This window comes from Amycolatopsis sp. CA-128772 (assembly GCF_002904295.1).
Classification (GTDB): domain Bacteria; phylum Actinomycetota; class Actinomycetes; order Mycobacteriales; family Pseudonocardiaceae; genus Amycolatopsis.
Genome location: NZ_PPHG01000018.1, coordinates 1 through 57,671 on the forward strand (window position 1 = coordinate 1; position 57,671 = coordinate 57,671).

At 72.0% G+C, this 57,671-nt stretch carries 36 protein-coding genes, 2 tRNA genes and 1 pseudogene (1 of these 39 running past the window's edge); 33 read left to right on the forward strand and 6 right to left on the reverse strand.

Features of this window, described 5'->3' with window-relative positions:
* The 3 genes and pseudogenes from C2L59_RS48645 to C2L59_RS06955 form a co-directional block, all read left to right on the forward strand.
* On the forward strand, window positions 1-11,565 hold an 11,565-nt coding region (locus C2L59_RS48645; RefSeq protein WP_146060277.1), incomplete at its 5' end, for a type I polyketide synthase.
* Window positions 11,566-11,638: 73 nt separating this feature from the next.
* Window positions 11,639-20,095: pseudogene (locus tag C2L59_RS06950) on the forward strand (SDR family NAD(P)-dependent oxidoreductase); the annotation flags it as partial.
* Between the two features lie 109 nt (window positions 20,096-20,204).
* A complete protein-coding gene (locus C2L59_RS06955; RefSeq protein WP_103348678.1) occupies window positions 20,205-21,773 on the forward strand; it encodes a carbohydrate-binding protein in 1,569 nt (522 codons plus the stop codon).
* Here C2L59_RS06955 and C2L59_RS06960 read toward each other — a convergent pair.
* A complete protein-coding gene (locus C2L59_RS06960; RefSeq protein ID WP_146060278.1) occupies window positions 21,752-23,215 on the reverse strand; it encodes a helix-turn-helix domain-containing protein in 1,464 nt (487 codons plus the stop codon). The genes C2L59_RS06955 and C2L59_RS06960 overlap by 22 nt on opposite strands.
* A 148-nt stretch (window positions 23,216-23,363) precedes the next feature.
* Here C2L59_RS06960 and C2L59_RS06965 point away from each other — a divergent pair, with 148 nt between their 5' ends.
* Window positions 23,364-23,633 (forward strand): hypothetical protein, encoded by a 270-nt coding sequence (locus C2L59_RS06965; RefSeq protein WP_103348680.1) that lies wholly within the window; start codon window positions 23,364-23,366, stop codon window positions 23,631-23,633.
* Between the two features lie 22 nt (window positions 23,634-23,655).
* Here C2L59_RS06965 and C2L59_RS06970 read toward each other — a convergent pair whose 3' ends face one another.
* Entirely contained in the window at window positions 23,656-24,039 is a 384-nt protein-coding gene (locus C2L59_RS06970; RefSeq protein ID WP_199198947.1) for a helix-turn-helix domain-containing protein, read from the reverse strand.
* 48 nt (window positions 24,040-24,087) lie between these two features.
* Between C2L59_RS06970 and C2L59_RS06975 the strand changes: the two genes are divergently transcribed.
* From C2L59_RS06975 to C2L59_RS06990, 4 genes are all read left to right on the forward strand, one after another.
* Complete coding sequence (locus tag C2L59_RS06975; RefSeq protein WP_103348682.1) at window positions 24,088-24,885, forward strand: NAD(P)H-binding protein; 798 nt, start codon at window positions 24,088-24,090, stop codon at window positions 24,883-24,885.
* The gene (locus C2L59_RS06980; protein WP_103348683.1) at window positions 24,882-25,679 is read left to right on the forward strand and encodes an alpha/beta fold hydrolase; all 798 of its coding nucleotides are present in this window, start codon (window positions 24,882-24,884) and stop codon (window positions 25,677-25,679) included. The genes C2L59_RS06975 and C2L59_RS06980 overlap by 4 nt, the downstream gene beginning before the upstream one ends.
* Before the next feature lie 31 nt (window positions 25,680-25,710).
* Entirely contained in the window at window positions 25,711-26,739 is a 1,029-nt protein-coding gene (locus tag C2L59_RS06985; RefSeq protein ID WP_103348684.1) for a pentapeptide repeat-containing protein, read from the forward strand.
* Window positions 26,740-27,088: 349 nt separating this feature from the next.
* Window positions 27,089-27,928: a hypothetical protein gene (locus C2L59_RS06990; protein ID WP_103348685.1), complete on the forward strand. Its 840-nt coding sequence runs from the start codon at window positions 27,089-27,091 to the stop codon at window positions 27,926-27,928.
* 69 nt (window positions 27,929-27,997) lie between these two features.
* Here the strand turns inward: C2L59_RS06990 and C2L59_RS06995 are convergent, their stop codons facing one another.
* A complete protein-coding gene (locus C2L59_RS06995) occupies window positions 27,998-28,666 on the reverse strand; it encodes a GntR family transcriptional regulator (protein ID WP_103348686.1) in 669 nt (222 codons plus the stop codon).
* 343 nt (window positions 28,667-29,009) lie between these two features.
* Here C2L59_RS06995 and C2L59_RS07000 point away from each other — a divergent pair, with 343 nt between their 5' ends.
* The 11 genes from C2L59_RS07000 to mobF all read left to right on the forward strand — a co-directional run bounded on the left by C2L59_RS07000 (window position 29,010) and on the right by mobF (window position 41,775).
* The gene (locus C2L59_RS07000; RefSeq protein WP_255410245.1) at window positions 29,010-29,264 is read left to right on the forward strand and encodes an AlpA family transcriptional regulator; all 255 of its coding nucleotides are present in this window, start codon (window positions 29,010-29,012) and stop codon (window positions 29,262-29,264) included.
* Window positions 29,264-31,375 (forward strand): type IV secretory system conjugative DNA transfer family protein, encoded by a 2,112-nt coding sequence (locus C2L59_RS07005; protein WP_103348687.1) that lies wholly within the window; start codon window positions 29,264-29,266, stop codon window positions 31,373-31,375. Before C2L59_RS07000 ends, C2L59_RS07005 begins: the two co-directional genes overlap by 1 nt.
* A 5-nt stretch (window positions 31,376-31,380) precedes the next feature.
* The gene (locus tag C2L59_RS07010) at window positions 31,381-31,860 is read left to right on the forward strand and encodes a hypothetical protein (protein WP_199198948.1); all 480 of its coding nucleotides are present in this window, start codon (window positions 31,381-31,383) and stop codon (window positions 31,858-31,860) included.
* Window positions 31,857-32,147 carry a hypothetical protein gene (locus tag C2L59_RS07015; protein WP_146060279.1) on the forward strand — a complete coding sequence of 97 codons (291 nt, stop codon included), beginning with the start codon at window positions 31,857-31,859 and terminating at the stop codon, window positions 32,145-32,147. Before C2L59_RS07010 ends, C2L59_RS07015 begins: the two co-directional genes overlap by 4 nt.
* Window positions 32,144-32,518: an SsgA family sporulation/cell division regulator gene (locus C2L59_RS07020; RefSeq protein WP_103348689.1), complete on the forward strand. Its 375-nt coding sequence runs from the start codon at window positions 32,144-32,146 to the stop codon at window positions 32,516-32,518. Before C2L59_RS07015 ends, C2L59_RS07020 begins: the two co-directional genes overlap by 4 nt.
* Window positions 32,515-32,730 (forward strand): hypothetical protein, encoded by a 216-nt coding sequence (locus C2L59_RS07025; RefSeq protein ID WP_199198949.1) that lies wholly within the window; start codon window positions 32,515-32,517, stop codon window positions 32,728-32,730. Before C2L59_RS07020 ends, C2L59_RS07025 begins: the two co-directional genes overlap by 4 nt.
* Before the next feature lie 2 nt (window positions 32,731-32,732).
* Window positions 32,733-33,497, forward strand: a complete 765-nt coding sequence (locus tag C2L59_RS07030) for a hypothetical protein (protein WP_103348690.1) — start codon at window positions 32,733-32,735, stop codon at window positions 33,495-33,497.
* Entirely contained in the window at window positions 33,494-35,023 is a 1,530-nt protein-coding gene (locus C2L59_RS07040) for a hypothetical protein (protein WP_146060280.1), read from the forward strand. The genes C2L59_RS07030 and C2L59_RS07040 overlap by 4 nt, the downstream gene beginning before the upstream one ends.
* Window positions 35,020-36,189: a hypothetical protein gene (locus C2L59_RS07045; RefSeq protein ID WP_103348693.1), complete on the forward strand. Its 1,170-nt coding sequence runs from the start codon at window positions 35,020-35,022 to the stop codon at window positions 36,187-36,189. The genes C2L59_RS07040 and C2L59_RS07045 overlap by 4 nt, the downstream gene beginning before the upstream one ends.
* Window positions 36,186-37,067, forward strand: a complete 882-nt coding sequence (locus tag C2L59_RS07050) for a hypothetical protein (protein ID WP_103348694.1) — start codon at window positions 36,186-36,188, stop codon at window positions 37,065-37,067. Before C2L59_RS07045 ends, C2L59_RS07050 begins: the two co-directional genes overlap by 4 nt.
* A 220-nt stretch (window positions 37,068-37,287) precedes the next feature.
* Window positions 37,288-41,775 carry a MobF family relaxase gene (mobF, locus tag C2L59_RS50035; RefSeq protein ID WP_103348695.1) on the forward strand — a complete coding sequence of 1,496 codons (4,488 nt, stop codon included), beginning with the start codon at window positions 37,288-37,290 and terminating at the stop codon, window positions 41,773-41,775.
* A gap of 5 nt (window positions 41,776-41,780) precedes the next feature.
* On the opposite strand, the gene C2L59_RS07060 is transcribed toward mobF, so the two are convergent.
* Window positions 41,781-42,194 carry a hypothetical protein gene (locus tag C2L59_RS07060; protein ID WP_146060281.1) on the reverse strand — a complete coding sequence of 138 codons (414 nt, stop codon included), beginning with the start codon at window positions 42,192-42,194 and terminating at the stop codon, window positions 41,781-41,783.
* 383 nt (window positions 42,195-42,577) lie between these two features.
* On the opposite strand from C2L59_RS07060, the gene C2L59_RS47795 reads away from it, so the two are divergent.
* The 12 genes from C2L59_RS47795 to C2L59_RS07110 all read left to right on the forward strand — a co-directional run bounded on the left by C2L59_RS47795 (window position 42,578) and on the right by C2L59_RS07110 (window position 51,417).
* The gene (locus tag C2L59_RS47795) at window positions 42,578-42,847 is read left to right on the forward strand and encodes a hypothetical protein (RefSeq protein ID WP_199198950.1); all 270 of its coding nucleotides are present in this window, start codon (window positions 42,578-42,580) and stop codon (window positions 42,845-42,847) included.
* Between the two features lie 72 nt (window positions 42,848-42,919).
* The gene (locus tag C2L59_RS47800; protein WP_199198951.1) at window positions 42,920-43,138 is read left to right on the forward strand and encodes a hypothetical protein; all 219 of its coding nucleotides are present in this window, start codon (window positions 42,920-42,922) and stop codon (window positions 43,136-43,138) included.
* Complete coding sequence (locus C2L59_RS49785) at window positions 43,135-43,578, forward strand: SLOG family protein (RefSeq protein ID WP_199198952.1); 444 nt, start codon at window positions 43,135-43,137, stop codon at window positions 43,576-43,578. The genes C2L59_RS47800 and C2L59_RS49785 overlap by 4 nt, the downstream gene beginning before the upstream one ends.
* A 21-nt stretch (window positions 43,579-43,599) precedes the next feature.
* Window positions 43,600-43,938: a hypothetical protein gene (locus C2L59_RS07070; RefSeq protein WP_103348697.1), complete on the forward strand. Its 339-nt coding sequence runs from the start codon at window positions 43,600-43,602 to the stop codon at window positions 43,936-43,938.
* Window positions 43,935-45,821, forward strand: coding sequence for a DNA cytosine methyltransferase (locus C2L59_RS07075; protein WP_103348698.1), 1,887 nt, complete (start codon window positions 43,935-43,937; stop codon window positions 45,819-45,821). Before C2L59_RS07070 ends, C2L59_RS07075 begins: the two co-directional genes overlap by 4 nt.
* Window positions 45,822-45,899: 78 nt before the next feature.
* The gene (locus C2L59_RS07080) at window positions 45,900-46,970 is read left to right on the forward strand and encodes a hypothetical protein (RefSeq protein WP_103348699.1); all 1,071 of its coding nucleotides are present in this window, start codon (window positions 45,900-45,902) and stop codon (window positions 46,968-46,970) included.
* On the forward strand, window positions 46,967-47,311 hold the full coding sequence (locus C2L59_RS07085) for a hypothetical protein (protein WP_146060282.1): 345 nt from the start codon (window positions 46,967-46,969) through the stop codon (window positions 47,309-47,311). Before C2L59_RS07080 ends, C2L59_RS07085 begins: the two co-directional genes overlap by 4 nt.
* Window positions 47,308-47,580 carry a hypothetical protein gene (locus tag C2L59_RS07090; protein WP_103348701.1) on the forward strand — a complete coding sequence of 91 codons (273 nt, stop codon included), beginning with the start codon at window positions 47,308-47,310 and terminating at the stop codon, window positions 47,578-47,580. The genes C2L59_RS07085 and C2L59_RS07090 overlap by 4 nt, the downstream gene beginning before the upstream one ends.
* Entirely contained in the window at window positions 47,580-48,269 is a 690-nt protein-coding gene (locus C2L59_RS07095) for a DUF1643 domain-containing protein (RefSeq protein WP_199198953.1), read from the forward strand. Before C2L59_RS07090 ends, C2L59_RS07095 begins: the two co-directional genes overlap by 1 nt.
* Window positions 48,270-48,709: 440 nt before the next feature.
* Window positions 48,710-49,264: a hypothetical protein gene (locus C2L59_RS46945; protein WP_146060283.1), complete on the forward strand. Its 555-nt coding sequence runs from the start codon at window positions 48,710-48,712 to the stop codon at window positions 49,262-49,264.
* A 438-nt stretch (window positions 49,265-49,702) separates the two neighbouring features.
* Window positions 49,703-49,954, forward strand: coding sequence for an excisionase family DNA-binding protein (locus tag C2L59_RS07105; protein ID WP_233223316.1), 252 nt, complete (start codon window positions 49,703-49,705; stop codon window positions 49,952-49,954).
* Window positions 49,955-49,956: 2 nt separating this feature from the next.
* Window positions 49,957-51,417 (forward strand): site-specific integrase, encoded by a 1,461-nt coding sequence (locus C2L59_RS07110; RefSeq protein WP_103348704.1) that lies wholly within the window; start codon window positions 49,957-49,959, stop codon window positions 51,415-51,417.
* 94 nt (window positions 51,418-51,511) lie between these two features.
* On the opposite strand, the gene C2L59_RS07115 is transcribed toward C2L59_RS07110, so the two are convergent.
* Window positions 51,512-51,588 (reverse strand) — tRNA-Pro (locus tag C2L59_RS07115).
* Between the two features lie 81 nt (window positions 51,589-51,669).
* Between C2L59_RS07115 and C2L59_RS07120 the strand changes: the two genes are divergently transcribed.
* Window positions 51,670-51,743 (forward strand) — tRNA-Gly (locus tag C2L59_RS07120).
* On the opposite strand, the gene C2L59_RS07125 is transcribed toward C2L59_RS07120, so the two are convergent.
* Window positions 51,695-56,377 (reverse strand): HAMP domain-containing protein, encoded by a 4,683-nt coding sequence (locus C2L59_RS07125; RefSeq protein ID WP_103348850.1) that lies wholly within the window; start codon window positions 56,375-56,377, stop codon window positions 51,695-51,697. The two genes, C2L59_RS07120 and C2L59_RS07125, sit on opposite strands and share 49 nt — an antisense overlap.
* Window positions 56,378-56,516: 139 nt before the next feature.
* On the opposite strand from C2L59_RS07125, the gene C2L59_RS07130 reads away from it, so the two are divergent.
* Window positions 56,517-57,671 carry the 5' portion of a SpoIIE family protein phosphatase gene (locus tag C2L59_RS07130; RefSeq protein ID WP_103348705.1) on the forward strand. Its footprint extends 399 nt past the window's final position, so only the first 1,155 of its 1,554 coding nucleotides appear in the window; its start codon is at window positions 56,517-56,519; its stop codon lies beyond the right edge, outside the window.

Genomic DNA, 57,671 nt, shown 5'->3' on the forward strand with positions numbered 1-57,671 from the left:
GCCACCCCCGCCGGCGCAAACCCGGCTCCGGCCGGCGGCATGCCGTTCTCCTGGAGCGGCGTCTCCCTCCACGCCACCGGCGCCACCGCCCTCCGCGTCCACCTCGCCCCTGCCGGTGACAACTCGATCACCGTCGCCGTGCACGACCAAGACGGCGGCCCCGTGGCCTCCGTCGATTCCCTCGTCCTGCGCCCGATCTCCGGCACCACCACCGTCACCCGGAACGGCTCCCTCTTCCGCCTCGACCACAAGACCATCCCCGCCGGCCCCCGGACCGACGCCGTCGTTCTGACCCCCAGCCCCTTCCCCCTCGCCCTCCCCGAAGTGGCCGATCCGGACACCGACGCCTCCCTCGTCTACGCACCCATCGCCGGCCAGGACGTCCGGACCGCCACCCACCGCACCCTCGCCCTGCTCCAGTCCTGGCTCGCCGCCGACCGGCCCGGGCGGCTCGTCGTCGTCACCCGTGACGCCGGCACCGATCCCGCCGCAGGCGCCGTGCACGGGCTCGTTCGCTCCGCCCAGACCGAACACCCCGGCCGGTTCCAGCTCCTCGATCTCGACCACAGCCCGTGCCCCGACCTCGCCACCCTCCCCGCCGAACCCGAGATCGCCGTCCGCGAAGGCGTCTTCACCGCCCCGCGGCTCGTCCGCGCCCACACCGGTGCCCTCGCCCTCCCGGAGGAGCACTGGCGGCTGACCACCACCGGCGGCACCCTCGACGGCCTCACCCTCCGGCCGCACGCCCCGCAACCACTCGGGGAAGGCCAGGTCCGGGTCGCCGTGCGCGCGGCCGGCGTCAACTTCCGGGACGTCCTCATCGCCCTCGGCATGTACCCCGACCCGGCTGCCGTGCTCGGGTCCGAAGCCGCCGGGGTCGTCACCGAAGTGGCCCCCGACGTGCGGGGCCTCGCCGTCGGTGACCACGTCTTCGGCCTGTTCACCGGCGCCTTCGCCCCGACCGCCGTGACCGACGCCCGCCTGCTCGCCAAGGTGCCGGCCGGCTGGACCTTCGCCCGGGCCGCCGCCGTGCCCGTCGCCTTCGTCACCGCCTACTACGCCCTGTTCGACCTCGGCGGCCTCGAAGCCGGCCAGTCCGTGCTCGTCCACGCGGCCGCCGGCGGCGTCGGCATGGCCGCCGTGCAGCTCGCCCGCTGGAAGAACGCCGAGGTCTTCGCCACGGCGAGCCCGGCAAAGCAGGACGCCGTCCGCGCCCTCGGCGTCGCCCACATCGCCTCCTCGCGGGACCTCGAGTTCGCGAAGCGGTTCGGCCACGTCGACGTCGTCCTGAACTCCCTGACCGGCCCCTTCGTCGACGCCTCCCTCGGCCTCCTCAACCCCGGCGGCCGGTTCCTCGAAATGGGCAAGACCGACCTGCGCGCCCCCGAAGGCGTCACCTACCTCCCGTTCGACCTCGGCGACCCCGGCCCCGACCGGATCCAGGAGATCCTCCGCGCCCTCCTGGCCCTGTTCGCCGAAGAGCAGCTGCAGACCCTGCCGACCCGGGTCTGGGACGTCGTCCGCGCGCCCGACGCCTTCCGGTTCATCAGCCAGGCCAAGCACGTCGGCAAGAACGTCATGACCCTGCCGCGGAAGCCCGATCCGGACGGCACCGTCCTCGTCACCGGCGGTACCGGCACGCTCGGCGGCCTGCTGGCCCGCCACCTGGTGACCACCCACGGCGTCCGGAACCTCCTGCTGGTCAGCCGACGCGGCCTCGCCGCCCCGGGCGCGGCCGAACTGGTCGCCGACCTGACGGCGAGCGGCGCCGACGTCCGCGTCGAGAGCTGCGATGTCACCGACCGCGCGGCCCTCGAGACGCTGCTCGCCCCGGTCGACCTCACCGGAGTCGTGCACACCGCGGGCGTGCTCGACGACGGCGTCCTCGGCTCGCTCACCCCCGACCGGCTCGACGCGGTCGTCGGGCCGAAGGTCGACGCCGCGCTGAACCTGCACGAGCTGACCCGCGACCGCGACCTCGCCTGGTTCGCGCTGTACTCCTCGCTCGCCGGCGTGGCCGGTGCCGCCGGCCAGGCCAACTACGCCGCCGCCAACGCCGCCCTCGACGCGCTCGCCACCCGCCGCCGGGCCGAGGGCCTGCCCGGCGTCTCCCTGGCCTGGGGCCAGTGGGCCGAGGCCAGCGGGATGACCGGCACGCTCGACGACGAGGACCTGTCCCGGATCGCGCGGTCCGGCATCGGCGCCCTCGGCACCGCCGAAGCCCTCGCGCTCTTCGACGCCGCCCTGGTCGCCGGCGCCGGGTGCGTGGTCCCGGTCCGCGTCGACCTCGGCGCGCTGCGGGCCCAGGCCGAGCACCTGCCCGCGCTGTGGCACGGCCTGGTCCGCGTGCGCACCCGCCGCGCCGTCGGGCCGGCGGCGGGCACCGACGGGCTCGCCGCCCGGCTGGCCGGCCTCAGCGGCGACGACGTCCGCCGGTTCCTGCTCGACCTCGTCCGCACGCACGTCGCCGCGGTCCTCGGCCACGACGGCGCCGACGCCGTCGAGCCGCAGAAAGCGTTCAAGGACCTGGGTTTCGACTCCCTGACCGCCGTTGAGCTGCGCAACCGGCTCACCGCGGTGACCGGCCTGCGGCTGCCCGCGACGGTCATCTTCGACCACCCGAACCCGCACGCACTGGCCGCGCTCCTGCAGGCCGGACTGGCCGGCGACACCGGACCCGCGACGACGGCGGCGGTCACCACCACCGTCGACGACGACCCGGTCGCCATCGTCGCGATGAGCTGCCGCTACCCGGGTGACGTGACGTCGCCGGAGGAGCTGTGGCGCCTGGTCGAGACCGGCCGCGACGCCCTCACGCCGCTGCCCTCCGGCCGCGGCTGGGACCTCGCCGCCCTGGGCGCCGCCGAGGGCGGGTTCGTGCACGACGCCGGCGGCTTCGACGCCGAGTTCTTCGGCATCTCCCCGCACGAAGCCCTGGCCATGGACCCGCAGCAGCGGCTGCTGCTGGAAATCTCCTGGGAGGCGCTGGAGCGCGCCGGGATCGACCCGCGTTCGCTGCGCGGCAGCAGCACCGGCGTCTTCGTCGGCGCCGCGCACCAGGCGTACGGCAGCGGCGTCGCCGAGGTCGCCCCCGGCGTCGAAGGGCACCTGCTGACCGGCAACGCGACCAGCGTCGTCTCCGGCCGCGTCTCCTACACCTTCGGCTTCGAAGGCCCGGCCGTCAGCGTCGACACGGCGTGCTCGTCGTCGCTGGTCGCGCTGCACTGGGCGGTCCAGGCGCTGCGCCGCGGCGAGTGCGACCTGGCCCTCGCGGGCGGCGTCGCGGTGATGGCGCAGCCCGGCATGTTCGTCGAGTTCGACCGGCAGGGCGGCCTCGCCTCGGACGGCCGCTGCAAGGCGTTCGCGGAGGCCGCCGACGGCACCGGCTGGGGCGAAGGCGCCGGTCTGGTCCTGTTGGAACGGTTGTCCGACGCCCGCCGCCACGGCCACGAAGTCCTCGCCGTGGTGCGGGGTTCCGCGGTCAACTCCGACGGCGCGTCCAATGGCCTGACCGCCCCGAACGGCCCCGCGCAGCAACGGGTCATCCGGGCCGCGCTGGCCGGTGCGGGCCTGGCACCGTCCGATGTGGACGCCGTCGAGGCGCACGGCACCGGCACCACCCTCGGCGACCCGATCGAGGCGCAGGCCCTCCTCGACACCTACGGGCAGGACCGCGAGGAGCCGCTCTGGCTCGGCTCGCTCAAGTCGAACATCGGCCACACGCAGGCGGCGGCGGGCGTAGCCGGCGTCATCAAGGTCGTGATGGCGCTGCGGCACGGCGTCCTGCCCAAGACGCTGCACGTCGACGCGCCTTCATCGCGCGTCGACTGGGAGTCCGGCGCGATCGAGCTGCTCACCGAGGCCCGGCGCTGGCCCGGGACCGGACGGCCGCGGCGCGCCGGGATCTCCTCGTTCGGCATCTCCGGCACGAACGCCCACACGATCATCGAGCAGGCCCCGCCCGCGCCTGCCGAGCCGGAGCGCGCGGCACAGCCCGGCAGCGTTCCGTGGCTGCTGTCCGCGCGGGACGCCGAGGCGCTCACCGCGCAGGCCGAACGCCTCCGCGCGCACGTCGACGCCCGGCCGGACCTGACGCCGGTCGACGTCGGCCACTCCCTGGCCGGGCGGGCCGCGCTCGAACACCGGCTCGTCGTGGTCGGCCGTGACCGCGAGGAACTCCTGGCCGCGCTGGAGAACCCGCCGGTCACCGGGGTCGCGCGGCCGGATCGCCGGCTGGCGGTGTTGTTCACCGGCCAGGGCGCGCAGCGGCCGGGCATGGGACGCGAGCTCTACGAACGGTTCCCGGTGTACGCCTCGGCGTTCGACGCGGTGTGCGCGCAATTCCCGGGGCTCGGCGAGACGATCCTCGGCGGAACCGGGTCCCTGGACGACACCGGCGTCACGCAACCGGCGTTGTTCGCGGTCGAGGTCGCCCTGTTCCGACTGGTCGAGTCGTTCGGTGTCCGTCCGGACTTCGTGGCCGGGCATTCGATCGGGGAGATCTCGGCGGCGCACGTGGCCGGGGTGCTGTCCCTTGAGGACGCTTGCCGCCTGGTGGCCGCCCGTGCCTCGCTGATGCAGGCCCTCCCGCCGGGTGGCGCGATGGTGTCGATCGCCGCTCCGGAGTCGGCCGTCGAGCTGACTGAGGGCGTCTCGATCGCGGCGGTGAACGGCCCGGAGTCGGTCGTGCTTTCCGGCGAGGAGGCCGCGGTCCTGGCGATCGCGGCGAAGTTCCCGAAAACCAAGCGCCTCGCGGTAAGTCACGCGTTCCATTCGCCGCTGATGGATCCGATGCTCGACGAGTTCCGCGCGGTCGCCGAGACACTGACATATCACCCGGCTCAGATACCGGTGCTGTCGAATGTGAGCGGTGCTCTGGCCGAGCCGTTCACCGCCGGCTACTGGGTGCGGCACGTGCGGGAGACCGTCCGGTTCGCCGACGGCGTGGCGACGCTGCAGGCCGCCGGCGCCGACGTGTTCCTGGAGCTCGGGCCGGACGGCGTCCTCAGCCCGATGGTGCCCGGCATCGCCATCCCGGCCCTGCGCCGCGACCGCTCCGAAGAGAGCGCATTGCTCACGGCGTTGAGCACCGCTCACGTCCACGGCGTTCCGGTCGACTGGACCTCGTTCCTCGACGGCGGCCGCCGCGTCGACCTGCCCACCTACGCCTTCCGGCACCGGAACTACTGGCTCGCCCCGGAACCCGGCGCGGCGCCCGGGGGCGACTCGGGGTTCTGGGACGTGGTGCGCAGCGGCCGGCTGGCCGCCGAACTCGAACTGGACGAGGCCGTCGCCGAGGCGGTCGCCCCGGCGCTGTCGGCCTGGTACCGGCGCCGCACCCAGGAATCCACAGTGGACTCCTGGCGTTACGGCCCCACCTGGCGGCCGGTGCCGGCGGAGGCGGCCGCCCTCACCGGGCACTGGCTGCTGATCGTGCCGGAAGCGGGCGAACCCGGTGTCGTGGCGGGGGTCGCGCAGACGGTCCTCGAACGCGGCGCGCGGATCACCCCGGTGCGGATCGATCCGCTGCTGCCGCGCGCGGAGTTCGCCGAGCGCCTCCGCACCGCCCTGAACGGGTCCGGAGTGGACGGTGTGCTTTCGCTGCTGGCCCTGGCCGACGGCGGACGCGAGGTCGCGGCGGGCACGGCCACCCTGCTGCAGGCCCTCGGCGACCTGGGGGCCGGCGGACGGCTGTGGTGCTTCACCCGCGGCGCGGTCGCGGCCGGCCGCGCGGACCGCGTCGAAGCGCCGGTCCAGGCCCAGGTCTGGGGCCTCGGCCGCACCGCGGCCATGGAGTACCCCCAGCGCTGGGGCGGCCTGATCGACCTGCCCGCCGAGCTGGACGACCGCGGCCGCGCCCGCCTCGCCGCCGTGCTCGCCGGCACCGAAGACGAGGTCGCGCTCCGGCCCTCCGGCGTCTTCGCGCGCCGGCTGGAACGCCGCCCGGGAACCCCCGGCCCGGCCTGGCGGCCGCGGGGGACCGTGCTGATCACCGGCGGCACCGGCGCGCTCGGCGCTCAGGTCGCTCGCCGGCTGGCCGCGGGCGGTGCGGACCGGCTGGTGCTGCTCAGCCGGCGCGGACCGGCGGCGCCCGGCGCGGCGGACCTCGAACGCGAACTCACCGAACTCGGCTGCGCGGTCTCGATCGTGGCCTGCGACGCCGCCGACCGCGACGCCCTGGCCGCGGCCATCCCCGGCGACGTCCGCGCGGTGGTGCACACGGCGGGCGTCCTGGACGACGGCGTCATCGAATCCCTGACGCCGGAACGCTTCGACGCCGTGCTGAGCGCGAAGGCGACCGCGGCCGAGAACCTGTCCGCGCTCACCTCGGACCTCGACGCGTTCGTCCTGTTCTCGTCCGTGGCCGGCGCGTTCGGCGCGGCCGGCCAGGGCAGTTACGCCGCCGCCAACGCCCACCTGGACGCCCTCGCCCAGCAGCGGCACGCCGCCGGGCTGCCCGCCGTCTCGATCGCCTGGGGCCCGTGGGCCGGCGACGGGATGGCCGCGGGCGACGCCGAAACGCGGCGACGGCTGCGGGCCGCGGGCGTCGGCGCCCTCGAACCCGGCCTCGCGCTCGACGCCCTCGCCCTCGAAGCCGCGGCCGGCGCGCCGGTGGCCGTGGTCGCCGACCTCGACTGGGACGTCTACCTCCCCGCGCTGCGGGCCGTCCGGCCCCGGCCGCTGTTCACGGAATTCGCGGAGCCGCTCGAAAGCCCGGAAGCCACCGAACCCGCGGGATTCCTGACCGGACTGTCCGAAGAGGACGCCGCCCGGAAGGTGCTCGACCTGACCCGGACGCACGTCGCCGCCGTGCTCGGCTACTCCGACGCGAACGCGGTCGATGCCGGGCGCGCGTTCAGCGACAGCGGGTTCACCTCGCTGACCGCGGTCGAGCTGCGCAACCGCCTCGACGCGGCGACCGGGCTGAGCCTGCCCGCGACTCTGGTGTTCGACCACCCGACCCCGGCCGCGCTGGCCCGGCACCTGCACCGCGAACTGCTCGGCCGGCAGCCGGAACCGGCCGCCGCCGGCCCGGCGCGTACCCGGGAGGACGAGCCGATCGCGCTCGTCGCCATGGGCTGCCGGTTCCCCGGCTCGGTCGCCACGCCGGAGGACCTCTGGCGGCTCGTCGCGGACGGCGTCGACGCGATGACCGGCCTGCCCGAGGACCGTGGCTGGGACCTCGGCGCACTCTACGACCCGGATCCGGGCAAGAGCGGCCACAGCTACGTCCGCGACGGCGGTTTCCTCGACGCCGCAACGGAGTTCGACGCGGCCTTCTTCGGCATTTCGCCGCGCGAAGCCCTGGCCATGGACCCGCAGCAGCGGCTGCTGCTGGAGATCACGTGGGAGGTGTTCGAGCGGGCCGGGATCGACCCGCAGTCGGTACGCGGCAGCCGCACCGGCGTGTTCGCCGGCACCAACGGCCAGGACTACGCGGGCCTGCTCGGCGCGGCCGGCGAGGAGGTCGGCGGCTTCATCGGCACCGGCAACGCCGCCGCGGTCGTGTCCGGCCGCCTGGCGTACGCGTTCGGCCTCGAAGGGCCCGCGCTCACCGTCGACACCGCGTGCTCGTCGTCGCTGGTCGCCCTCCACCTGGCCGCGCAGGCGCTGCGCCGCGGCGAATGCGATCTCGCGCTGGCCGGCGGCGCGACCGTGATGGCCACACCGGCGACGTTCGTGGAGTTCAGCCGCCAGCGCGGCCTGGCCTCCGACGGCCGGTGCAAGGCGTTCGCCGAGGCGGCGGACGGCACGGGCTGGGGCGAAGGCGCCGGTCTGGTCCTCTTGGAACGACTGTCCGACGCCCGCCGCCACGGCCACCGGGTCCTCGCCGTCCTGCGCGGTTCGGCGGTGAACTCCGACGGTGCTTCCAACGGCCTGACCGCGCCCAACGGTCCCTCCCAGCAACGGGTGATCCGGGCGGCCCTGGCCGACGCCGGGCTGTCCACTTCGGACGTCGACGCGGTCGAGGCGCACGGCACCGGGACGAAACTGGGCGACCCCATCGAAGCCCAGGCGCTGCTGGCGACTTATGGCCAGGAACGCGGAACGCCGTTGTGGCTCGGTTCGGTGAAGTCCAACATCGGCCACACCCAGGCCGCCGCGGGCATCGCCGGGGTCATCAAGATGGTCATGGCCATGCACCACGGTGTCCTCCCGCGGACCCTGCACGTCGACGCCCCTTCGTCCCAGGTGGACTGGTCGGCGGGATCCGTGGAGCTGCTCACCGAAGCGACGCCGTGGCCGGAAACCGGACGCGCCCGCCGCGCCGGGGTGTCGGCGTTCGGTGTCAGCGGCACCAACGCCCACCTGGTCCTCGAGGCCGGCGAGCCGGCACCGGCGTCCCCGGCGCAGCCGGGACTCACCCTCTGGCCGCTGTCGGCGAAGGACGAGCAGGCCCTGCACGAGCAGGCCCGGCGTCTCCGCGCCGCGATCGGCGAGGACGCTCCGGTGGCCGAGGTCGGCCGCACCCTGGCGACCGGCCGGGCGGCCCTGGAACACCGGGCCGTCGTCCTCGGGGACCGCGACCAGCTCCTGGCCGGGCTCGCGAAGCTGGACCACGCCGTGCGCGGCACCGCCGTCCCCGGCGGCCGGCTGGCCGTGCTGTTCACCGGCCAGGGCGCCCAGCGCGCCGGGATGGGCCGCGAGCTGTACGACCGGTTCCCGGTGTACGCCGACGCCTTCGACGCCGTGTGCGCCGAGTTCGACGGCCTGCTCGACGCGTCCCTGCGCGAGATCGTCTTCGACGGCGGCGACCGCCTCGACCGCACCGGCTACACCCAGCCCGCGCTGTTCGCGCTCGAGGTCGCCCTCCACCGGCTGGTGACGGCCTGGGGTGTCCGCCCGGACTTCGTCGCCGGGCACTCGATCGGCGAGCTCGTCGCCGCGCACGTCGCCGGGGTGCTGACCCTGCCCGACGCCTGCACGCTGGTCGCCGCCCGGGCGTCGCTCATGCAGGCGCTGCCCGCCGGAGGCGCGATGGTCTCCATCGCGGCCCCCGAGTCCGCCGTCACCCTGACCGAGGGAGTCTCGATCGCGGCGGTGAACGGCCCGGAGTCGGTGGTGATCTCCGGCGACGAGGCCGCCGTCCTGGCCATCGCCGCGGAGTTCGCCGAGCGCGGCGTGAAGACCAAGCGGCTCACGGTCAGTCACGCGTTCCACTCGCCGCTGATGGACCCGATGCTCGACGAGTTCCGTAAGATCGCTGAGACGCTGACATTTCACCCGGCTCAGATACCGGTGTTCTCGAATGTGAGCGGTGCTCTCGCTGAGCCGTTCACCGCGGACTACTGGGTGCGGCACGTGCGGGAGGCCGTCCGGTTCGCCGATGGCGTGCGGGCCCTCGAAGCCGAGGGGGTGACGACGTTCCTGGAGCTGGGGCCCGACGCGGTGCTCAGCGCGATGGTCGGCGGCACGGCGGTCCCGGCGTTGCGGCGCGACCGCTCCGAAGAGAGAGCACTGCTCACAGCGTTGAGCACTGTTCACGCCCGCGGTATCGACGTCGACTGGGCCGCGTTCTTCCCGGCGGCCCCGCCGGCCGACCTGCCCACCTACCCCTTCCGGCGGCGGCGGTTCTGGCCCGAGCCCGCTCCCGCCGCTCCCGTGTCCGAAGTGGACGCCGAGTTCTGGAAGGCCGTGGCGGGCGCGGACCTGGACTCACTCGACGCGCTGCTCGGCCTGGACGACGACCAGCGGGCCGCCGTCGCCGCCGCCCTCCCGGCCCTGTCCGGCTGGCGGCGGGAAACCCGGGCGACCGGCGACTCCTGGCGCTACCGCGTCGTCTGGCGCAAGCTGCGCGAAGAACCCGCCGCGGTGGCCGGCGACTGGCTGTTCGTCCTGCCGGAAACCCTCGACGACCCGTCCGCCGCGACAGCGGTGGCCGGCGCCTTCGCGACATCCGGCGCGCGGCCCCTGGTCGTCCGGGTACCCGAGGACGCCGACCGCATCACGGTCGCGAAGCTGGTCGAGGCCAAGCTGGCCGAAGAAGCCTCGACGCCGGTCGGTGCGCTGTCGCTGCTGGCTTTCGCCGCCGGCACCCCGGGGTCGGCCGTGGCCGCCGGGCTCCCGCAGACCCTCGCCCTGGTCCAGGGTCTCGGCGACGCGGGTGTCACGGCACCGCTGTGGTGCGCCACCCGCGGCGCGGTCGCGACGGCGGACAGCGAGCCCGTCGCCGACCCGGCCCAGGCCCAGTTCTGGGGCTTCGGCCGGACGGCCGCGATGGAACACCCGAACCGCTGGGGCGGCCTGGCCGACCTGCCGGGCACCCTGACCGGCGAAGACGGCAAGCGGCTCTGCGCGGTCCTCGCCGCCGGCGGCGAGGACGAGGTCGCCGTCCGCCCCACCGGCGTCTTCGCCCGCCGCCTCGTGCGCGACCACCGCAGCGGTCCACAGTGGACGCCGCGCGGCACGGTACTGGTCACCGGCGGCACCGGGGCTCTCGGCGGGCACGTCACCCGCTGGCTCCTGGACCACGGCGCCGGGCACGTCGTCGTGGCGAGCCGTCGTGGTGGCGAAGCGCCGGACGACCGCGTGACGGTCGTCGCCTGCGACGTCGCCGACCGAGACGCCGTCGCGGCCCTGCTGGCCGAACACCCCGTGTCGGCGGTGGTGCACGCGGCAGGCGTCCTCGACGACGGCGTCGTCGACACGCTCACCGGCGACCGGTTCGCCGGGGTCCTGCGGGCCAAGGTGACCGGCGCCCGGATCCTCGACGAACTGACCGGCGACCTCGACGCCTTCGTGCTGTTCTCCTCGCTCGCCGGCGCGGTCGGCGCCGCGGGACAGGCGAACTACGCGGCCGCCAACGCCGAGCTGGACGCGCTCGCCCAGCGCCGTCGCGCGTCGGGCCGCGCGGCCGTCTCGATCGCCTGGGGTCCCTGGGCGGGTGACGGCATGGCGGCCGGGAACGCGGACCGGATGCGGCGCGCCGGGGTCACCCCGCTGCCCGCGGCGGAGGCCGCGGCGGCCCTCGGCCGGATCACGCGGTCGCAGGTCATCGCCGACATCGACTGGGACACCTACCCCGCGGCCCGGCCCGTCTACGCCGAGCTGGCCCCGGCGGCGCCGGTCGCCGAACCGGCCGCCGGCCTCGGCGACCGCCTGGCCGGGCTGTCCGCGGCCGACGCCGGCGACCTCGTGCTCGGCGTCGTCCGCGAGCACGTCGCGGCGGTGCTCGGCCACGGCCGGGCGGCGGACGTCGCCCCGGACCGGGCGTTCAGCGAAACCGGCTTCACGTCGCTGACCGCGGTCGAGCTCCGCAACCGCCTGGACCGGGTCACCGGGCTGAACCTGCCCGCCACGCTGGTCTTCGACCACCCGTCGCCGTCGGCGTTGGCCCGCTACCTGACCGCGGAACTGCGGGCGGACGGGCCCGGGGTCGACGACCTGCTCGACCGGCTCGGCCGGGCCGGCGCCACGCTCGGTGCGGCCGACCGGGCCCGCGTCGCGGAACAGCTGCGGCTGCTCACCGCGGGCTGGGCGGGCGAACCGGCCGCCCCGAGCCTCGATTCCGCCAGCGACGAGGAGATGTTCGACCTCCTCGGCAAAGAGTTCGGCATCTCCTGATCCGGCGTCCCGCGACTGCATGGAGTGAACACGAATGGACAACGAGGAAAAGCTCCGCTACTTCCTCAAGCGGGTCACGGCCGATCTGCAGGACACCCGCCGCCGGCTCCAGGAGGCGCAAACCACCGAGCCGGTCGCGATCGTCGGCCTCGGCTGCCGGTTCCCGGGCGGCGTCCGCACCCCGGCGCAGCTGTGGGACCTGGTCGAGGGCGGCCGGGACGCGATCTCCGGGTTCCCCGGCGACCGCGGCTGGGAGCTCGGCTCCCTCTACGACCCGGACCCCGGAACGCCGGGGACGTCGTACGTGCGCGAGGGCGGCTTCCTCGACGGTGTAGCGGAGTTCGACGCCGGGTTCTTCGGGATCTCGCCCCGCGAGGCGCTCGCGATGGACCCGCAGCAGCGGCTGCTGCTGGAGACGTCGTGGGAAGCCCTGGAGCACGCCGGGATCCGGCCGCCGTCGCTGAAGGGCAGCCGGACGGGCGTCTTCGTCGGCTCCAACGGCCAGGACTACGGCACCCTCATGCTCGGCTCCGCCGAAGCCCTGGAAGGACACCTGGCGACGAGCAACGCGGCGAGTGTCCTTTCCGGACGGGTCGCGTACGCGTTCGGCTTCGAGGGACCGACGCTCACCGTCGACACGGCGTGTTCTTCGTCGCTGGTCGCGCTGCACCTGGCGGTGCAGGCACTGCGGCAGGGGGAGTGCGACCTCGCGCTGGCCGGCGGGGTGACCGTGCTGCCGACGCCCGGGTCGTTCATCGCGTTCAGCCGGCTGCGCGGCCTGGCCCCGGACGGCCGCTGCAAGGCGTTCGCCGATGCCGCCGACGGCACTTCGTGGGGCGAGGGCAGCGGCATGGTCGTGGTGGAGCGGCTGTCCGACGCGCGCCGCCACGGCCACCCGGTCCTGGCCCTCGTCCGCGGTTCCGCGGTGAACTCCGACGGCGCGTCGAACGGCCTGACCGCACCGAACGGTCCCTCGCAGCAACGGGTGATCCGGGCCGCGCTGGCCGACGCCGGTCTGTCTGCTTCGGACGTCGACGCGGTCGAGGCGCACGGCACCGGGACGACCCTGGGTGACCCGATCGAGGCCCAGGCGCTGCTGGCGACCTACGGCCAGGAGCGGGAGACGCCGCTGTGGCTGGGCTCGGTGAAGTCGAACATCGGCCACACCCAGGCCGCGGCGGGCGTGGCCGGAGTGATCAAGATGGTCCAGGCCATGCGGCACGGTGTCCTGCCGCCGACCCTGCACGTCGGCGAACCGTCGTCGCGGGTGAACTGGTCGGCGGGGGCCGTGGCGCTGCTCACCGAGCGTCGCGAGTGGACGGCGGACCGGCCGCGCCGAGCGGCTGTGTCGGCGTTCGGCATGAGCGGCACGAACGTGCACACGATCCTGGAGGAGGCGCCGGCCGAGGACGCGCCGGCCGCCGGCCCCGACGAACCCGGCCGGGTCGTGCCGTGGGTGTTGTCGGCCCGGTCGCCCGAAGCCCTTCGCGCTCAGGCCGCCGCGCTGGCCGGCGTCACCGCGCCGGTCGGCGACATCGGACTGTCCCTGGCCACGACCCGGTCCGCGTTCGACCACCGTGCGGTCGTCGTCGGCGACCGCGATGATCTCCTGGCCGGGCTCGCGGCGCTGGCCGGAGATCGCCCGGCTCCCGTCGTCGTCAAGGGGACGGCCGTCGCGGGCAAGGTGGCGATGGTGTTCCCCGGCCAGGGTTCCCAGTGGGCCGGGATGGCTGTGGACCTCCTGGCCGAGTCGCCCGTGTTCGCCGCGCGGATGGCCGACTGCGCGGCCGCGTTGTCATCCTTTGTGGACTGGTCGCTCACCGAGGTCATCCGCGATACGGCGTTGCTGGAGCGCGTCGACGTCGTGCAGCCCGCGTTGTTCGCGGTGATGGTGTCGCTGGCGGAACTCTGGCGCTCCTACGGCGTCGAACCCGCCGCGGTCGTCGGGCACTCGCAGGGGGAGATCGCCGCCGCTGTCGTCTCGGGTGCACTGTCGCTCGAGGACGGCGCTCGCGTGGCCGCGTTGCGCAGCCAGGCCATCCTCGCACTCGCGGGCGACGGCGGCATGGTCTCGATCGCCGAGTCCGCCGACGCCGTGGCGGCCCGGATCGCGCCCTGGGGCGAGCGGCTCTCGCTCGCCGCGATCAACGGCCCGGCCGCGGTCGTGGTCTCCGGGACACCGGACGCGCTCGACGAACTGCTGGCCGCCTGCACCGATGTCCGGGCGAAGCGGGTCCCGGTGGACTACGCCTCGCACTCACCGCAGGTCGAACGCATCCGTGACCGCCTCCTCGACGTCCTGGCGCCGATCCGGCCGCGGACAACCACAACGGGCTTCTTCTCGACGGTCACCGGCGCGTGGATCGACGGCACCGAGCTCGATGCCGGGTACTGGTACACCAACCTCCGCCGTCCGGTCCGGCTCGACACCGCCGTGTCCACATTGGCCGCCCAGGGCTTCCGGACCTTCGTCGAAGCCTCGCCGCACCCCGTGCTGACCATGGCGATCGGCGGCGACGACGTGACCGCGCTCGGTTCCCTGCGCCGCGACGACGGCGGGCTAGCCCGGTTCCACACCTCCCTGGCCGAAGCCTGGGTGCACGGCGTCGACGTCCGATGGGACGACGCCTTTCCCGGCGCCCGCCGCACCGAACTGCCCACCTACGCGTTCCAGCACGAACGCTACTGGCCGCGGCTGGTCTCCACCGCCGGCGCGGGCGGCCTCGGCCTCGTCCCGGCCGAACACCCGCTGCTCGGCGCGGTCGTGGCCCTGGCGGGCTCGGGCGGAACGGTCCTGACCGGCAAGCTCTCGCTGCACAGCCTGCCGTGGCTGGCCGACCACCGCGTCGGCGGGGAAGTCCTGCTGCCGGGCACGGCGTTCGTCGAGCTCGCGCTCCGCGCCGGCGACCAGGCCGGCCGCCGCACCCTGGACGAGCTGACCCTGGAGACGCCGCTGGTCTTGCCCGCGCAGGGCGGCGTGCACATCCAGGTCGCGGTGGGGGAGGACGGCGACCTGACGATCCATTCCCGCCCGGACGAGTTCACCCCGTGGACCCGCCACGCGACCGGCCTCCTGACCGAAGCGGCCCTTTCACGTGAAAGTGCCGCTCCCGAATGGCCGCCGGCCGGGGCCTCGGCGGTGGAGCTGCCCGGTTTCTACCCGGCCATGGCGGCTACCGGCGTCGACTACGGGCCCGCCTTCCGCGGGCTGCGCGCGGTGTGGACCCGCGGCACCGACGTCTTCGCCGAGGTCGAGCTGCCCGAATCGCTGCGGGCGGAGGCGGCCCGGTTCGGGCTGCACCCGGCGTTGCTGGACGCGGCCCTGCACGCGGCCGGGTTCGGGGCGCTGACCGGGACCGGCGACGGGCCGAAGCTGCCGTTCGCTTGGAGCGGCGTCTCCCTGACGGCGTCCGGCGCGACCGTGCTGCGGGTGGCGCTGACGCCGGTGTCCGCCGACGCCGTCGCGCTCACCTTCGCCGACGAAACCGGCGCGCCGGTCGGGGCGGTGCGCTCGCTATCGCTGCGCACGCCCCCGAAGGCCACGCGTGCCGACGCGCTCTTCGAGGTCACGTGGCCGGAGGTGGCCGGCACCGAAGTGACCAGCGAGTTCGAGGTGACCCGGGTTCCGGCCGGCTCGGTTCAGGAGGTGACCGCGGCTGTCCTTTCGCGACTCCAGGAGTGGCTCGCCGGGCCGGACGGGCTGCTCGTTCTGCACACCACCGGCGCGGTTTCCGTCGACGGCGAGGACGTCACCGATCTCGCCGCCGCGGCCGTGACCGGCCTGGTGCGGTCGGCCCAGACCGAGAACCCCGGCCGGTTCGTGCTCCTGGACGCCGACGAGGTCCCGGCGGAACTGCCGCTCGGGGAACCGCAGCTGGCGGTGCGTGCCGGGAAGTGGCGCGTCCCGCGGCTGGCGCGGGCGTCCATCGTGGACAAAACGCCGGCGTGGGGTGACGGCGCGGTGCTGATCACCGGCGCGGCCGGCCTGCTCGGCGGCCTGATCGCCCGGCACCTGGTCAGCCACCACGGCGTCCGGCGTCTCCTGCTGCTGTCCCGCCGCGAACCCGCGGCCCTCGCCGGTGAACTCACCGCGCTGGGCGCCACCGCGACGGCCGTCGCGTGCGACGTCGCCGACCGCGCGCGGCTGGCGGAAGTCCTGGCGGAGCACCACGTTTCGGCGGTCGTTCACGCGGCGGGCGTGCTCGACGACGGCGTCCTCGGGTCCCTCACCGCGGATCGGCTGGCGGCGGTCCTGCGGCCCAAGGCCGAAGCGGCGCTCAACCTGCACGAACTCACCTCGGACCTCTCCGCGTTCGTCCTCTTCTCCTCCTTCGCGGCCACCATGGGCGGCGCGGGCCAGGCCGGCTACGCCGCCGCGAACGCGTTCCTCGACGCCCTCGCGCAGCACCGCCGTGCCCGGGGACAGCCCGCCATCGCCCTGGCCTGGGGCCTCTGGGCCGAGGCCAGCGCGATGACCGGGCACCTCGCCGACGGCGACCGGCACCGCATGGCGGCCGCCGGCATGACCCCCTTGGACACCGGACTCGGCCTGGCGCTGTTCGACCGGGCCGTCGCCGCGGACCGGGCCGTGCTCGCGCCGGTCCGGCTGGACCTCGCGGCCCTGCGCCGCCAGCCGGTGACGCCCACGCTGCTGCACGGCCTGCTGCCGCCGCCCCGGAAGCAGGCCGCGGAGTCGTCGTTCGCGGGCCACCTCGGCGCGGAGGACCTCGGCCGCCAGCTGCTCGACCTCGTCCGTGGCCTGGTCGCGGGCGTGCTCGGGTACGCCTCGGGCGCCGCGGTCGAACCCTCGCGCGCGTTCAAGGAACTGGGCTTCGACTCCCTCACGGCGTTGGAACTGCGCAACCGGCTCGCGGCCGAGACCGGGCTGCGGCTGCCGGCGACGCTCGTCTTCGACCACCCGACCCCGCAGGCGCTCACCCGGTACGTGGTCGAGCGCGTGTCCGGTGCGCCGGCGCCGGTGGTGGTGCGGGAGCGGCGGGTGGACGGCGACCCGATCGTCGTCGTCGGCATCGGCTGCCGCTACCCCGGTGGCGTCCGCAGCCCGGAGGACCTGTGGGACCTCGTCGCCGCCGGCCGCGACGCCGTCGCCGGGCTCCCGGACGACCGCGGCTGGGACCTCGACGCGCTCTACGACCCCGATTCGGACCACCCGGGCACCAGCTACGCCAAGGAAGGCGCGTTCCTCTACGACGCCGCCGACTTCGACGCGGGGTTCTTCGGCATCTCACCCCGCGAGGCGCTCGCCATGGACCCGCAACAGCGCCTGCTGTTGGAGACTTCCTGGGAGGCGTTGGAACGCGCGGGCATCGACCCGGATTCGTTGCGCGGCAGCCGGACCGGCGTCTTCACCGGCGTGATGTACTCCGACTACGCGTCCCGGCCGCTCGCCGTACCCGAAGGCGTCGAAGGGTTCCTGGGCACGGGCAGCTCGGCGAGCGTGGTGTCCGGCCGGGTCGCGTACGCGTTCGGCCTCGAAGGGCCGGCGATCACCGTGGACACGGCGTGTTCGTCGTCGCTGGTGGCGCTGCACCTGGCGTGCCAGTCGCTGCGGCAGGGGGAGTGCGACCTCGCGCTGGCGGGTGGCGTGACCGTCCTTTCGACACCGGGTGTGTTCATCGACTTCAGCCGCCAGCGCGGCCTCGCCGCCGACGGCCGGTGCAAGTCGTTCGCCGACGCGGCCGACGGCACCGGCTGGGGCGAGGGCGCCGGAGTCCTGGCTGTGGAAAGACTTTCCGACGCCCGTCGGCTCGGCCACCCGGTACTCGCGGTGGTCCGCGGCACGGCGGTCAACTCCGACGGCGCGTCGAACGGACTGACCGCGCCCAACGGGCCGTCGCAGCAGCGCGTGATCCGCGCCGCCCTCGCCGGGGCCGGGCTGGCGCCGTCCGAAGTGGACGTCGTGGAGGGACACGGCACCGGCACGACCCTGGGCGACCCGATCGAGGCGCAGGCGATCCTGGCGACCTACGGGCAGGACCGGCCGACGCCGTTGTGGCTGGGGTCGCTGAAGTCGAACATCGGGCACACGCAGGCGGCCGCCGGGGTGGCGGGCGTCATCAAGATGATCATGGCGATGCGGCACGGCGTGCTGCCGCCGACGTTGCACGTCGACGCGCCATCGTCGCATGTGGACTGGGCTGCCGGTGCGGTGGAGCTGCTGACCGAAGCTCGCGAGTGGACGGTGGACCGGCCGCGGCGGGCCGGTGTCTCGTCGTTCGGCGTCAGTGGGACGAACGCGCACGCGATCCTCGAACAGGCGCCCGCCTCGCCGCCGGCCGTGCCTGACCGCAGCGGAACCGGCGTGCTGCCCTGGGTGTTGTCCGGCCGGAGTGAAGCCGCTTTGCGTGCGCAGGCCGCGCAGCTGCTGGGTGTCACGGAGCACCCGGCTGACGTCGGGTTGTCGCTGGTCTCCTCGCGGAGCCGGTTCGCGCACCGGGCGGTGGTCCACGGCGCCACCGCCGACGAGCTGCTGAACGGGGTTTCGGCGTTGGCGGACGGCCGGTCGGCACCGAACGTCGTCACCGGCCGCGAACGGCCCGGCCGGCTCGCGGTGCTGTTCACCGGGCAAGGTGCGCAGCGCGTGGGCATGGGTCGTTCGCTGTACCAGCGGTTCCCGATGTACGCCGCGGCGTTCGACGAGGTCTGCGCGCACTTCCCCGGCCTTCGTGCGGTTCTCGACGACGTCGATCTGCTGAACCGCACGGAGTTCACGCAGCCCGCGCTGTTCGCGGTCGAGGTGGCGTTGTTCCGGCTCGTCGAGTCGTTCGGTGTCCGCCCGGATTTCTTGGCGGGACATTCGATCGGCGAGATTTCGGCGGCGCACGTCGCCGAGGTGCTGTCCCTTTCGGACGCCTGTCGGCTGGTTGCGGCCCGGTCCTCGCTGATGCAAGCCCTGCCCACCGGTGGGGCGATGGTCTCGATCGCCGCCCCGGAGTCCGACATCGAGCTGACCGACGGCGTCTCGATCGCGGCGGTGAACGGCCCGGCGTCGATGGTCATCTCGGGCGAGGAAGCTGCGGTGCTGGAGATCGCGGCCCGGTTCCCGAAGACCAAGCGGCTCACGGTCAGTCACGCGTTCCACTCGCCGCTGATGGACCCGATGCTGGAGGAGTTCCGCGCGGTCGCTGAGACGCTGACATTTCACCCGGCTCAGATACCGGTGCTCTCGAATGTGAGCGGTGCTCTCGCTGAGCCGTTCACCGCGGACTACTGGGTGCGGCACGTGCGGGAGGCCGTCCGGTTCGCCGATGGCGTGCGGGCCCTCGAAGCCGAGGGGGTGACGACGTTCCTGGAGCTGGGTCCCGACGGCGTCCTCAGCGCGATGGTCAGGGAAACCCTCGGGGACGGCTGCGTCGCCGTCCCGGCGTTGCGGCGCGACCGCTCCGAAGAGAGAGCGCTGCTCACGGCGTTGAGCACTGCTCACGTCCACGGCGCCGAGGTCGCCTGGGCGCCGTTCTTCCCGGGCGCCGCCCGCGTCGACCTGCCGACCTACGCGTTCCAGCGCAGCCGGTACTGGCTGGACATGGTGCTGCCGGAGACGGTCGAGCCCGAAGCGGGCGACGCGCCGGAGGCCGAGCCGATCACCGGGCGCCTGGCGGCGGTTGCGGCCGCCGACCGGCCGGCGTGGCTCCTCGAGTGGGTCCGGGCGGAGGTCGCGGCGACGCTCGGGCACCCGTCCGTGGCTGCGGTCGAGCCGGAGTCCGCGTTCGCCGACTTGGGCTTCACCTCGCTCGGCGTCGTCGAACTGCGCAACCGGATCAGCGCGGCGACCGGCCTGGACCTGCCCGCCGCGCTGGTCTGGGACTACCCGACGGTCGCGGAGCTGGCCGAGCACGTCCTGGCCAACGTGACCCTGCCCGCGGCCGGCCCGGGCGGCTCCCTGGGGACGCTGCTCCGGACGGCCCGGCTCACCGGCCGCACCGGCGAGTTCCGGACGTTCCTCGGCGCGGCGGCGCAGTTCCTGCCGGCGTCCCCGTGGACGCCCCGGCTCCGGCGCGCGACCACGGGCGCGTCCCGGCCGCTGCTGTTCGCCCTCGGGACCCTCACCGGCTCGACCCGGTGGTGCGAAGACGTCACCGCGCGGTTCGACGGCGTCCGCGAGTCGTGGCTGCTGCCCGCCCCGGGGTTCGACGGCGAGACGCCCGCGCCCACCGACCTCGGCACCCTGGTCGCGACGGCCGCCGAGGCGATCCGCGCGCAGGCGGACGGGGAGCCGTTCGTCGTGCTGGGGACGGGCTCGGGGACCCTGCTCGCCGCCGCCGTGGCGGACGCGGCCGGCGCGACCGGCGTGGTGCTGGCCGACCCGGCGGAGGTGGAGTTCGCCGAGCTGCCCGAGACGGCGACCGACGCCGAGCTGACGAGCGTTGGGGCGTACCTGCGGCTGTTCGGCGAAGCGGTCGCCTCGCCGCGGGTCCCCGTCCTGGCCCTGAAGACGGGGGAGGACGTGGCGGACGCGGCCCGGCAGATCCACGCGTGGCTGGTGGAGGAGCTGCCCGCCGCGTGCCGGTGACCGGGATGATCCGGCGTCATATCTGATGTTTCGTGCACCAGACCTTGACGGCGCAATTGGAAGGATCTTTTACTAACCGGAGGTTGCCCACCACACTCCGGGAGCACGCATGTCCTCACTCCGGCGTATCGCCAGCGCGGCCGCCGCGCTCGCGATCGCGGCCAGCGGTCTCGTCCTGGGCTCGTCCCCGGCGTCGGCCCTCGAAAACGGCCTGCTGCGCACACCGCCCATGGGCTTCAACAACTGGAACTCGACGCAGTGCCGCGCCGAGTTCACTGAGGCGATGATCAAGGGCATCGCGGACATCTTCGTCAGCAAGGGCCTCAAGGACGCGGGCTACACGTACGTCAACATCGACGACTGCTGGGCCCTCCCGGCACGCAACTCGGCGGGCAGCCTGGTGCCCGACCCGGCGCGGTTTCCCGGCGGCATCAAGGCCCTCGCCGACTACGTGCACTCGAAGGGCCTCAAGTTCGGCATCTACACCAGTGCCGGCACGAAGACGTGCAACAAGGCCGGCTTCCCCGGCGCACTGGGGCACGAGCAGCAGGACGCCAACCTGTTCGCCTCCTGGGGCGTCGACTACCTGAAGTACGACAACTGCAACAACCAGGGCGTCGACGCGCAGCAGCGCTACAAGGCCATGCGCGACGCGCTCGCGAAGTCGGGCCGCGCGATCGCGTATTCGATCTGCGAGTGGGGCCAGAACCAGCCGTGGACGTGGGCCGCGCCGGTCGGCAACCTGTGGCGCACGACCGGGGACATCTCGGACAAGTGGTCGAGCATGATCGCCAAGGCCCAGACCAACCGCGGCCTCGCCCAGTACGCGGGCCCCGGCCACTGGAACGACCCGGACATGCTGGAGGTCGGCAACGGCGGCATGACGGCGGCGGAGTACCGCACGCACTTCAGCCTGTGGGCGATGATGGCCGCGCCGCTGCTGATCGGCAGCGACCTGCGCAAGGTGTCGGACGACAACTTCGCGATCCTGAAGAACACCGACGTCATCGCGCTGGACCAGGACCCCTTGGGCAAGCAGGCAACGGTCCTGAGCGCGAACGCGGGCCTGGTGGTGTACAGCAAGGTCCTGTCGAACGGCGACCGCGCGGTGGCCCTATCCAACGAAACGACGGCAACGGCAACGATCACCACCACGGCATCGGCGACCGGAATCGGCAGCGCGCCTTCGTACACGCTGAAGGACTTGTGGAGCAAGGGCGTACGCACGACGACGGGCACGATCAGCGCTTCGGTGCCTTCACACGCGACGGTGCTGTACCGCGTCTCGCGCGCGAGTGGCGCGACGCGCTACGAAGCCGAGTCCGCCACTGTTTCGACAGGCGGCACGATCGACGCCAACCACGCGGGCTATTCCGGAACGGGCTTCGCGAACGGCGCCAACGCGGCGGGCAGCTACGTCGAGTGGCAGGTGACGGGCCCGGCATCGGCCCTGACGTTCGGCTACGCAAACGGAACGGCGACGGCCCGCCCGGTGGACATTTCGATCGACGGCACGGTGGTGGCAGCCGGCGTCCCATTCCCGGCGACGGGCGCGTGGACGACGTGGAGCACGGTGAGCCACCCGCTCTCGCCGGCGGCGGGGACGCACACGATCCGCGTGACCGCGACGACGGCTGATGGGCCGGCGAACCTGGACTACCTGGACGTCTCGCCGTAAGCGGCGCCGTGCGGTGGGGTGGGAAGAGGGGGCGATGCCCACCCCCCTTCGCGCTCGATGCGCGAAGAAAGGGAAGTGCCGTCCAGCGGTATCAAGCGATTGGGGTCATCCCAGAGAATGATGAGATCGCGAGCGAGGTCTGTCGCTACCGGTGTATCGGCGTTGCGGATTGCGGAGATCCTGAGATCGCGAACACGGGACGGCAAATCGGCCCATCCATCCGAGGTCAGCTGTTCGACGAATCCGCGCATGACCTGAGGAGAAACAGCGGGATGCCACAGGATGATCGGCAATCCCGCGCGGAGTGCGGCGTTCAGCTCATCTCCCGGCCGGGGGTGGCGTCCGGGTGCCTCGCTGAGCACCGTCCCCACCAGATCCGGCTCACTCAACAGCGCGTCGATGCGGCCAGGACCTTGGTTGGCATCAAGCTGTGCAAAGTGAATCCGGCGGCCGTTGCCGGCTGCCGTCAGGTGTTGCCAGCGCCTCCGCCACATCCGATGCCATTGACGTGAGAACATTCGCTCGAGCGAGCGCACGACAACCGGGTAGCCGAGCATCAACGGCACCGGGTCGGGCGAATTCAGCTCCTTCCGCCACTGGTGCACCGGCAGATTCATCAACGTGCGCGGCAACACGAATTCCAGCCGCGCGTCCCCGGCGAATCCGGCCCATTCCACCTCGGCCGCCACCACGATCTCGTCGACGGCGGCCTCGAGCTCGTCGATGACCACGCTCCTGGTGGCCCCCTGGGGTGGCGGCCATTCCTCCGGGTCGTCCTGCCGCCAGTAAGTCAGCACGAAGCGGTCTGCGTCGATTCCGTCTGGCTGCACGACGATCATCAAGGTCAGCGTCGGTTCTGCGGGCGGACCGGCCGGCATGCGCGCTCGCAACGACGCAAGACCAGGTTCCAGACGGAGGCGAGCGGCCTGCAGATCCACCCACGCTTTCAACTCGTCCCGCACGGGCTGATCGAGCTTCGCGGCCAGTACTTCGACGAAGGCCAGGGCCGGCGGCAGCTCCCCCGGAGCGCTGTTGAAGTCGCTGAGCAGGAGAAACATCTGCCAGTGGTCATCGACATCCGGAACCGGCAGCCCGAGCCGGGCCTCCCGCACCAACGCCTTCGGTTTGTACGGCAGCCTCACGTCACTCAACATCCGGCGTATCGGCTCCGTCGACATGTCCCGCGTGGGCGCCGCCGGGGTTTCGGGCGTCTCAAGGAGGTCATTCGGCGTGACCCCCAGGACCAGGGCCAACGTCGCGATCTCCTCCGCGGTGATCGACTTGCGGGCGCCGGATTCGATCTTCGCAATGGTGCCTCGGGTGAGCGACGAGGGCTCGATCAGGGCGCATTCGTCGGCGAGCCTCTGTGCGGACCATCCTCGCCCGACGCGAAGCTGGCGAAGACGGTCTGCCACCACCGCAGTGACCGTCGCTTCCTTCATGGCCTCCACCCTATGTCAACCTGTTCGGATTCGGAACAACAAAAGATCAGCAGGTCAGGGCTAGCGTCGTCGGAACATCGTGTTCTACTCTTGGACAAAATGTACCGCATCAGAGCAGATGAGCCGAGGCGGGAAGCGAGGTGGCAGGATGCCGGCCTTCCTGTTGCCGCGGCTGCCCCGCGGTACCGCCTCGGTCGCTCGGCTCGTCGTGGTCAGCGTGCCGGCCACGCTGGCCATCCTTTTCGGCGTCCTGATCTTGTTCATCGCCCTGTTCATGAACAAGGCGCGACAGCCCTACGCCCTCCGCGCCGCTAACGCGGCCTTCGGTGCGGCCAGGGTGATGACAGGTTCGTCGGCCTCCGAACAACCACCTGAAGGTGCTCAGCGTTCGGGGTCTCCCAGCCGGCCACTTCGCTAGCTCGACGTCGGGCGGCCGAGGGCTACCTGGCCGAGCTGCGTTCGTCGTAGCTCTGCCGGGCCGCGTCGACCTTCTCCAGGTTGCCCGACCACTCGGCGAGTGACGCGAACAGCGGGCCGAGGCTGCGGCCCAGCTCGCTGATCTCGTACTCCACCCGCGGCGGGACCTCGGCGTGGTAGGTCCGCACGACGAGGCCGTCGCGCTCCAGTTGCCGGAGCCGCTGGGTGAGCACCTTCGGCGTGATCGTCGTGATGCGGCGCTGCAGCTCGACGAACCGCTGGCGGCCGTACTCGTGGAGCGCCCACAGGATCGGCGTCGTCCAGCGGCTGAACACGATGTCCACCACCGGGGCGATCGGGCAGGCCAGCTCGGGTGTGGTCTCGGTCACTTTCGCGCCTCCAGCCATTACTTTCCTCTAGGTACCTACTATACCGGCGAATGTAACGTCCTTCCCATGATCATGGTGGTGGGAGCGACGGGAAACGTCGGAGAACCGCTGGTGCGGATGCTGTCCGCGGCGGGCGAAGAGGTGACGGCGGTGTCTCGCCGGATCACCGCGGCGCCGCCGGGAGTCGTTGTGCGGCAGGGAAACCTGGCCGCACTGTCCTTTTCGGATGTGTCGTCGGTGTTCCTGATGGTGCCGCCAGGTTTCGACGGCCCGCTGGAGCCGGTGCTGGCCCGGGCAGCCGCGGCCGGCGTCGAGCGGGTCGTGCTGCTGTCGTCGCAGGGCGTCGGAACCGGCCGCCACCCGGCGGTGTTCGAAGAGGCGGTGCGTGCGTCGGGTCTGAAGTGGACGGTGCTGCGGCCGGCGGGGTTCGCGTCGAACGCTTTCCAGTGGGCGGAAAGCGTGCGGGCCCGTCGCGAGGTCGCGGCGCCGTTCGCGGACGTGGCCCTGCCGGTGGTCGACCCCGAGGACATCGCCTCGGTGGCCGCGGCGGCGTTGCTCGACCCGTCGCACGAGGGCGAGACCTATGTCCTCACCGGTCCGGCGGCCGTCTCCCCTCGCGACCAGGCGGCGGCGATCGGCGAAGCGCTGGGTGAGCCGGTGCGGTTCGTGCCGCTGACGCGGGAGGAGGCCCGCGCGGCGCTGCTGGGCTTCATGCCGCCGGAGATCGTGGACTCGACGTTGGACATCCTCGGCTCCCCGACACCGGCGGAGCAGCAGGTGAGCCCGGACGTTTCGCGGGTACTGGGCCGCCCGCCGCGGCCGTTCGCGGAGTGGGCGTCGCGCTTTGCGGTGGCGTTCAAGTGACGACGCTGGCCTACCGTTCGTCCGGCGATGGTCCGCCGGTGGTGCTCCTGCACGGCAACCCGACGTCGTCACTCCTGTGGCGCAACGTGCTGCCGCACCTGCCCGGCCGCCGCCTGGCGCCGGACCTGATCGGCATGGGCGACTCACCCAGGCCGGACATCGCCTACACGTTCGACGACCACGCGCGCTACCTCGACGAGTGGTTCGACGCCCTTGCGTTGACGGATGTGGTGTTGATCGGCCACGACTGGGGCGGCGCGCTGGCGGCGGACTGGGCGTCCCGCCATCCTTCGCGGGTCCGCGCCCTGGCGTTCACCGAAGCGGTCCTGAAGCCGATGACGTGGGAGGAGTTCCCGCCGGCGGGCGCGGCGGTGTTCCGCGCGATCAAGGCCGGCGACGACCTCCCGGCCGAGTTCCTTTCCGGCCTCCCCCCGGAGTACGCGACGACGTTCCACCGCCCGCTGCTGCAGCTCGCCCGCTCGTTGCCCCTGGGCGGCGAGCCGCCGGAGGTGGTGGTTCGCATCGAGGCGTTCGGCCGCTGGCTGGCGACGTCTCCCGCGGTACCGAAACTGCTGGTGACGTTCGAGCCGGCCTTCGACACGATGCTGACGCCGCTGATGATCGACTGGTGCGTCAGGGAGCTCGCATCCCTGGAGGTGGCGCGGCGCCCGGAGAAGGCGGGCCACCACACGCCGGAGGAACAGCCGGAAGCCCTGGCGGAGACACTGGCCGGCTGGCTTTCGCGCGTCACGCGACCGGGTGAGCGGAACGAGGTTTTCCGCCGATCGGTGTAGCAGGACCGGCCGCGCCGGCGACCTGGACGGCATGAAGCAGGCGCGAGCGGGTCTGGTGCGGCGGTGGCGCCGCCGCGGAGGTGCGTGGTGGTGGGGGATCGTCGTGATCGTGGTCCCGGTGGCGGTGATCGCGGCGGCGGCGGTCTCGGTGCTGCTGACGTTCGTCGACACCGGTGACCCGAAGAACCAGATCGAGCTGATCAAGACGGGCCTCACGGTCGGCGCGGGCACCGGCGGGGTGGTCGCGCTGGTCCTGACGGGCCGCCGGCAGTGGGCCACCGAGCACGACGCGGGCGAGCGGCGCCTGACGGAGCTGTACGTGAAGGCGGTCGAGCAGCTGGGCTCGGAGAAGGCGGCGGTCCGCCAGGGCGGGTTGTACGCCCTCGAGCGGGTGGCGCAGGGAAACCCGGACCAGCGGCAGACGGTGGTGAACGTGCTGTGCGCGTACTTGCGGGCGCCGTTTCCGGTGCCGGGCACGCTCCCGTCCGGCCGGTCCCGGGGAATTCGCCGCCCAGCGCCGGAGGGCGCGCCGCGGGTGGTGTCCGACGAGTGGTCGGCTCAGGAACGCGAGGTGCGCCGCACGGCCCAGCGCATCCTCGGTTTCCACCTGCGACCGGGAACGAGCGACCGGCACCCGGCGGACACGTTCTGGGCGGACATCGACCTGGACCTCACCGGAGCGGTCCTGATCGACTTCGACTTCGGCCAGTGCCGAGCGAACCGGACGAGGTTCGACGAGGCGAAGTTCGCCGGCGACGCAACATTCCGCCAGGCGGAGTTCACCGGCAACACCCGCTTCCCGGGCGCGAGGTTCGCGGGAAAGGCATGGTTCGGCGGAGCGCGATTCGGCGAGGAGGCAATTTTCGAAGGGGCGACATTCAGCGACGACGCAGTGTTCGGCGACATAACCGCGGCGGCGCTCATGACGTTCGAAGGAGCGACGTTCGCCGGGGAGGCGTGGTTCCGGAGCGCGAAGTTCGCCGGGAAGGCTTGGTTCCGCGAGGCGAAGTTCGCGAAGGGCGTTCCGGCTGAGGCCGGCACTCCGTCGGACGCGCCGTAGAAGCGGACGGCGCACACTCCACCCGCTTGGCCGCACCGAAGCACGCGCGGCCGACCGCACCCCGTCCGGCGAGCGTCGGCTCCTCGGACGGGTTCAAACAGGTCAAGCTGAGTCGGGATGACAGGATTTGAACCTGCGACCCTCCGCTCCCAAAGACCCGGGGCCGCGGTTTCTTAGGGCGCCCAAAGTTGCATACATGCTGGTCAGCGCGACATGAGCGACGGCTGAGGTCGCCGGAAGCCGTACGAACTGAGACGGAAACTGAGACGCCGCTGCCCGCGCTCAGACGTTCGTCCGAACGTGGACAGTTGATGTTGCTCGGGTGCGAGGATGCGACAGACTGGCCGACGTGACCGAACTGGTTCTGACGGACGGACGCCGTCGCGCGCTTGTCGAGCTGCTCGACGACCAGCGACGCTTGGCGAGCGAGTACCCCGGGCTTAGCGAGTACCTGGAGACGGCGCCGACGCTGCCGGGCAGTGGTGACGACGCCTTCGACGCGGACTTCGACCTTCGACTCATCCATTTCATGGTGGACGACGAAGGCGTCTCCCCTCCGAACCCGTACTGGGAGATCGTGGAGCCCTTGGTATCCAAGAAAGAAGGGCGCCGAGTCGTGAGCGCGCCGGGTGGGCGCGGCAGCGCGCGTCTCGCGTACGCCGAAACGCTGCTCCAGTCGACATACGCCTACGCGATTCCGTCACCGGAGACGTTGGGATGGATCGCCCGATTTTGCGGTGACCGCTCGTTGGTCGAGGTGGGCGCGGGCCGCGGGTATTGGGCGGCTCAACTAAGCCGGCTCGGCCTCGCGGTCGACGCGTTCGACGTCGAACCGCCGAGCGCGGCGAAGAACGTCTCGTTCGAGTACGCCGCTCACCGTCGCGATGTCTTTCACGAGGTCGAAGCTGCCGACGGTGACGAAGGGCTCAGCGGAGACCAGTCGGGCGCCGTCTTGTTCTTGTGCTGGCCGCCGGGCTGGGGAAATGAGATGGCGTCGAGCGTGCTGAGCAGGTTCGAGCAGTTGGGCGGCGATCGGCTGGTCTACATCGGCGAGCCGAAGGGTGGGAAAACCGGCGATGACCGGTTTTTCGAGGCGCTTTCTGACCGTTGGCAGCTCTCCGAGGTCGACTCGAACTTCGTGTCGTGGTGGAACCTCGGCGATGTCGCACAGGGCTGGATCCGGCGGTGAACGCGAAGCGGGGCGGAGCCAGTCGGTGACCGGGCCCGCCCCGCTGATCGAGTGTTGCCTCGTAGGACCTCAGGAATCGAGCACCATCCTGAACACGAACGATTCGTAGCGATCGCGCGGGTACGAGATGTCCGACACCATGAGTACTCGCCCGTCAGCTGCCGAGAATTTCTGGTGGACCGTCTTCACCAGGTCGCCCGGCGTCGCGCGGAGCCACTCGGCGTGGCTGGGAGTTGGCAGCCGATCGGCGATGGTCTCTTCCAGGAACTTCGCGCCAGCGATCCCGGAAAACCCTTCGGGCTGGAAAGTGTCGGAGATAGAGATTGGGCGAGCGTCCTCCGACGCCCGGGTGACGACGTGACTCAACGTCGCCCCGGGTTCGACCGAGAACGCGTCGGCGAGTTCGGCAGTTGCGACAACCGTGTCCGAGAACCGTTCAACCTGGACGGTACTGCTCGACTCACCGTCGAACGTGGACTCGGCTGATTCGAGCTGCCGTTCTGGTGAAACCCGAACCAGGTTGGGTTGTGCGGTGACGAACACACCGCGCCGCCGGATCGCGTGCACGAGACCCTGGTTCTGAAGAAGCTCGATGGCCTTGCGTACCACGATGTCGGAAACTCCGTACCGACTCGCGATTTCAGCGTAGCTCGGGAGTTGAATCCCCGCCGGCAGTTCTTCACCTCGGATCTTCCTGGCGTATTCGCCGGCAATCGATACGTACGCGGGCTCTGTCACGCGATGATCCTCTCTGTGGGCCGGTCTCGAAAAGGGCCGGTAGGAGCATACACGGTTACGTATACATAGGCGTTTCGCCATGAATCGCAAGTCTGCGACGCGAGGCGACGTCCGCTGTGTGGCGTGACTCTGTGAACGCTCGCCGCCTCATGTGGCCGCTCGCGTGTATCGCAATCGTTACTTGATCTCTGTTTATGCAGGTGGCGGCCCATTTGGGGCGCCCCAGGTCAGACGTCTATGGCGGCTACGTATACGCAAGGGTTGTACGTGTACGAAGTTACGTATACGTTTGAGAAGTCAGCGACTCCAGGCGAGTCGGCCAGACCGGCACTTTGGGGAAAAGATGCAGGTGGAACGAACCCGGCTGTATCGGGTGAGGACGGTGGCGGAGGGCTTCGACGTCTCCGTCGCGACGATCTATCGGGCTGTCGAGTCGGGCGCGCTGCGCGCCATCCGGCTCGGCACCGGCAAGGGTGCGGTCCGGATCCCTGGTGCGGCAATCGAGGACTACCTCGCCGCGTGCGAGTCGGCCGCGACGACCCGAACTGATGGCGACCTGAGCATTCAAGCGCAGTACGCGACGGGGGGTGCGGCCTGATGCGTACGTTCGGGGCCGCCCTGGTGGCGGCGATGTTGATCTGTATCGGGGTGCTGCTGAGCGGCTGGCACGTGAAGATCGCGGTGATCTGGCCGTGGTTCGTGGTCGCGGGTGTCGCGGCCGGCGTGCTGGGCGTGGTCGAGCTGGTGCAGGGCAACGCGGCGAAGGCCGTGACGGTCGCACTCGGCCTGGTCGGCCTGTCGATCTGGTTCCTGGGCTGGGTCCCGGCCGAGACCCCGGGCTCCGACGTGTGGCCGTGGGGCCTGGTCCTCGGCGGCCCGGTCCTGCTGTTCACCACCGTGCTGGCACTGCGCGGTCGGGGCGGGTCGCTGGGCCTGCTGGGACGCTGGTCGCGCCGTTCCCGCCGCAACGGCGGGGTCGCGTCGCGCTGGCAGATCTGGCGCAAGGCATCGAAGCGGGCGATGCGGCGCAAGGCGGCGACGTTGAAGCCGTCGCTGAAGTCGTTGTCGCGGCGGGCGCGCCGGCGGGTCCCGGTGACCGCGTACGCGACCCGGCTGGTCCGGGTCGGTTTGCAGTGGCTGTGGACGCCGGTCGAAGACGTCACCCTCATCTTCGGCGGGCCCCGCTCAGGCAAGACCGGGCACCTGGCCGGGCTGCTGATCGACGCGCCGGGCGCGGCGATCGCCACCAGCACGCGCACGGACCTGATCGAGCTGACCGCGAAGCTGCGCGAACGCGACCACGGCCCGACCTACATTTTCAACCCGTCCGGCATGGGCAAGCTGGCCTCGACGATCACGTTCGACCCGGTGTTCGGCTGCGAGAACCCGGTGACCGCCACCTACCGGGCGGGGGACCTGCTGCCCGGCGAAGGCGGCTCGGACGAACGCGAGCACTGGGTGTCCCAAGCCCGCCGGGCGCTGGCGACGCTGATGCACGCCGCCGCGTTGGGTGAGCTGTCGATGGCCGAGGTCGCCGAGTGGGTCGCCGACCCCGACGGCAGCGCCGACGAGGTGCTGCGGCTGCTGCGCCGCTCGCCGGAGCCGATGTTCGTCACCGCCGCCCGGCAGTTCCTGACCACCAACGACCGGACCCGGTCCTCGATCACGACGACGATCATGCCCGCGCTGGCCTACCTGACCGACCCGACGGCGAAGGCGGCCGCGACCGGCGGGAGCTTCGACGTCGCCGAACTGCTGGAGTCGAAGGCGACGGTGTACCTGCTGGGCGCGGAAGAAGCGCACACCGCGCCGCTGCTCGCGGCGCTCACCGGGCACATCGCCCGGGAGGCCCGCCGGATCGCCACCGAGTCCCCGTCCGGGCGCCTGGACACCGCGTTCACCGCCGTGCTCGACGAGGCCGCGCTCATCGCGCCGGTCCCGGCACCGAAGTGGACCGCGGACATGGGCGGGCGCAACATCACCATCCACATCGGTGCCCAGTCCCGCGCGCAGCTGCGGCAGCGGTGGGGCGACAACGGCTGCGCGGCGATCATGACCAACTCCGCCAGCGTGCTCATCCTCGCCGGTGCCCGCGACTCCGACGACCTGCAGGCGTATTCGATGCTGACCGCCGAGCGGCAGGTGATGGTCGAGCAGGAAGACGCCGGCGGCCGGGTGACCGGGCGCAACCCGCAGCAGGTTCCGGTGATGTCGCCAGGGGAGATCTCGCACCTGCCGGAGCGGCATGCGCTGGTCGTGCGGCGCGGGATGCCCGCGGCGGTGGGGAAGCTGCGGATGGCGTGGGAGCGCCGCGACGTCAAGGCGCTCGCTCGAGCCGAGGCCCGCGCGGCGTTCGCGCAGCGCTGGTCGATGCGGCACGAGGCGGCCACGACGTGGCTGGCCGCGGTGGTCGACACCCTCGCCGACCGGGTCGAGCCGTGGGTGGCCCGCGCCGAGCAGTGGGCCAGCGACCGCAAGACCCGCGCCGGAGGCGCCGGGGTGGAGGTTCCGGCGCAGGATCACGCCGAGCCGATGGTGCGCGCGGAGACCGTCCGCCTCGACGTGCCCGAGACCAACGCACCCGCCGCGCCGGACGCCGGCGCGGCCACGGCTCCCGCACCGGAGGCGGATCCGCTGGCAGCACTGGACGCCGAGCTGGACGCCCGCTGGGCCGAGGCCGGCAGCGACGACCGCGGTGAAGGTCGGTGACCGGCATGGACACGAGCATGCAGATGATGACGCTCTCGACCTTCGGCGCCTCATGGGTGGTGCTGTCGGTCGGGCACACCCTGGCCGACCACGTGGGCGGCCAGACCGACCACCAGGCCGCGCGCAAAGGTGCCCCGACCGCGGGTGAGGTCGCCGCGGGTGTGAACCCTCGCCGCGGCTGGGCCGCAAACCTGTCTCACGTGGCGCAGTACCACGCGGTGCTGACCCTGCTCGGGTTCGGCGCGTGGCTGGTGCTGCCGCTGCGCTGGTCGGTGCTCGGCGTGCTCGCTGCGCTGGTTTGGTCGGCGGGCACGCACGCGTTCCTGGACCGCCGGTGGCCGGTGTGGCGCCTACTGAACTGCCTGCGCCAGGCCCGTTTCGCCGAGCTAGAGGCGGGCGGCCTCAACGGCATGTACCTGGCCGATCAGGCCCTGCACCGCCTGGCTCTCGGGATCGCCGCGGCAGTGCTGGCGGTGATCCCGTGACCACCATGCCAATGGGCCCGATCCGCACCGCCCGGATCACGACCGTGATCGCCGAGCTGGCGCGGGAAGTCGCCCGCGGCCAGGCCGAGGAGCGGTTCAACGTCGTGGTGGCGGTGGTGGAGATCGTCGTGTGGCGGGCCCTCAACGGGCAGACCGCGCAGCAGATCACCGCCTACCTGGCCGGCGATGTCGCGGCCGGGCTGCGCCTGGACTTCGTGGCCTGGGTGATCGCCGAGGCCGGCCGCCGGCTGGCCGAGCCCGCGCCGGAGCGGGGTGGGCGGCGATGAGGATGGAGCTTCCTGCCCTGATCGGCCGGGGCGTGGTGGCCGTGACCGCGCGCTACTGCACGAATGACCCCTACGTGATCACGCTGGGCTTCCCCGTCGCGGTGTGCGAGCAGGAGTGGCTGATCGGCCGAGAACTGCTGGCCGAGGGCCTGGACACCGGCGCAGCCGGGATCGGGGATGTGCGGGTCACCGCCCGCGGGGACGTGGTGACGCTGGGACTGTCCACTCCCGACGGTGTCGGCTGGGTGGTGTTCCGCCGCGACGACGTCGCCGCGCTGGTCACGCTGACCCACCGGCTCGTGATGCCCGGCCACGAGGGCGAATTCCTGGACTGGTCGGACACCGCCGGATTCCCCGGGGAGGCGCCGTGAACACCACGGCCAACACGTCGCGCCGGCCGCGGGTGTGGCTGGCCGCGGGAGTCGCCGACACGCCGGAACCGGCCGATCACCCGCCGGTGCGCGATGACCTGATGCGGCGCTGGGAGCCCGGCCCCGACGGCTGCTACCACACCGCCGACGGCCGGCACCACGCCAAATGGCCCGAACTGCACGCCCGCTTCGACCTGGTGGAGGTGGCCTGATCATGAGCAACGACAACACGACCGACGGGCCCGCCGGCGCCGCAGGCGCGGGGCAGCCGCATCCGGGGTGCGCGAGCACGGCCGCGGTCAGCGGGCTGGCCCGCGAGGTCGAGGGGCTGCGGATGGCGCTGGAGGCGGTGACGCCGCTGCCGGATCAGGTCAAGCGTCTGCATGACGAGGTGGCGCCGCTGCCGGAGCAGGTGACGAAGCTGGCCAAGGTCGTGAAGGCCCTGGTGGACAACGCGAGCCCGGACGAGCCGGGTGGGCGGACGCCGCCGCTGTCGTGGCTGGACCTGCCCGACGACGAAGACAGCGATATCGGCGCGGCGCAGGTGGTGCTGACCGAGCTGGCGGCGTGGCTGGTGCGGGTGTTCCTGCGCTACTCCGACGCCGCGCTGACGGAGTGCTGGTGGTGGCACCCGGACGTGGTCGAGGAGCTGGTGTGCCTGATGCGGTCGTGGCTGGCGGCCTATGTGGACGCCGACGCTACCGTGGCGCGGGCGGCGGACTGGCACGACCGCTATCGCCCCGGTGCGGTCAAACGGATCAAGACCGCGACGGCGAACTGCTCGCTGGAGAACCACCAGCCCGGCGGCGAACGGCACCGGCCCGCACCCTCGATTCCGTCGGATGCCTCGCTGGCCTCGATCGCCGCGTGGTGGGAGACCGCCCGCACCGATCCCGCACCGGAGCCGGACCTGGAGGTCGTCGCGGACGCCCGCGCGGCCGAAGCCGCGCGCCGCCGGAACGGGGGTGGCCGGCGATGAGCGAGGACCTGGTGACGCGGGCGCAGCGCGAACGCCCCCGCAACTACGCCGACCTGGAGTTCTGCGCCGACCGGGCCCTGACCCGGTATCTGCGCGGCGGCGCGCCGGACGGGCAGGCTTTCGCCGGCGATCCGGCGGTGGTGGGCCTCTACGAGCAGCTGACTGCCGCGGGAGCCGGCGCCGAGGACGCGGCAGAGGTCGCGGTGCAGGCCGCGGCCGCATGCGCGATGCGGATGCAGGCCGGTGCGCCGGAACAGGCCGAGGCAGTGCAGGCCGCTGTCGGCGCGCTGGCCGGGCAAGTCGCTGCCGGGCTGGACACCGCCGCGGCGAAGGCGGAATTCCGTGAGGCAATCGTGGGCTGGCGCGGGGACGGCTACGCCGAGGGCCCGCTCGCGGCGCCGGTGATGGTCGCGTTCGAGGACGGCACGGTGCTCCCGGACGGGGTCGAGGTGGCCGGGGTCCGGGAAACCGGTCCCCGGCACCGCCTGGTCGTACCGCAGGTGCAGGCCGGGATCGACGCCTACCTCGCCGCCCGCGCCGACGGAGTCGAGCACCTGCCCGCCCTGGAACTGGCCGGCGACGCCCCGGGGGTCGAGGAAGCGGTCGGGCAGTTCGCCGACGACATCGAGTTCCACGAGATGGACCTCACCGCCGCCCGGGACGCGGCGGTGGCGAGCGCGACGGCCGACGCGGCGATCGGACAGTTCCTGTCGCTGCGCAATTTCGGAATGGACATCGACCAGGCAGCCGCCACCGCGGCGGGCGGGGATGCGGTGGCGATCCACGCCGTCGCCGGGTTCATCGCCGGTGTCCGCGACGGCGTGGCTGAGGACGTCGCCGCGGTCGACGCCTGGACCGGCGCGGTGGCGGCGGTCCGGCAGGACGAGGTCGACCTGCCCGGGTTCGACGCCGCCCACGAGCAGGCCCGCGCCGCCCTCGACGGCCATGTCACCGGTGCCGAGACGGCCACGGCGGACGGACTCGCCGCCACTGCAGTGCGCCGCTACGAGTCGCTGACCCGGCTGGGCATGGACCCGGCCGCCGCGGCCCGGCTGGCCGCCACCGACGCCGCCGTCCGCGACGCGAAAGTGCGGGAACACAACGAGTTCCGGGTGCTGCACGAAGCCGAGACCGTGATCGCCGAGCTGCAGGCACAACTGCGCTCGCCCGCCGACGAGAACGACGAAGACGACGAACACGCCGAGGACCGGACCGACGTCGAGTCCAAGCTGGCCAACTGGGGCGAGGTCAAGGGCCAAAGCCAACTTTTCACGGATGAGGCGGGCGCGAAGGTCGTCAACGACGCGCAGGACGGCGAACCACCGCCGGCGGTGACGCTCGGCGATGCCGTGGCCGGGAGCGGCCGCGCAGTCGATGCAGCCGAAGCGGCCCTGCCGCGGACGGCCGCCGCGGAGGACGCCACCGACGAGGACACCGCGCGAGCCGAGATCTACGCCCGCTGGAGCAGCGACGACCGGGCCACCGAGACGGCCGACGACGACACCGAGGGGTGGCAGGAGCAGTGACCAGCAACAACGAACGCGCACCGCAGGCGCCAGCCGACGAGGACGTCGAGGTGGTACACACCGAACCCACACACGACGCTCCGGCGGCGCACGACGACCAGGAGCAGGCGACTGACCTCGCGCGTGACCTGCCGTACCTGACGCGCGTCGGTAATTACCACCGGGCGCACGACGCGCTGACGGTGTACGAGCGCGAGCTGGCGACCGGCGCGGACCCGGAGACGGCGCGGCGCGCCGCGGTCGATTCCGTGCCGGGGCACCATGAGCTGATCGAACTGGCCATCGTACGCTACGAGGGAGGGCACGCCGGCGGGCTGGACCTGCAGCGGGCGGCACTGGACACCGCCGAGCAACTGCATGACCGCACCCTCTACGCCGGCGTCGCGGAGGACGACGACGACCTCGAGTGGGAACCCGACGGCCATGAACTGGGCTGGGACCCTTCCCCTTCCGGGCCGGCGAGCGATACCGCAGCGGCGGCCGAGCCGGAGCGCGAGCCCGAACCCGATAGCTGGATAGCCCGCAACCTTTACGGTTTCGGCCCGGCCAGTCAGCCGCACCCCGCGAGCGTGGCCGCGCAGATACGCGATCCGCAACAGCGGGCGGCGATCGCCGCGCACGTGGCCACGTGCGGCAACGAGTCGGGCGAGTGCGGAATGTGCAATGACTGGCATGGCACCGCCGTCGACACGACCGAGCGCAGCACCAGCGACGACGTCACCGCGACCAGCGGCCCCGCCGACGAGGCCCAGCTGGATCTCCTGGCGGCCCACACCGGCCAGGACGCCCGCCGGGACGCCCGCCGGGACGCCGATGAGGTGCTGAACCGGATCGATGAGGCGCTGGCTGCTGAGGCGCTGGCCGCTGAGGCGGCGGGCGTGGACGAGCTGACCGGCGCGGAATGGCAGACCCCTCCGCCGGGCCTGGGGCTGCGACCGGGGTCGCAATCGCCGCACACCGCGGCGGCGGAGAACCGGAGCTGGCTGGACGGGCAGATGGGCGACTGCATGCACGCGGTCGACGCCGCCGACGCGGCGATGCGTCACGCCGCAGTCAGCCGGGAGGACGAGGAGCGGGGACGGCGATTCGCCCGCTGGAACGCCGACGACGCGGAGCGGGCCGCAGTGGACGCCGCAGGTGCCGACAACGAGTGGGGGCACGGATGAGCAGGACCGAATTCAACCGTTCGGGGTGGTCGAAGCTGGCGCTGCTCGCGCCCGGGCTGATCGTGGCATTGGGTGCGGCGGCGGCGACTGCGCACGGCCTGTTCGAGGTGGCCGCCGCGTCCGGCGTACCGGGCGGGATCGCCTGGATTTACCCGCTGATCACCGACGGGCTGGCGATCGTCGCTTACGTCGCGACGTCCCGTCTCGGCGACGCCGGCCGCGGCTACGCGTGGGCGGTGGTGATCCTCGCGGCAGGACTGTCGGGTGTCGCGCAGGCGATGTTTCTCGCCGGCGGCGTCGCTTCTCCGGCTGGCGCGGCGGGCAAGGCGGCGCCGGAGGTGCTGCGGTTCGGGGTCGGGGCGTGGCCCGCTGTCGCTGCGGCGATCGTGGCGCACCTGCTGTTCATGCTCGCCACCGACCACCGGACGGGCAGCGCGGATGACACCGCCCGAGCTGCGGCTGTATCTGCTCTCGTCGTCCCGTCGGATCCAGTCCGGCCGTCCGGCGTCCAATCCCGCGCCCTTCACACAGGCGGCGTCCAGCCGGGTGCAGTGGAGACGTCCGAGACGCGCGGGCTAAGTGGACGTCCAGCCGAGCCCTCGGATTCCGTCCAGCCGGAGCCGTCCTCGGACGCCGTCGCGGTCGAGGCGGGGCGGCAACGTCCGGTCAATGCGCCGGCGTCGCCAAAGCGGGACCGGGCGCGTGCGGCGGCCCGGCGACACCAGGTGCAGCACGGCGAACTCCCAACCGTCGATCAGCTGATGCAGCTCGCCGAAGTTTCCCGCGGAACGGCCGGAACAGCCCTCCAGGAACTCCGCGAACAGCCCGCACCACTGCAGCTCATCACCGAACTCAAGCCCCACCAGAACAACTCATGATCCATCTCAGCAGCACCACAGCAGAACCACTCAGTAAGCCACCTCAGCAGTCCCACATCACCATCAGCCACTCACCCAGCAACAACTCACCAGATCCAAGAAGAGATGCACACCTAGGCATCACGATCAGTCGGGCCGCTGCGCCGGTGCCGGCGCGCGGGAACGCCACCGCCGTTGTTGATCTTCAAGTACCGCGTGTTGATCTTGAAAGGGGGTTCTGATGCTGTCGATTTCCACCGGTTACTCGGTCGACTACGTGCTCAACGAGATCGCCGCGGGCCGGGAGAACTACTACACGGGCGCGGTGACGGCGGGGGAGCCGCCGGGCCGCTGGTATGGCGCCGGCGCGGAGAAGCTGGGGCTGACGGGGCTGGTGGATCCGCAGGACATGCGGGCGGTGTTCGAGTGCTTCGTCGACCCGCGCGACGAGGCGTTCAAGGATCCGGCCCGCTGGGGCGAGGCGTCCACTCTCGGGCACACGGGCCGGAACTATCCGACGGCGGACGAGTTGTACGCCGCCGCGTTGGATGCCGAGCCGGGGGCGACGGCTGAACGCCGCGAGCAGTTGCGGTTGGACGCGAACAAGTCCGCGCGCAAGAACGTCCCGTTTTTGGACGTGACGTTCAGCGTCCAGAAGTCGGTGACGGTCTTGCACGCGGCGTTCGAGGCGCAGCAGGTCCGGGCTGAACGGACGGCGCAACGGCTGTCCGGGACGCTGGACGCCGCGGTGGCGGCGGGGGCGTCGCCGGAGGAGCTGGCGGAGTTCGCCCGGCAGCGCGACGACGCCCGAGCCACGGCGGAGTCGTGGCGCGTGCACCGCGACGCGGTGGAGGATGCGATCTGGGCGGGGAACCGGGCGGCGCTGGACTACCTGTCCGAGCACGCCGGCTATTCCCGGGTCGGGCACCACGGCGGCGCCGCCGGGCGGTTTATCGACGCGCACGACTTCGTCGTCGCGTCGTTCTTCCAGCACGATTCCCGCAACCACGACCCGCAGCTGCACATCCACAACCCGATCCTCAACCGCGTGCAGGGCGCGGACGGGCAGTGGCGGACGCTGGACTCGAAGGCGCTGCACAAGTTCCGCGGCGCCGCCGCCGCGGTCGGCGAGCGCACCACCGAGGAGCACCTCGCCCGCGCGCTCGGGGTACGGGTGGCCACCCGCCCGGACGGCAAGTCCCGCGAGGTCCTCGGGATCGATGCGCGGGTGATGGACCTGTTCAGCTCGCGGCGCCGCGCGGTGACGAAGAAGACCGCCGGGCTGGTGGCGCAGTTCGAGGCGCGGTTCGGGCGCGAACCGAACGCACTCGAGCTGGACCGGCTGCAGCGCCAGGCCACCTTCGCCACGCGCAAGGCCAAGTCCCACGACGGCGAGACCGTCGAGCAGCGCCTGGCGCGGTGGGACGCCGAGTTGCGGGCGGAGGTCGCCGACGGCCTGGCTGGCGTTGCCCGGGACGTGCTGAATCTGGCGCACGGCCCGCGCCCGGCGACGCAGTGGTCGCCGGCGGAGGTGCTGAAGACGGCGATGGCGAACGTGCAGTCCCGCAAGGCCGGGTGGACGGCGCCGGACCTGACCCGCGCGATCTCCGATGCGCTGCCGGATCAGCTCGGCGACCTCGACGGCGCCCAGCTGGCGCGGCTGCTGGACTCGCTGACCGCGGAGGGGGTGAAGCTGGCGACGCCGTTGTCGGCGGCGCGTCCGGGCACGGCGGTGCTCCCGGCGGCGTTGAAGCTGGCCGATGGCCGCTCGGCCTACGACGCCCCGGCGGGGCAGCTGTATGCGACGCCGGAGCACGTCCACACCGAACGCGCACTGCTGGCCGCGACCGCCCGCGGCGGCGCTCCGGCGGTCGACGTCGCCACGGTCGACGGGTTCACCGCCGCGCTGGCCGAGATGGACGTGGTGCTCGGCCCGGACCAGGCCGCCGCGGTGCGCGGCGTGCTGACTTCCGGGGCCGCGGTCGAGTCGCTCGTCGGCCCGGCCGGCACCGGCAAGTCCTTCGTGGTCGGTGCGCTGGCGAGGGCATGGACCGACCCGGGACTGTGGGACGGGAAGGCCCGCCGGGTCGTCGGCCTGGCCTCCAGCCAGGTCGCCACCGACGTGCTTGAGGGCGAAGGCTTGACGGCGCGAAACATCGCGCGGTGGCTGACCGCGCAGGAACGCCTCTCGGCCGGGTCGATGCACCCGGAGCACGAGGCGTGGCGGCTGAACGCCGGGGATCTGGTGGTGGTGGACGAGTCGGCGATGGCGAACACCGCCGACCTGGCGAAGATCCACCACCACGTCGCCGCGGCGGAGGCGAAGCTGCTGCTGACCGGCGACCACCAGCAGCTCGCCGCGGTCGGCGCCGGGGGAGGCATGGACATGATGGCCGAAGCCGGCGCCGCCTACGAGCTGACCGAGGTCCGCCGCTTCGCCGCCGACTGGGAGCGCGGCGCGTCGCTGCGGCTGCGCGACGGCGACGAGAGCGTGCTGGGGGAGTACCACAAGCACGGCCGGATCATCGACGCCGGCACCCGCGAGCAGGCCGAGGCCGCAGCGGCGAAGGCGTGGCTCGCGGACACTCTCGCCGGGAAGCACTCGATCCTCACCGTCGACACCAACGAGCAGGCCGCGCAGCTGTCCGCAGAACTGCGCAACGAACTCGTCCGGCTCGGCCGCGTCGCCGAAACGGGGGTGCCGCTCGGGCAGCAAGGCACCTACGCCGGGATCGGGGACCTGGTGCAGGCCCGCAAGAACGGCTGGCACCTGGCCGGGTTCGCGGGCAACCGCGAGGTCCCGGTCAACCGCAAGCAGTACCGCGTCCTCGACACCCGCGAGGACGGCGGCCTGGTTGTCGCCCGCGTGCTCGGGCGCGAGGCCGGCGTCGGCGAGGTCCTCGGCGACCCGATGACCCTGCCCGGCTCCTATGTGGACGAGCACATGACCCTCGGCTACGCCTCGACCGTCCACAGTGCCCAGGGCCTGACGGTCGACACCAGTCACGCCGTGGTTACCGAATCGTCGGGCCAGCGCGCGCTCTACGTGGGGCTGACCCGTGGCCGACACGGCAACACCGCCCACGTCACCACCCTCGCCGTCCCCGCCGACGCCCCGGACGGCGCGGCGCTGGAGGCGGTGAAGCGGACCCCGGCCGCGGTGCTGGCCGCCGCGTTCGACGGCGCCACGGCGCAGCGCTCGGCGCTGCAGGAGGCGACTGAGGCCGCCGCGGAGAACGACGCGATCCGCACCCCGGCCGAGTTGCTGGCGGATGCGACCGAGCTGGCCACCGCCGGGCGAACCGCGCGGTGGCTGGACGAGCTGGTGGAGGACGGGACGCTGACGGAGAACCAGCGGGCTCGGATCGCCGCCGAGGACGGCGGCCCGACCCTGGCGCGAGTGCTGCGCCGGGCGGAGCTGGCCGGGCACGACCCGCGCCGGGTCCTCGCCGACGCGGTCGCGGTGCGGGACTTCTCCGGGGCTCGGCAGCTGACGAACGTGATCCACGGCCGGATTACCGCCGCGGTCACCCTCGACCCGGTCGGTGACTCCTACGCCGACTGGCTGCCCCAGGTCGACGATCCGCAGTGGGCGACCTACCTGCGGTCGCTGGCCACCGCCGCCGACCAACGCCGCCAGGACCTGGGCAACCAGCTGGCCGAGCACCCGCAGCAGTGGGCGATCGAGGCGTTCGGCACGCCGCCGGCCGACCCGGACGCGCTGGCCGAATGGAAGGAGAAAGCCGGCGTTGTCGCCGCGCACCGTGAGCTGACCGGCGTCGACGACGAGACCACCGCGCTCGGGGCGGCGCCGAAGGCCGGGCAGTCCGATGCCTACGCGTCGTGGCGCTCCGCCTGGCGCACCCTCGGCCGACCGGAGTCGGGGCGCGACGAGCTGGAGATGTCCGACGGGCAGCTGCTGGTCCGGACGCGGGCGTGGGAACGGGAAAAGGCGTGGGGCCCGGAGTTCGTCGGCAACGAACTCGCCGGCACCCACCAGGCCCTCGACACCCGCCGCCGCGACGCGGCGATGCGCCGCGCCGAAGCCGACGCCGCCCCCGACGAAGTGCAGCGGGAGCGGCTGCTGGCCGAGGCCGCCGACGCCGAGGCGCTGGCCGAGGTGCTCGCCGAGCGGGTGCGCGAGCTGGAGAAGGCGGACGAGGCCCGAGCGTTGTGGTACGCCCACACCGCCGAGACCCGCGCCGCCGCGGACCGGTCCCGGCTCGAACTCGCCGCCCGCGACGCCAACACCGACCCGGCGCCGCTGGTGACTGCGGACGAATGGCTCGACGTGCACCACGAGCACCTGGCCGACGAGGACGCCCACCGGCAGGTCACCGCCGAGTACGACCTCGCCGAGACCGTGCGCGAACGCGCCGCCGACACCGCCGCAGCCGAGGCGGAGACCGAGGGCGACGTCGCCCGCGTCGCCGGCGACGTCGCCGAGGTGGTCCCGGTGGAGACCGCGGTGCCCGACGTACGGGAGATCGCCGCCGAGGAGGAGCCGGTCACCGAGTCCGACGAGCTGCGGGTGCCGACAGCGGACGAAACGGCCGGGAAGATCGACCGGGCGCAGCGGGCGCTGCAGGAGATCGCCGCCCGGCACGCGGCCGAACAGCGGCGCGCTGCGGAGGAAGCGCAGGCTGCGAAGATGCACCGACGTCACGAAAGTGACGCCGCCGCGGCGGCCGAGCTGGCCGACGACGACGGCGCCGTGTCCGCGCGATGAGCAGGTCAGCCCTGGCGGGGCGCGGGAACCTCGAGCGGCGGGACACCGCTGCGGCGCCACGCCCACGCCAGGGTCTTGACCACCGCGGGAAGCCAGCCCGGCTGGCTGGCCAGCCACGCCGGCTCGGGCTGGCGCAATAGCAGCACTTCGGCGGCGAGCGCCTCAGCTTCGATGGTTTCCTCGTGCGCCAGGCCGCTGCGATGCGTGACCGGTGCGCTCGGGACGCGCCCCCCGCCGAACCGGCTCGGCACGGTCGCGCCGGCCAGCCACCGGCAGGTCTCGACAACACCGTAGTTCGCCCACGTCTTGTCCTGCTCGTACTGGCGTTCGGCGGCGAGCCACATGCGCGCGAACTCGACCACCGGAACACGCACATTCCCGCGGGGAATGCGATCGAAATCGCGTCCGGTCAGCTCCATGCCTTCGATGGTGGCACAGGGCACCGACAGATCCTGCACTCCGGACGGGCCAATTCGCCCGGGTCCGGTCACCGCTACTGAGGACCGCCCTCTGCGGGCGGAGCAAGGTCCGCGCAAGCGCGGACAGTGCCTTTGCTGCTTCGCAGCCCGGCTTAGCACGGCCCCACCTCACGATCAAGGGGTCAGAAACTTTTTGGATCCACAAAAAGCGCGTGGCTCCAAAAACTTTCTGCCTGATCCCTTGATCGCGAGCCTCCGGGGCCGCGCACAGCGCCGATAAGGGCGACGGGTGAAGCCGTCGCCCGCCCTACGGGCAGCGAAGAAAACCCGGACCAGCAAGCAGCGCCGCCCGCTCCGTACCCGGCCACCGGAAGGCAACCGCCATGGACCTCACCACCGCGAAAGCACTCGTGATCGCCGACAGCCGTGAACAGAACCCCGACCGCGAGATCACCGACGCCGCCTGCCTCGCCGAGGTCCGCGCGTACGGCCGCGAAGAAATCGAGGAATGGATCGAGAACGAGGTGGTCGAGGGCGACGAGCTGGTCGAGGCATACCGCGCCGTGATCGCCGCCACCGACGACGAGATCGCCGCACAGCGCGGCGCCACCCGCGCGCAGACCGACGACGACGCGGACACCGATTGCCTCTGACCCGCTTCCGGGTGGGGCCAATCCTGTCCCGCCCGGGACACCACCGTCCACACCAGACAGGAGAGACGCGCGATGGCGAAGCCGAAGAAGACCCACGAGGAGATCGCCGCCGAGGCGTGCGGGATGACGATCGAGCAGTTCCAGGCATTGAAGGCCCAGACCGCCGCCGCGAAGCAGCGTGGCAAGCGTCCCGCGGGCACCGCAGGCGCCGAGACGAAACTCGCCGGCTGGGGCGCGGTCGAGGGCCAGGAGCAGTTGTTCGCGTGCGAGCCGGAGGGGACCGGGGCGTGACCGCGCGCGTGCTGGTGACCGGGTCCCGCACCTTCACCGACGCCGTCGCGATCCGCGACGCGCTCGCGCAGGCATGGCAGCAGTTCCCCGGCGCGGTGCTGGTGTCCGGCGCCGCGGCTCGGGGCGCGGATCTGCTGGCCGAGCAGTGCTGGACCCACTGGGGCGGCAACGTGGAGCGGTGGCCGGCCGACTGGCGCGGACCGTGCGCCACCAGCTGCCCGCCGGGACACCGCCGCCACGGGCAGCGCGGGGCCTCGTTCTGCCCGGCCGCCGGGATGGTCCGCAACGCCGCCATGGTCGCCGCGGGCGCCGAGGTGTGCCTGGCCTTCATCCGCGACCGCTCCCGCGGCGCCACCCACTGCGCCACAGCCGCTCAGCGCGCCGGGATCCCCACCACCGTGCACCGCTACCGCACCGACGACGACCACCTCACCCTCTGACCACACAGGACGGAGAACGTCATGACCACGACATCCGACGATCGCTGGTTCGAGCGAGAGCAGCAGGTTCGCAAGGCTCACGCTCTGGCGGAGATGCTCACTGCCGCGTCCGAGGCCGAAATCCCGCCGATGGTCTGGACCGTCAACGCCGTCGCGGGCTCGTGCCTGTACGGCGAGATCGACGACCCGTTCGACACGACCCCGCAGGCCACGTTCGACGCCTGGGTGCAGTTCCTCGGCCTGCACGTCAATCGCCGCGGTGACCGCGCCGGCGGAGCCTGTCCGGGGCACCCCCGCATCGACGTCGGCATCTACAACCCCCACCACACGAACGCCAGCGAGACCAGGGCGAGCCGATGAGCCGCACTGCCACGCACCGGCCCGCCACTCGCCGCCGCCGCTTCCGCCATGACGAGCTGATCGCGGTCGATCTGTTCTCCGGGTTCGGCGGGCTGACTCGCGGGATCGAGAAGGCCGGGTTCACCACGATCATGGCCGCCAACCACAACGCCTACAAGGTGCAGGTGCACGAGGCCAACCACCCCGACGCCGAGCACTGGATCGCCGACCTGGTCGACCCGGACGCGGCCGACTACCACTCCGCGCGTGATCTGCCCGCCGCCGATCTGCTGTGTGCGGGGGTGTCCTGCGTCAATCACTCCCAGGCCAACACCCAGAAAGCCTACGAGCAGGGCCTGAGCTTGTTCGACCTCAACGACCCGGACTTCGACTCCCGGGTCACCCGCTCCGAGCGCGACCGGGCGACCGCGAACTGCGTGCTGCACTACGCCCAGGTCAATCACCCGCGGCTGATCCTCGTCGAGTGCACCACCGAGCTCACGTCGTGGGGCCTCGCACTGCCCGGCCGGCCGAAGGTCGGCGACGGCTCCACCTACAAGTGGTGGCTGCGGCAATTCCGCGACCTCGGCTACCGCCACCAGGTGCTGTACCTGAACTCGATGTTCTTCGGCGTGCCCCAGTCGCGAGACCGCCTCTACATCGCGTTCTGGGACGAGAAGCTCCCCACCCCGCAGCTGGATCACCGGCCCGAAACCTGGTGCGACCACTGCTCCCGGATCGTGACAGCCAGGTGGACGTGGAAGACCGGCGTCCCGCCGACCGGGTCGGTCCGCTACGGCAAGCAGTACCACTACACCTGTCCGTCCTGCCGCCGCCCGGTCGTGCCGCCGATGACGCCGTCGCTGGCCGCGCTCGACCTGTCCAACCTGGGCACCCGCATCGGTGACAAGCCGCTCAAGACGTTCAAGCTCCCCGACGGCGGCACCGTCGCCTCGCCGCTCGCGCCGCCGACGATGGCCCGCGCGGAGCGCTGCCGCCGGCGCTTCGCCGAGTTCCCCGCGGTGCTGATGCCTGCGAAGGCCGTGCACGGCACCGAGAAGCACCCGTGGCAGCCGATGGCCACCCAGACCAGCCAGCAGGAAACCGCGATTCTCTCCACCGGCGCGCTGATGGCCGCCGCGGGCAACACCTTCAAACGTCCCGGCTCGGATTGCCCCTCCCGCGGCCTGGAACGGCCGCTGTGGGCGCAGACCGGCACCAACGGCACCGCCCTACTTGCCCCGCCGGCTGCGGTCGCGACGGGCGCGGTGGTCGCGGCGCACCGGCACAACGGCGACGGGCAGCACCTGACCCGGCCGATGGACACCGTGACCAGCACGCACGAGAAGGCGGTCGTGCTCGCGATCGCCAACTACCAGGGCGCGCCCCGCGGCGCGGGCGAGCCGCTGCCGACCCAAGGCGGTTCGGAGACCCTCGGCGTGGTGTCGGCCGGGGTCGTGCCGTTCCGGCAGAACACGATCCCGACGGTGCACGCCGAGGCGATGCCGACCGTCACCTCCGACCAGGTCCCGGGCCTGCTCACCGCGGCGGGCTGGTTCAAGCAGAACGGCAGCAGCGGCACCGAGACCGCGCCGCACCCGCTGACCGACCCGCTCGGCACGCTCACCGGCCGCGACACCACCGGCTTCCTGACCACCGAGTGGCGGGCCGCGCTCGCCGAGATCGAGCTGGAGGACTGCTACTTCCGGATGCTCGCCGCCTACGAGATCGGCCGCGGGTGTGGCTTCGACGTCGACTTCGGCGACCACCGCGGCGACTTCGTCGTGTGGGGCTCGGCCCGCGACCAGACCGACGGCTTCGGCAACGCCGTCTCCCCGGCGGTCGGCACCTGGCTCGGAACCCGCCTGCGCGCCGTGCTCCACACCCCCGAAGCCATCGCCTGACCCCTGTTCTTCCCGGGCGGAGCTGACCCGGCGCCGCCCGGGACTCCACAGCACAACCGACCACAAAGGACATCAATCGTGGAACTCAACGACACCGCCCGCGCCACGCTGAACAGTTTCGGGATCAGCCCGACCCAGTGGGCACAGCAGCACTTCGGCACCGACGAGTGGCACGGCGACGCCTGCGGCTGCACCGACGACCGCTGCATCGGGCACCACCACGACAGACCCGACGACTGCGGCTGCCTGACCGTCCTGCTCACCGCCGCCGCCGCAGAGTTGCAGGCTGCGGTCGACGCGCGCGAGGCCGAGCTCGCCCACGCACCCCGCCGGCCGTTCAGCGCCAGCTTCGAAGGCTGGACCCCCGACCCCGAGGACCTGGAGCAGTGGCCCAACAGCGTGCGCGTCGAGGTCGTCGAGGGCTACGACTCCACGTTCACCGGCGAGGTCACCGACGATGACCTCAACCACGCCGACTACGGCGAAACCCGCCAGCTCGTCGAGATCGACACCAACTACAAGCCCACCCGCGACGGTCAGCACCCGGTTCGGCTGACCCGCGGCGACGCCGCCCGGCTGGCCGCCACGGTCCTGGGAGCGATCGGCGACACGTTCACCAGCCGTCACCTGGGCAGCCTGCGCGCCGGCGAGGCCGTCGACCTAATGCTCGCCCTGGAAACCGTGGCCACCACCTTGCAGCGGGTGCGATTCAGCGCGCTGGCCGACCTGGCCGAGGAACTCGAGCCCGCGGACGCCGACGAGGACACCACTGGGCCGGACCTGGCAGAAGCCGCGGAGTCCGGCGAGGTGCCGGTGTCGAAGCCGATCCCAGCCCTCGCCGCTCCCGCCGGCGAGCGGGGCGAGCAGGAGTCACCGGCCGCGGACGGCGACGAGGCCGAGGGGGAGCCGGAGCTGACGGTGGAGCAGCAGTTCGCCGACGCCCTCGGTGCGGTGTTCGGCAAGGACGTGCGCGCGATCGCCCGCTCGGATGCCTACGGCGCCCTCAAGTACAAGGTCCTGGCCCGCTGCGAGGACACCGGCGAGACCCCGCGGCAGGTCCTGGACACCATCAGCGCCGACGACCGCGCGTTCATCTCCCGCGCCAACGACCCAGCCGCGTTGCTGGCCTCCCGCGTGGACGAGCGGTGAGCACGCCGCACGGGCCGTGCGCGCGGTGCGGGCGGCCGATGGTCCGCCAGCGCGCCGGCGACGGCGCTGTCCCGGCCGGGACGGTGCGCCACCACGGACGCGGCCTGTGCGGCACCTGCCGAACCCACGCAGCCCGCCACGGCGAGCTGGCCGACTACCAGCGCAGCACCCGCCCGATCGCCGACACGCTCGCCGAACACGCCGTGCTGCGCACCTTCGGCGGCCTGGAGCACGACCAGGTCGCAGCCCGGCTCGGCATCAAACCCGCGAGCTTGCAGCGCCAGCTCGACCGCGCCCGAACCCGCAACACCCGCATCACCTGTGAGGAGCACACCCGATGAGGATCCGTTTGGAAGGCACCGAAGCCGAGATCACCGCCGCCGTTGCACAGCTGGCGACCGTGCTGAGGATCGAGGACGCGAGCGATTTCTACCCCAACCGCCCGCGCGGCACCCGGTACCTGCCCCCGGCCGCGGCCGGGGCCGCGAAGCAGGGCCGGGTCTACCTGACCGTCACCACCCCGCAGGAGACCGGCCCGGTCCGGGCCGAGGCCGAACGGACCGACCAGCCGCGCCGGCTGCCGCCGGCCAGCCCGAAGGAGATCCGCTGATGCTGACGCTGCCGCCCGAGCTGACCAAGCGCAACGTCGTGCAGGAGTCGGGGAACCTGTTCGAGAGCGCGTTCGCCGTGCTGGACCCGACCGGCAACTACCGGTACCTGCTCACCCGCACGTGGGCGCCGGGCCCGCTGGTGATGTTCGTGATGCTGAACCCCTCGACCGCCGACGCCGTCACAGACGACCCCACGATGCGCCGAGTCGAGCGCTTCGCCCGCAGCTGGGGGTTCGGCGGGCTGGCGGTGGTGAACCTGTTCGCGCTGCGCGCCACCGACCCGGCCGTCGTGGAGTCCCACCCCGACCCGGTCGGGCCGGACACCGACGTGTTCCTCGCCGCGACCGCACGCCAGGCCGACCGCTGTGTCGCCGCCTGGGGTGCCCACCCGGCCGCGCAGCGTCGCGCGCCGGCGGTGGCGCGGGTTCTCGCGCGGGCCGCGACCCGGCAGTACCAGCCAGGGCTGGCGTGTCTGGGATTGACCAAAGGGCGGGGCGCCGCGGCACCCGCTGTACCTGCCGAAGACGACCACGTTGACCAGCTACACCGAGCCCGACGCGATGGGGAAGTGACGACGACCGAGACCTACCCGAGCTGGTGGAACGTTCCCGGACACATGCTGACGAAGACCGCGCTGGTCGAGCTGGAGTTCCCGCGCACCTGCGACGGCCGGGCTTGGTCCGCGTAGACCGGGGCCGGGCCCGGCGGTCCGGACCCGCCCGGTCCGGTGAGCGCGACCGGGCGAGACGGGTCGAGCGCACGCAGGTCGTGCCGGGCGGGCCGCCGAGGAAGCCCAGGTGAACGAGATGCACCGGCGACACAACGTCGACGCCGCCGAGGCCGCCCAAGTCGACGAGGATGCGGCGGTCGTGTCGTGACAGCGCCGCCGACAGCAGGAACGGGGCGGGAACCGCGCGCGGCAGTGCCTTGGCCCCGCGTGCGGCTCGTTCTTGCTCGCCGAGCCGTCTATAGTGGGAGTCGGCGGACACGTCCCGCCTGACTCCGAGCAGTACTCCGCCCACACCGGAAGCTGCAACCGAGGACAAGCCGTCGCCGACGCAGCGTGATGCACAACTTCTGCACTGGTAGCCGACCTGCGGAGGGTGTGGGGTTCCGTGGAGGATTGGCATGAGCAGTAATGACCGAGCCCGGAAGCGTGCAATCCGGGCTGAGATGGCCGCCTCGGGGCAGAACTACACTCGCGCTGCACATGCAGTGAGTGTGCGTCCGGCCCACCACCTGAGGGCTGTTTGCTTCGGATGCGAGAAGGACGTCCCGCCCGGCAAGGGCGTCGTACACATCTCGCACCGCGAGGTCAATCGGGTGCTAGAGGCTCAAGACGCTGCCAACAAGCGGCAGGCCGAGAGGGCCGAAGCCGAGGGCCGAACAGGACTCGCCGCAAAGATGCTCACGATGGGTGACTTACGCGATGAGCCCGAGGAAGCGCGGTGGCAGGTGCACTGCGACGACTGCAACCCTCATGACGATGACTGCGACAACTGCTACTGGTTCTACGTCGAGCGGTGCAGCACCTGGGCACAGTTGGCGGACTGGACCGCGCACCTATCGGAGAAGGACTGGGTGCTCCAGGCAACCAACTGGATGCAGTTCATCCGACAAACCGCACACGGTGCGAAGGTCGGCCTGGTCTGTCACCCCGAGGACCGTTACAAGGACGCATAGCTCTTTGACCTGATCGTCGGGATGTTCGGCCGCCGCTCGCGACGCCGAGCGGCGGCATCCGACAAAGTTGATCAATGTCGATCATAGTGACTGCGAATACCCGTCGTCGCGGTACACAAGAGCCACTCCAGACACGGCCTGGTTCAGGCTGACCAGCGGCAGCCGCTCCGGACGGCGTGGACCCGCGCTTTTGCAAGGCGAAGCTTGCGGGTTCGGTCCGCCGCGGCGGCGCCTCACGCTGGGCCGCGCTCAACGAGCAACGCCTGATCGCCCGCCTGGCTTGGGGACGCTGCGCCATGAGCGGAATCAAAGGTCTGTGCCTCATTCGCGCGCGAAGCCGGAGACACGTGCGAAACGTGCAATTGCTGAAACTGCGGCAAAGAAATGAACTTGAAATTCATCTGCTCAATTCGTCTGGTTTGAAGTACGGTTCTTCTCATGGCGAATGCAGAATCTCCTTCATTGTATGTGGCGGCGGATGTGAACTCCGGTGAAACCTTGACGGGCCCTCGGGAGATGCTGACGGTCGAACAGGCCGCCGACCGGCTCGCAGTCAGTCGCACCACCATGTTCGCGCTCATCAAGGATGACGTAGTGCCCAGTGTCCTCATCGGCCGCAATAGGCGCGTCCCGGCCGATGAGTTGACGGCCTATATCGAGCGGCTTATCGCTGAAGCGGGGGAGTGCTGACCATGCCCCGGAGGAAGCGCACCGAAGGCACGCGTGCTCCAAACGGTGCCAGCAGCATCTACCTCGGTCGAGACGGGAAGTGGCACGGCCGCGTCACGATGGGAGCTCTCGACAATGGGAAGCCGGACCGTCGGCACGTCGAGCGCAAGACGGAGGCTGAAGTGATCGCCGCAGTTCGGGAGCTTGAACGCCAACGAGACGCCGGCACCGCTTCGAAGCCCGGATCCAGGGCATGGACGGTCGAAACGTGGCTAACGCACTGGGTCGAGAACGTGGCGGCGCCATCTGTGCGAGAAACCACGCTTGCCGGCTACCGCGTCGCGGTCTACAAGCACCTGATTCCCGGGCTCGGCGCGCACCGTCTGCGCAGGCTGGAGCCGGAGCACCTTGAGAAGCTCTACGCGAAGATGGCCGACGCCGGGGCGAAGCCTGGAACGGCGCATCAGGTTCACCGCACGGCGAAAACCGCCTTCGGCGTGGCAGTCGACCGCGGGCACCTGACTAAGAACCCGGCGAAGCTCGCGAAGCCGCCGCGCGTCGACGAGGACGAGATCATCCCGCTGACCGCAGCTGAGGCGAAGCGAGTCCTGGCCGCCGCTCGAGGCCGGCGCAACGGCGCGCGATTCGTGATCGCTCTCGCGCTCGGCCTGCGGCGCGGTGAAGCGCTCGGCCTGAAGTGGTCGCGGCTCGACTTGGACGCTGGACTACTGCGTACGCCCCGTCAGCTCCAGCGGTACAAGTGGAAGCACGGCTGTGCTGACCCGCACCGGTGCGGCGAGCGCCTTCACAGGGTCACACCGTGCCCGCTGAAGTGCACTCGGCACGCAACCTGTCCGCCGGTCTGTCAACCGGACTGCGTGCGGCACGCCAGCTCCTGTCCGACGCGCCACGGTGGCGGCCTTCGCGAAGTCGACGTGAAGTCGAAAGCCGGGCGCCGCACCGTCGGCATCCCCAGGCCGCTGCTCGAACTGCTGCGCAAGCACAAGGCCACACAGGACAGGGAGCGGGGGTTCGCCGGCACCGAGTGGCATGACGGCGGCTGGGTGTTCACCCAGCCCAACGGCCGACCGATCGACCCGCGTGCCGACCATGACGAGTGGAAGACGCTGCTGGCAGAGGCCAACGTTCGCGACGCCCGGCTCCACGACGCGCGGCACACCGCGGCGACGATGCTGCTGGTCCTGAAGGTTCCGCTGCCCGCGATCATGGAAGTGATGGGCTGGGGCGACGCGTCGGTCGCAAAACGGTATGTGCACGTGCCCACCGAAGTCGTCGCCGGGATTGCCGACCAGGTCGAGAACTTCCTGTGGAGCGATACGCCGCCGGCACCCCCGCCGACGTCCACTGCGCAGCCGGACACCGCTTCGCTTATCGACCAGCTGCAGCGACTGCTGGACGCTGCTAAGACGCCAGGTGACGGCCCTGACGACGAGGAGCCGCCCGGCTGGCGGGCAGTGATTTGAGTTGTATAACGGCTTGTACTGAGACGGAAACTGAGACGGCAGGACTACGTCCGAGACGCGGTCCCGCCGTTCTTGCTGGTGAAAGCCGTACTACTGGTCGGGATGACAGGATTTGAACCTGCGACCCTCCGCTCCCAAAGCGGATGCGCTACCAAGCTGCGCCACATCCCGAGGCCACCCCCCAGGGGGGTGTGTGATCAGCCTAGCGGGTCACGCTAAGCTAGCGACGCACCCGGGTCCCTCCGGGGGCACGCGGGTGTAGCTCAATGGTAGAGCCCTAGTCTTCCAAACTAGCTACGCGGGTTCGATTCCCGTCACCCGCTCCATCCGGCAGCGAGGCGGCGTCGCGGGTTGAGGCGGCGTCGGCCTCCAGTTTGGCCGCTATCACGTCCAGCAGTTTGTCCGTGTCCACCGGCTTCGTGATGTAGTCGTCCGCGCCGCTGGCCAGGGTTCGGGCCCGGTCTTCGGCCGTCGCTTTCGCTGTGACCGCGATCACCGGCAGGTCCGCGTTCGCCGCCTCGGCTCGGATGGCGGCGATTGTGGCGTTGCCGTCCAGTTCCGGCATCATCACGTCCATCAGGACCAGCGCCGTGTCCTCGTTGCGCTCCAGGGCGCGGATGCCGTCCACGCCCGTCTCCGCGTAGATCACCTCCAGGCCCGCCTGCTCCAGGACCGCCGCCAGGGCGAACACGTTCCGCAGGTCGTCGTCGACGATCAGGACCTTTTCGCCGTGGAAGCGCTTGGGGGTCACGTCCGGGGCCGCCACCAGGACCGTGCTCGGTACCGGCGGCAGCCGCGGCGACGACAGCGCCGTCACCGGGTCCACCAGGTTGGCCGCCGCCACCGGGAGGTACAGCGTGAACGTCGAGCCGACGCCCGGCTCGCTCACCACGCGCAGCTCGCCGCCCAGGAGCTCCGTCAGCTGCTGGCTGATGTTCAGCCCCAGGCCCGTGCCGCCGTACTTGCGGCTCGTCGTGCCGTCCGCCTGGCGGAACGCCTCGAAGATCACCGCCAGCTTCTCCTCCGGGATGCCGATCCCGGTGTCCTCCACCGCGAACGCAACGATGCCCGGCGCGTTGCGCAGCGCCTCCTGCTCCACTTCCGCCGGATCCGCCGCGCGGATGTGCAGGCGGACGCGGCCCTCGTCGGTGAACTTCGCCGCGTTCGAAAGCAGGTTGCGCAGGATCTGCTGGAGCCGGTGCTCGTCCGTGTGGACGCTCCCGGGCACCGGCGGGTCGATGTGGACCGCGAACTCCAGGCCCTTGTCCGCCGTCAGCGGGCGGCACAGCGACTCGACGTAGTCCACCAGCTCCGGCAGCGTGATGTCGGTCATCTGCAGGTCGAGCCGGCCCGCCTCGACCTTCGCCAGGTCCAGGATGTCGTTGATCAGCTGCTGCAGGTCCGACCCGGCCGCGTAGATCGTCTTCGCGAACTGGATCTGCTTCTCAGTCAGGTTCCCTTCCGGGTTCTCCGACAGCAGCTTCGCCAGGATCAACGCGCTGTTCAGCGGTGTCCGCAGCTCGTGGGACATGTTCGCCATGAACTCGGTCTTGTACTGCGACGCCACCGTCAGCTGCCCGGCGCGCTCCTCCAGCTCCTGGCGCGCCTGTTCGATCTCGCTGTTCTTGACCTCGATGTCGCGGTTCTGCTGGGCCAGCAGCGCCGCCTTCTCGGCCAGCTCGGTGTTGGACCGCCGCAGCTCGCCCTGCTGGGCCTGCAGCTGCTCCGACCGCGCCCGCAGCTCCTGGGCCAGCCGCTGCGACTCCGTCAGCAGCGCTTCGGTCCGGGAGTTCGACAGGATCGTGTTCACGTTGACGCCGATGGTGTGCCGCAGTTGCTCCAGCAGGTCCTGGTGGACCGTGCTGAACTCGTTCACCGAGGCCAGCTCCAGCACCCCGAGCACCTCGCCCTGGAACAGCACCGGCAGCACGATCAGGTTCACCGGCGCCGCCGAGCCGAGCCCGGACGAGATCAGCGCGTACTCCGGCGGCGCGTTGTGCACCAGGACCGTGCGCTGGTCGACGGCGGACTGACCGATCAGCGACTCGCCCATCGCGAACCGCAGGCCCGCGCGGGACTGCGCCAGCCCGTACGCGGCGATGCACTCCAGCACCGTGCCGTCGCGGTCGTCGTCGCGGGCCAGGAAGAACGCGCCCTGCTGCGCCCGGACCAGCGGCGCCAGCTCGGACAGGATCAGGGCCGCCACCGACGCCAGGTCGCGGTGCCCCTGCATCCGCCCGGACAGCTGCGCGAGGTTCGTCTTCAGCCAGTCCTGCTCGCGGTTGGTCCTCGTCGTCTCCTTGAGGTTCGCGATCATCTGGTTGATGTTGTCCTTGAGGTCCGCGACCTCGCCGGACGCGTCGACCGTGATGTGCCGGGTCAGGTCGCCGGCCGTCACCGCCGTCGCCACCTGGGCGATCGCGCGGACCTGCGTGGTCAGGTTCCCGGCCAGCTGGTTCACGCTCTCGGTGAGCCGCTGCCAGGTGCCCGACACGCCGTCGACCTCGGCCTGCCCGCCCAGCTTGCCCTCGGTGCCGACCTCCCGCGCCACGCGCGTGACCTCGGACGCGAACGCCGAGAGCTGGTCGACCATCGTGTTCATGGTCGTCTTGAGCTCGAGGATCTCGCCCCGGGCGTCGACGTCGATCTTCTTGGTCAGATCACCCTTCGCGACGGCCGTGGTGACCTGCGAGATGTTCCGCACCTGGCTGGTCAGGTTGTGCGCCATGAAGTTGACGTTCTCGGTCAGGTCCTTCCACGTCCCGGCGACGCCGGGGACGCGCGCCTGGCCGCCGAGGATGCCTTCCGTGCCGACTTCGCGGGCGACGCGGGTGACCTCGTCGGCGAACGCGCGCAGCGTCCCGACCATCCCGTTCAGCGTCTCGGCCAGCGCCGCGACCTCGCCCTGGGCCTCGATCCGGATCTTCTTCGACAGGTCGCCGTTGGCCACCGCGCTCGCCACCGTGGCGATGTTGCGGACCTGGTCGGTCAGGTTGTCGGCCATGACGTTGACGTTGTCGGTGAGGTCCTTCCAGGTACCGGCAACGCCGCGGACGCGCGCCTGGCCGCCGAGGATGCCTTCGGTGCCGACCTCACGCGCCACTCGGGTGACTTCGTCCGCGAAGGCGGACAGCTGGTCCACCATCGTGTTCAGCGTGGTCTTGAGTTCGAGGATCTCGCCGCGCGCGTCGACGGTGATCTTCTGCGTCAGATCGCCCTTCGCCACCGCCGCCGTCACCGTGGCGATGTTCCGGACCTGGTCGGTCAGGTTGTTCGCCATCGAGTTGACGTTGTCGGTCAGGTCCTTCCAGGTCCCCGCGACGCCGGGCACGGTGGCCTGGCCGCCGAGCTTGCCTTCGGTACCCACCTCACGCGCCACTCGGGTGACTTCGTCCGCGAAGGCGGACAGCTGGTCCACCATCGTGTTCAGCGTGGTCTTCAGTTCCAGGATCTCGCCGCGGGCGTCCACCGCGATCTTCTGGGTCAGGTCGCCGCGCGCGACGGCCGTCGCCACCTGGGCGATGTTGCGGACCTGGGTGGTCAGGTTGTTCGCCATGAAGTTCACCGACCCGGTCAGGTCGCGCCAGGTGCCGGCGACGCCGGGGACCTGCGCCTGGCCGCCGAGCTGACCCTCCGTGCCGACCTCGCGCGCCACCCGGGTGACTTCGTCGGCGAACGCGGACAGCTGGTCCACCATGGTGTTCATGGTCGTCTTGAGTTCGAAGAACTCCCCGCGCGCGTCGACGGTGATCTTCTGCGTCAGGTCGCCCTTCGCCACGGCCGTGGTCACGTGCGAGATGTTCCGGACCTGGTCGGTGAGGTTGTCGGCCATCTGGTTGACCGAGTCGGTGAGGCTGCGCCACGTCCCGGCCGCGCCGGGCACCTCGGCCTGCCCGCCGAGCTTGCCCTCGCTGCCGACCTCGCGCGCCACCCGGGTGACCTCGCCGGCGAACGCCGAGAGCTGGTCGACCATCGTGTTCAGCGTGTTCTTCAGCTGCAGGATCTCGCCGCGGGCGTCGACGTCGATCTTCTTCGTCAGGTCGCCGCTGGCCACCGCGGTCGCCACCTGGGAGATCCCGCGGACCTGGTCGGTCAGGTTGTCGGCCATCAGGTTGACCGAGTCGGTCAGGTCGCGCCACGTCCCGGCGACGCCCGGCACCTGCGCCTGGCCGCCGAGCTTGCCGTCCGAGCCGACCTCGCGCGAGACGCGGGTGACCTCGTCGGCGAACGAAGACAGCTGGTCCACCATCGTGTTGATGGTGTTCTTGAGCTCGAGGATCTCGCCGCGGGCGTCGACGTTGATCTTCTGGGTCAGGTCGCCGCGCGCGACGGCCGTGGTGACCTGGGCGATGTTGCGGACCTGCTCGGTGAGGTTGTCGGCCATGAAGTTGACCGAGTCGGTCAGGTCGCGCCAGGTGCCCGACACGCCCGGGACGACCGCCTGGCCGCCGAGACGTCCCTCACCCGCGATCTCGCGGGAAAGCCTCGTCACTTCGACGGCGAAGCGCGACAGCTGCGCGATGAGGCCGTTGACCGTCTTGGCCAGCGTGGCGTACGCGCCCCGCAGCGGGCGCCCGTCGAGGGTCAGCGTCATCGGCTGGGACAGGTCGCCGTCGGCGACCCCGCCGAGCACGCGCTCCAGCTCGATCGCCGGCCGGGTGAGGTCCTCGACCAGGCCGTTGACGGCGTCGACGGCGGTGGTCCAGCCCCCGGGGCCGACCTGGCCCTCGAGCCGCTCGCCGAGCCGGCCCTCCTGCCCGACCGCCGCACGAACCCGCAGCAGCTCGCTGACCAGCCGCTGGTTGCGCTCGGCGATGTCGTTGAACGCGACCGCGAGCTGCGCCGAGATGCCGTCGCCGTGCGGGACGAGCCGCCGGCGGAAGTTGCCGTCCCCGAGATCCCGCACCGCCACGAGCACCCGCTCCAGCGCGGCCGCTTCGCTCTGGGATTCCGTTGTCATGTGTGCCGACCCTCTCCACCACGCATGCGCCAGCCATGGTCGTCGACCCAGCGTGCCATGCTTCGCCCTACACTTCGAGCCAGCCCGCCCGCTCACGAGGTAGCCGTGCGACAGCAGTCCGGAGGCAGGAGGTCCGTGCATGGTGTCACGTCCGGCCCCGGCGTCGGCGGCCCTGCCACCGATGACCGGTGACGGCGGGCCGCCGGGCTTCGACGCCTTCGCACGGGCGGCCCTCGAAGACGTCCGCGACGCGGTGTTCCTGCAGGACACCGCCGGGGTGGTGCGCTGGTCGAACCCCGCGGCGCGGGCGCTGACCGGGGACGCCGAACCGCACCTGAACGCCGTCACCGAAACCTCCGGCCACGTCGAAGCCGCGGGCCACCGCCGGCCGGCCCGGATCCGGGCCCTGCCCGGCGGCTGGCACGCCTGGACCGTCGTCTCGGACGACGTCCCGCACCGGCACGTGGGCGACTTCCTGGCCGAGGCCGGTCCCCGGCTGGCCGCCGCGCGCGGGCGGCACGGCACCGCCCGGGTGATCGCCGAGCTGGCCGCGTCCGCGCTCGCCGAAACCGTCTTCGTGCTGCTCCCGACCACCCGAGGCCGGTGGGAGTGGTGGAGCTGCGAGCGCCCGGCCGCGCAGGGCCACGGCCGGATCCGGCGCGTCGCCGCCCAGGTCGCGCCGGTGCTGGCGGCGACGTTCGGCGCCGCCGGGCGCGCCCAGCCGGCCCCGGTGCCCGCGGCCGAGGTCGCCACCCTGCCGTCGGTCGTCGCCGACCGGTTCGCCGGGCACGCCGACGTCTCGGTCGTCCCGCTCGGGCCGAGCGCGAGCGCCGGGGTCACCGGCGCCCTGCTGCTGGGCCGCCGCGGCGACCCGGAGTTCGGCGCCGACCAGGCGCGCGCGGTGACCGAGTTCGCGTACGCGGCCGGGACGGCCCTCGCCAACGCCCAGCGCTACGCCCGCCAGGAGGAGGCGACCCGCGGCCTGGAGACGACGCTGCGCCCGGTCGACCCGCCGGAACTCGACGGCGCCCGGTTCGAGACCTGGTACGAGCCGGCGGCCGGCGTCCTCACGGTCGGCGGGGACTTCTTCGACGTGCTGCCCCACGGGGACGGCAGCGCGTTCCTGGTGCTCGGCGACGTCTGCGGCAAGGGCCCCGAGGCCGCCGCGCTCACCGGCCGGGTCCGGCACGCGCTGACCGCGCTCGCCATGGTCGAACGCGACGGCCGCACGCTGCTGCGGCTGCTCAACGAGCTGCTCATCGCGGGCGGCAGCAGCCGGTTCGCCACCCTGGTG

Bases quoted from the DNA above. Each gene is read 5' to 3' on its own strand.
- C2L59_RS06970 (WP_199198947.1), bottom strand. From the start codon at position 24,039: ATGGCTGGAGGCGCGAAAGTGACCGAGACCACACCCGAGCTGGCCTGC.
- C2L59_RS06975 (WP_103348682.1), top strand. From the start codon at position 24,088: ATGATCATGGTGGTGGGAGCGACGGGAAACGTCGGAGAACCGCTGGTG.
- C2L59_RS06965 (WP_103348680.1), top strand. From the start codon at position 23,364: ATGCCGGCCTTCCTGTTGCCGCGGCTGCCCCGCGGTACCGCCTCGGTC.
- C2L59_RS07110 (WP_103348704.1), top strand. From the start codon at position 49,957: ATGCCCCGGAGGAAGCGCACCGAAGGCACGCGTGCTCCAAACGGTGCC.
- C2L59_RS07105 (WP_233223316.1), top strand. From the start codon at position 49,703: ATGGCGAATGCAGAATCTCCTTCATTGTATGTGGCGGCGGATGTGAAC.
- C2L59_RS07000 (WP_255410245.1), top strand. From the start codon at position 29,010: ATGCAGGTGGAACGAACCCGGCTGTATCGGGTGAGGACGGTGGCGGAG.
- C2L59_RS07095 (WP_199198953.1), top strand. From the start codon at position 47,580: ATGCTGACGCTGCCGCCCGAGCTGACCAAGCGCAACGTCGTGCAGGAG.
- C2L59_RS07010 (WP_199198948.1), top strand. From the start codon at position 31,381: ATGGACACGAGCATGCAGATGATGACGCTCTCGACCTTCGGCGCCTCA.
- C2L59_RS07005 (WP_103348687.1), top strand. From the start codon at position 29,264: ATGCGTACGTTCGGGGCCGCCCTGGTGGCGGCGATGTTGATCTGTATC.
- C2L59_RS07020 (WP_103348689.1), top strand. From the start codon at position 32,144: ATGAGGATGGAGCTTCCTGCCCTGATCGGCCGGGGCGTGGTGGCCGTG.
- C2L59_RS07050 (WP_103348694.1), top strand. From the start codon at position 36,186: ATGAGCAGGACCGAATTCAACCGTTCGGGGTGGTCGAAGCTGGCGCTG.
- C2L59_RS47795 (WP_199198950.1), top strand. From the start codon at position 42,578: ATGGACCTCACCACCGCGAAAGCACTCGTGATCGCCGACAGCCGTGAA.
- C2L59_RS07125 (WP_103348850.1), bottom strand. From the start codon at position 56,377: ATGACAACGGAATCCCAGAGCGAAGCGGCCGCGCTGGAGCGGGTGCTC.
- C2L59_RS07090 (WP_103348701.1), top strand. From the start codon at position 47,308: ATGAGGATCCGTTTGGAAGGCACCGAAGCCGAGATCACCGCCGCCGTT.
- C2L59_RS07070 (WP_103348697.1), top strand. From the start codon at position 43,600: ATGACCACGACATCCGACGATCGCTGGTTCGAGCGAGAGCAGCAGGTT.
- C2L59_RS06960 (WP_146060278.1), bottom strand. From the start codon at position 23,215: ATGAAGGAAGCGACGGTCACTGCGGTGGTGGCAGACCGTCTTCGCCAG.
- C2L59_RS46945 (WP_146060283.1), top strand. From the start codon at position 48,710: ATGAGCAGTAATGACCGAGCCCGGAAGCGTGCAATCCGGGCTGAGATG.
- C2L59_RS07060 (WP_146060281.1), bottom strand. From the start codon at position 42,194: ATGGAGCTGACCGGACGCGATTTCGATCGCATTCCCCGCGGGAATGTG.
- C2L59_RS07075 (WP_103348698.1), top strand. From the start codon at position 43,935: ATGAGCCGCACTGCCACGCACCGGCCCGCCACTCGCCGCCGCCGCTTC.
- C2L59_RS47800 (WP_199198951.1), top strand. From the start codon at position 42,920: ATGGCGAAGCCGAAGAAGACCCACGAGGAGATCGCCGCCGAGGCGTGC.
- C2L59_RS06985 (WP_103348684.1), top strand. From the start codon at position 25,711: ATGAAGCAGGCGCGAGCGGGTCTGGTGCGGCGGTGGCGCCGCCGCGGA.
- mobF (WP_103348695.1), top strand. From the start codon at position 37,288: ATGCTGTCGATTTCCACCGGTTACTCGGTCGACTACGTGCTCAACGAG.
- C2L59_RS07030 (WP_103348690.1), top strand. From the start codon at position 32,733: ATGAGCAACGACAACACGACCGACGGGCCCGCCGGCGCCGCAGGCGCG.
- C2L59_RS07040 (WP_146060280.1), top strand. From the start codon at position 33,494: ATGAGCGAGGACCTGGTGACGCGGGCGCAGCGCGAACGCCCCCGCAAC.
- C2L59_RS06955 (WP_103348678.1), top strand. From the start codon at position 20,205: ATGTCCTCACTCCGGCGTATCGCCAGCGCGGCCGCCGCGCTCGCGATC.